The sequence below is a fragment of the Bradyrhizobium sp. Arg237L genome, assembly GCF_029990105.1.
Classification (GTDB): Bacteria; Pseudomonadota; Alphaproteobacteria; order Rhizobiales; family Xanthobacteraceae; genus Bradyrhizobium.
The window spans coordinates 56,082-112,960 of record NZ_JAQMIL010000023.1; the positions used below are offsets into that span (position 1 = coordinate 56,082).

General features: G+C 64.3%; 50 protein-coding genes and 1 pseudogene (1 of these 51 only partly in view). 30 read left to right on the plus strand and 21 right to left on the minus strand.

Features of this window, described 5'->3' with window-relative positions:
- Positions 1-1,445, plus strand: the 3' portion of a protein-coding gene (locus tag OZ411_RS16320) for a primosomal protein N' (RefSeq protein ID WP_282528786.1). It extends 763 nt beyond the left edge of the window; only the last 1,445 of its 2,208 coding nucleotides appear in the window; the start codon falls outside the window, past its left edge; it ends in the stop codon at positions 1,443-1,445.
- Positions 1,446-1,715: 270 nt separating this feature from the next.
- Here the strand turns inward: OZ411_RS16320 and OZ411_RS16325 are convergent, their stop codons facing one another.
- Positions 1,716-2,225, minus strand: a complete 510-nt coding sequence (locus OZ411_RS16325; protein ID WP_282528787.1) for a septal ring lytic transglycosylase RlpA family protein — start codon at positions 2,223-2,225, stop codon at positions 1,716-1,718.
- A gap of 620 nt (positions 2,226-2,845) precedes the next feature.
- Between OZ411_RS16325 and OZ411_RS16330 the strand changes: the two genes are divergently transcribed.
- The 6 genes from OZ411_RS16330 to OZ411_RS16355 all read left to right on the plus strand — a co-directional run bounded on the left by OZ411_RS16330 (position 2,846) and on the right by OZ411_RS16355 (position 8,349).
- Positions 2,846-3,406: a F0F1 ATP synthase subunit delta gene (locus OZ411_RS16330; protein WP_282528788.1), complete on the plus strand. Its 561-nt coding sequence runs from the start codon at positions 2,846-2,848 to the stop codon at positions 3,404-3,406.
- Complete coding sequence (gene atpA / locus OZ411_RS16335) at positions 3,406-4,935, plus strand: F0F1 ATP synthase subunit alpha (RefSeq protein ID WP_130579676.1); 1,530 nt, start codon at positions 3,406-3,408, stop codon at positions 4,933-4,935. The genes OZ411_RS16330 and atpA overlap by 1 nt, the downstream gene beginning before the upstream one ends.
- Before the next feature lie 151 nt (positions 4,936-5,086).
- Positions 5,087-5,965 carry a F0F1 ATP synthase subunit gamma gene (locus OZ411_RS16340; protein ID WP_282528789.1) on the plus strand — a complete coding sequence of 293 codons (879 nt, stop codon included), beginning with the start codon at positions 5,087-5,089 and terminating at the stop codon, positions 5,963-5,965.
- 15 nt (positions 5,966-5,980) lie between these two features.
- Positions 5,981-6,382: an organic hydroperoxide resistance protein gene (locus tag OZ411_RS16345; protein ID WP_130579677.1), complete on the plus strand. Its 402-nt coding sequence runs from the start codon at positions 5,981-5,983 to the stop codon at positions 6,380-6,382.
- A gap of 26 nt (positions 6,383-6,408) precedes the next feature.
- The gene (atpD, locus tag OZ411_RS16350; protein WP_282528790.1) at positions 6,409-7,851 is read left to right on the plus strand and encodes a F0F1 ATP synthase subunit beta; all 1,443 of its coding nucleotides are present in this window, start codon (positions 6,409-6,411) and stop codon (positions 7,849-7,851) included.
- Positions 7,852-7,941: 90 nt separating this feature from the next.
- Positions 7,942-8,349, plus strand: a complete 408-nt coding sequence (locus OZ411_RS16355; RefSeq protein ID WP_282528791.1) for a F0F1 ATP synthase subunit epsilon — start codon at positions 7,942-7,944, stop codon at positions 8,347-8,349.
- 194 nt (positions 8,350-8,543) lie between these two features.
- Here OZ411_RS16355 and groL read toward each other — a convergent pair whose 3' ends face one another.
- Positions 8,544-10,166 (minus strand): chaperonin GroEL, encoded by a 1,623-nt coding sequence (groL, locus tag OZ411_RS16360; RefSeq protein ID WP_282528792.1) that lies wholly within the window; start codon positions 10,164-10,166, stop codon positions 8,544-8,546.
- A 303-nt stretch (positions 10,167-10,469) separates the two neighbouring features.
- Between groL and glgX the strand changes: the two genes are divergently transcribed.
- The gene (glgX, locus tag OZ411_RS16365) at positions 10,470-12,704 is read left to right on the plus strand and encodes a glycogen debranching protein GlgX (RefSeq protein WP_282528793.1); all 2,235 of its coding nucleotides are present in this window, start codon (positions 10,470-10,472) and stop codon (positions 12,702-12,704) included.
- 39 nt (positions 12,705-12,743) lie between these two features.
- Here glgX and OZ411_RS16370 read toward each other — a convergent pair whose 3' ends face one another.
- The 9 genes from OZ411_RS16370 to OZ411_RS16410 all read right to left on the minus strand — a co-directional run bounded on the left by OZ411_RS16370 (position 12,744) and on the right by OZ411_RS16410 (position 21,164).
- Positions 12,744-13,247: an RNA pyrophosphohydrolase gene (locus OZ411_RS16370; RefSeq protein WP_282528794.1), complete on the minus strand. Its 504-nt coding sequence runs from the start codon at positions 13,245-13,247 to the stop codon at positions 12,744-12,746.
- 2 nt (positions 13,248-13,249) lie between these two features.
- Positions 13,250-13,756, minus strand: a complete 507-nt coding sequence (locus tag OZ411_RS16375; RefSeq protein ID WP_282528795.1) for an RNA pyrophosphohydrolase — start codon at positions 13,754-13,756, stop codon at positions 13,250-13,252.
- Between the two features lie 161 nt (positions 13,757-13,917).
- Positions 13,918-15,114: a divergent polysaccharide deacetylase family protein gene (locus OZ411_RS16380; RefSeq protein WP_282528796.1), complete on the minus strand. Its 1,197-nt coding sequence runs from the start codon at positions 15,112-15,114 to the stop codon at positions 13,918-13,920.
- Between the two features lie 218 nt (positions 15,115-15,332).
- Positions 15,333-16,700 carry a S41 family peptidase gene (locus OZ411_RS16385; RefSeq protein ID WP_282528797.1) on the minus strand — a complete coding sequence of 456 codons (1,368 nt, stop codon included), beginning with the start codon at positions 16,698-16,700 and terminating at the stop codon, positions 15,333-15,335.
- On the minus strand, positions 16,697-18,073 hold the full coding sequence (locus tag OZ411_RS16390; RefSeq protein WP_282528823.1) for a peptidoglycan DD-metalloendopeptidase family protein: 1,377 nt from the start codon (positions 18,071-18,073) through the stop codon (positions 16,697-16,699). The genes OZ411_RS16385 and OZ411_RS16390 overlap by 4 nt, the downstream gene beginning before the upstream one ends.
- A gap of 29 nt (positions 18,074-18,102) precedes the next feature.
- On the minus strand, positions 18,103-18,585 hold the full coding sequence (gene rlmH, locus OZ411_RS16395; RefSeq protein WP_282528798.1) for a 23S rRNA (pseudouridine(1915)-N(3))-methyltransferase RlmH: 483 nt from the start codon (positions 18,583-18,585) through the stop codon (positions 18,103-18,105).
- 48 nt (positions 18,586-18,633) lie between these two features.
- Positions 18,634-18,984 (minus strand): ribosome silencing factor, encoded by a 351-nt coding sequence (gene rsfS / locus OZ411_RS16400; RefSeq protein WP_282528799.1) that lies wholly within the window; start codon positions 18,982-18,984, stop codon positions 18,634-18,636.
- Positions 18,985-19,210: 226 nt separating this feature from the next.
- Positions 19,211-19,837, minus strand: coding sequence for a nicotinate-nucleotide adenylyltransferase (locus OZ411_RS16405; RefSeq protein WP_282528824.1), 627 nt, complete (start codon positions 19,835-19,837; stop codon positions 19,211-19,213).
- A gap of 34 nt (positions 19,838-19,871) precedes the next feature.
- Positions 19,872-21,164 carry a glutamate-5-semialdehyde dehydrogenase gene (locus tag OZ411_RS16410; protein ID WP_282528800.1) on the minus strand — a complete coding sequence of 431 codons (1,293 nt, stop codon included), beginning with the start codon at positions 21,162-21,164 and terminating at the stop codon, positions 19,872-19,874.
- 114 nt (positions 21,165-21,278) lie between these two features.
- Between OZ411_RS16410 and OZ411_RS16415 the strand changes: the two genes are divergently transcribed.
- Positions 21,279-21,629, plus strand: a complete 351-nt coding sequence (locus OZ411_RS16415; protein WP_349017017.1) for a type II toxin-antitoxin system ParD family antitoxin — start codon at positions 21,279-21,281, stop codon at positions 21,627-21,629.
- A pseudogene (locus tag OZ411_RS16420) lies at positions 21,619-21,879 on the plus strand (type II toxin-antitoxin system RelE/ParE family toxin); the annotation flags it as partial. The gene OZ411_RS16415 and the pseudogene OZ411_RS16420, both read left to right, overlap by 11 nt.
- 39 nt (positions 21,880-21,918) lie before the next feature.
- Here the strand turns inward: OZ411_RS16420 and proB are convergent.
- The 3 genes from proB to OZ411_RS16435 form a co-directional block, all read right to left on the minus strand.
- Positions 21,919-23,061 (minus strand): glutamate 5-kinase, encoded by a 1,143-nt coding sequence (proB, locus tag OZ411_RS16425; protein ID WP_282528801.1) that lies wholly within the window; start codon positions 23,059-23,061, stop codon positions 21,919-21,921.
- 122 nt (positions 23,062-23,183) lie between these two features.
- Positions 23,184-24,239, minus strand: a complete 1,056-nt coding sequence (gene obgE, locus OZ411_RS16430) for a GTPase ObgE (RefSeq protein WP_282528802.1) — start codon at positions 24,237-24,239, stop codon at positions 23,184-23,186.
- Positions 24,240-24,436: 197 nt separating this feature from the next.
- On the minus strand, positions 24,437-27,241 hold the full coding sequence (locus tag OZ411_RS16435; RefSeq protein WP_282528803.1) for a [protein-PII] uridylyltransferase: 2,805 nt from the start codon (positions 27,239-27,241) through the stop codon (positions 24,437-24,439).
- A gap of 239 nt (positions 27,242-27,480) precedes the next feature.
- Here OZ411_RS16435 and OZ411_RS16440 point away from each other — a divergent pair, with 239 nt between their 5' ends.
- From OZ411_RS16440 to OZ411_RS16460, 5 genes are all read left to right on the plus strand, one after another.
- Entirely contained in the window at positions 27,481-28,422 is a 942-nt protein-coding gene (locus OZ411_RS16440) for an aliphatic sulfonate ABC transporter substrate-binding protein (RefSeq protein ID WP_282528826.1), read from the plus strand.
- A gap of 90 nt (positions 28,423-28,512) precedes the next feature.
- On the plus strand, positions 28,513-29,355 hold the full coding sequence (locus OZ411_RS16445) for an ABC transporter permease (protein ID WP_282528827.1): 843 nt from the start codon (positions 28,513-28,515) through the stop codon (positions 29,353-29,355).
- Positions 29,355-30,140 carry an ABC transporter ATP-binding protein gene (locus tag OZ411_RS16450; protein WP_130583853.1) on the plus strand — a complete coding sequence of 262 codons (786 nt, stop codon included), beginning with the start codon at positions 29,355-29,357 and terminating at the stop codon, positions 30,138-30,140. The genes OZ411_RS16445 and OZ411_RS16450 overlap by 1 nt, the downstream gene beginning before the upstream one ends.
- Positions 30,141-30,193: 53 nt before the next feature.
- Positions 30,194-30,703, plus strand: a complete 510-nt coding sequence (locus OZ411_RS16455) for an OsmC family protein (RefSeq protein WP_282528804.1) — start codon at positions 30,194-30,196, stop codon at positions 30,701-30,703.
- A 135-nt stretch (positions 30,704-30,838) separates the two neighbouring features.
- The gene (locus tag OZ411_RS16460) at positions 30,839-31,639 is read left to right on the plus strand and encodes a hypothetical protein (protein ID WP_282528805.1); all 801 of its coding nucleotides are present in this window, start codon (positions 30,839-30,841) and stop codon (positions 31,637-31,639) included.
- A gap of 204 nt (positions 31,640-31,843) precedes the next feature.
- Here the strand turns inward: OZ411_RS16460 and mutS are convergent, their stop codons facing one another.
- Positions 31,844-34,573, minus strand: a complete 2,730-nt coding sequence (mutS, locus tag OZ411_RS16465; protein WP_282528806.1) for a DNA mismatch repair protein MutS — start codon at positions 34,571-34,573, stop codon at positions 31,844-31,846.
- Between the two features lie 198 nt (positions 34,574-34,771).
- On the opposite strand from mutS, the gene pcaF reads away from it, so the two are divergent.
- The 3 genes from pcaF (at position 34,772) to pcaG (ending at position 37,463) form a co-directional block, all read left to right on the plus strand.
- Positions 34,772-35,980: a 3-oxoadipyl-CoA thiolase gene (gene pcaF, locus OZ411_RS16470; RefSeq protein ID WP_282528807.1), complete on the plus strand. Its 1,209-nt coding sequence runs from the start codon at positions 34,772-34,774 to the stop codon at positions 35,978-35,980.
- Between the two features lie 185 nt (positions 35,981-36,165).
- Positions 36,166-36,867 carry a protocatechuate 3,4-dioxygenase subunit beta gene (gene pcaH, locus OZ411_RS16475; RefSeq protein WP_282528808.1) on the plus strand — a complete coding sequence of 234 codons (702 nt, stop codon included), beginning with the start codon at positions 36,166-36,168 and terminating at the stop codon, positions 36,865-36,867.
- Positions 36,867-37,463: a protocatechuate 3,4-dioxygenase subunit alpha gene (pcaG, locus tag OZ411_RS16480; protein WP_282528809.1), complete on the plus strand. Its 597-nt coding sequence runs from the start codon at positions 36,867-36,869 to the stop codon at positions 37,461-37,463. The genes pcaH and pcaG overlap by 1 nt, the downstream gene beginning before the upstream one ends.
- A gap of 162 nt (positions 37,464-37,625) precedes the next feature.
- On the opposite strand, the gene OZ411_RS16485 is transcribed toward pcaG, so the two are convergent.
- On the minus strand, positions 37,626-38,552 hold the full coding sequence (locus OZ411_RS16485; RefSeq protein WP_130580523.1) for a LysR family transcriptional regulator: 927 nt from the start codon (positions 38,550-38,552) through the stop codon (positions 37,626-37,628).
- A gap of 172 nt (positions 38,553-38,724) precedes the next feature.
- Between OZ411_RS16485 and OZ411_RS16490 the strand changes: the two genes are divergently transcribed.
- The 8 genes from OZ411_RS16490 (at position 38,725) to OZ411_RS16525 (ending at position 47,419) form a co-directional block, all read left to right on the plus strand.
- Positions 38,725-39,744: a class 1 fructose-bisphosphatase gene (locus OZ411_RS16490; RefSeq protein ID WP_282528828.1), complete on the plus strand. Its 1,020-nt coding sequence runs from the start codon at positions 38,725-38,727 to the stop codon at positions 39,742-39,744.
- An 11-nt stretch (positions 39,745-39,755) separates the two neighbouring features.
- Complete coding sequence (locus tag OZ411_RS16495) at positions 39,756-40,631, plus strand: phosphoribulokinase (RefSeq protein ID WP_130580521.1); 876 nt, start codon at positions 39,756-39,758, stop codon at positions 40,629-40,631.
- Positions 40,628-42,652: a transketolase gene (gene tkt, locus OZ411_RS16500; RefSeq protein ID WP_130580520.1), complete on the plus strand. Its 2,025-nt coding sequence runs from the start codon at positions 40,628-40,630 to the stop codon at positions 42,650-42,652. The genes OZ411_RS16495 and tkt overlap by 4 nt, the downstream gene beginning before the upstream one ends.
- Before the next feature lie 2 nt (positions 42,653-42,654).
- Positions 42,655-43,737 carry a class II fructose-bisphosphate aldolase gene (gene fba, locus OZ411_RS16505; protein ID WP_282528810.1) on the plus strand — a complete coding sequence of 361 codons (1,083 nt, stop codon included), beginning with the start codon at positions 42,655-42,657 and terminating at the stop codon, positions 43,735-43,737.
- A 32-nt stretch (positions 43,738-43,769) separates the two neighbouring features.
- Positions 43,770-45,230, plus strand: a complete 1,461-nt coding sequence (locus tag OZ411_RS16510) for a form I ribulose bisphosphate carboxylase large subunit (protein ID WP_282528811.1) — start codon at positions 43,770-43,772, stop codon at positions 45,228-45,230.
- 13 nt (positions 45,231-45,243) lie between these two features.
- Positions 45,244-45,669 carry a ribulose bisphosphate carboxylase small subunit gene (locus OZ411_RS16515; protein WP_282528812.1) on the plus strand — a complete coding sequence of 142 codons (426 nt, stop codon included), beginning with the start codon at positions 45,244-45,246 and terminating at the stop codon, positions 45,667-45,669.
- Positions 45,670-45,779: 110 nt separating this feature from the next.
- Positions 45,780-46,703, plus strand: coding sequence for a CbbX protein (gene cbbX, locus OZ411_RS16520; protein ID WP_282528813.1), 924 nt, complete (start codon positions 45,780-45,782; stop codon positions 46,701-46,703).
- Positions 46,700-47,419: an HAD family hydrolase gene (locus OZ411_RS16525; RefSeq protein WP_282528814.1), complete on the plus strand. Its 720-nt coding sequence runs from the start codon at positions 46,700-46,702 to the stop codon at positions 47,417-47,419. Before cbbX ends, OZ411_RS16525 begins: the two co-directional genes overlap by 4 nt.
- A gap of 145 nt (positions 47,420-47,564) precedes the next feature.
- Here the strand turns inward: OZ411_RS16525 and OZ411_RS16530 are convergent, their stop codons facing one another.
- The 4 genes from OZ411_RS16530 to OZ411_RS16545 all read right to left on the minus strand — a co-directional run bounded on the left by OZ411_RS16530 (position 47,565) and on the right by OZ411_RS16545 (position 52,068).
- The gene (locus OZ411_RS16530) at positions 47,565-48,629 is read right to left on the minus strand and encodes an SDR family oxidoreductase (RefSeq protein ID WP_282528815.1); all 1,065 of its coding nucleotides are present in this window, start codon (positions 48,627-48,629) and stop codon (positions 47,565-47,567) included.
- A 232-nt stretch (positions 48,630-48,861) separates the two neighbouring features.
- Positions 48,862-50,427: an MDR family MFS transporter gene (locus tag OZ411_RS16535; RefSeq protein ID WP_282528816.1), complete on the minus strand. Its 1,566-nt coding sequence runs from the start codon at positions 50,425-50,427 to the stop codon at positions 48,862-48,864.
- Positions 50,428-50,435: 8 nt separating this feature from the next.
- Positions 50,436-51,596: an HlyD family secretion protein gene (locus tag OZ411_RS16540; protein ID WP_282528817.1), complete on the minus strand. Its 1,161-nt coding sequence runs from the start codon at positions 51,594-51,596 to the stop codon at positions 50,436-50,438.
- A complete protein-coding gene (locus OZ411_RS16545; RefSeq protein ID WP_207234525.1) occupies positions 51,589-52,068 on the minus strand; it encodes a MarR family transcriptional regulator in 480 nt (159 codons plus the stop codon). The genes OZ411_RS16540 and OZ411_RS16545 overlap by 8 nt, the downstream gene beginning before the upstream one ends.
- 151 nt (positions 52,069-52,219) lie before the next feature.
- On the opposite strand from OZ411_RS16545, the gene OZ411_RS16550 reads away from it, so the two are divergent.
- Positions 52,220-52,705, plus strand: a complete 486-nt coding sequence (locus tag OZ411_RS16550; protein WP_282528829.1) for a transcriptional repressor — start codon at positions 52,220-52,222, stop codon at positions 52,703-52,705.
- Positions 52,706-52,889: 184 nt separating this feature from the next.
- The gene (locus tag OZ411_RS16555) at positions 52,890-53,834 is read left to right on the plus strand and encodes a DMT family transporter (RefSeq protein ID WP_165421250.1); all 945 of its coding nucleotides are present in this window, start codon (positions 52,890-52,892) and stop codon (positions 53,832-53,834) included.
- Between the two features lie 242 nt (positions 53,835-54,076).
- Here OZ411_RS16555 and OZ411_RS16560 read toward each other — a convergent pair whose 3' ends face one another.
- Positions 54,077-54,952: a sulfurtransferase gene (locus OZ411_RS16560; protein ID WP_282528818.1), complete on the minus strand. Its 876-nt coding sequence runs from the start codon at positions 54,950-54,952 to the stop codon at positions 54,077-54,079.
- Positions 54,953-55,220: 268 nt separating this feature from the next.
- Here OZ411_RS16560 and ispG point away from each other — a divergent pair, with 268 nt between their 5' ends.
- Positions 55,221-56,507: a flavodoxin-dependent (E)-4-hydroxy-3-methylbut-2-enyl-diphosphate synthase gene (gene ispG, locus OZ411_RS16565; RefSeq protein WP_282528819.1), complete on the plus strand. Its 1,287-nt coding sequence runs from the start codon at positions 55,221-55,223 to the stop codon at positions 56,505-56,507.
- A 100-nt stretch (positions 56,508-56,607) separates the two neighbouring features.
- Positions 56,608-56,879: helix-turn-helix domain-containing protein (locus tag OZ411_RS16570; RefSeq protein ID WP_282528820.1), on the plus strand; the 272-nt coding region annotated here is incomplete at its 3' end.

The following is a 56,879-nucleotide window of genomic DNA, read 5'->3' on the forward strand; positions in this document are numbered from 1 at the left end:
TCCTGATGCCGGAGATCGCGCTGACCGGCCAGTTCCTCGATCGCTTCGCGCAGCGCTTCGGCGTGCGTCCGCTGGAATGGCATTCCGAGCTCTCGCCGCGCACCCGCGCCCGCAATTGGGCAGCGATCTCGGGCGGAGAGGCGCCGGTGGTGGTCGGCGCGCGCTCGGCGCTGTTCCTGCCCTATGCCGATCTCGGGCTCATCATCGTCGATGAGGAGCACGACCAAGCCTACAAGCAGGACGACGGCGCGCATTACCATGCCCGTGACATGGCCGTCGTGCGCGCGCATATCGCCAAGATCCCGATCGTGCTCGCCTCCGCCACGCCGTCGATCGAGAGCGAGGTCAATGCGCGCAAGGGGCGTTATCAGCGCATTGCACTGCCCTCGCGCTTCGGCGGCCAGCACATGCCGCAGATCGAGGCCATCGACCTGCGGCGCGAGCCGCCGGCGCGTGGCCGCTTCATCTCGCCGCGGCTCGCCGAGCAGATTCGTTACGCGGTGGAACGGCGCGAGCAGGCGCTATTGTTCCTCAATCGCCGCGGCTATGCGCCGCTGACGCTGTGCCGCGCCTGCGGACACCGTTTTGCCTGCACCATCTGCGACGCTTGGCTGGTCGATCACCGTTTCCGCCAGCGCCTGGTCTGCCACCACTGCGGCTTCTCGATGCCGCGCCCGAACATCTGCCCGCATTGCGCGGCGGAAGAATCGCTGGTGGCGGTCGGTCCGGGGGTTGAGCGGCTGCAGGAAGAGGCCGCGGCGCTGTTTCCCGGCGCGCGCACCATGGTGCTCTCCAGCGACCTCATCACCTCGATCGAGACCATGCGCAGCGAGCTCAACGAGATCGCCGAAGGTCGCGTCGACATCATCATCGGCACCCAGCTTGTGGCGAAAGGCCACAATTTCCCGCGCCTCAACCTGGTCGGCGTCGTCGATGCCGATCTGGGCCTCGGCAATGGCGATCCGCGCGCGGCCGAGCGCACGTTCCAGCTCCTCAACCAGGTGATCGGGCGCGCCGGCCGCGACCAGGGCCGCGGCGTCGGGTATCTGCAGACCCATCAGCCCGAACATCCCGTGATGAAGGCGCTGGTCGCCAATGACCGCGAAGCGTTCTACGCCAGCGAGATCGAATCGCGCGAACGCACCGGCTATCCGCCGTTCGGGCGACTGGCGAGCCTGATTATCTCGGCGGGCGACCGGCCCACGGCGGAAGGCTTTGGGCGCAAGCTGGCCTCGGTCGCGCCGCTCGACGAACGCATCCAGGTGCTCGGCCCGGCGGAGGCGCCGCTTGCGGTGATCAAGGGTCGCTATCGATTCCGCCTGCTGGTGAAGTCGCTGCGCTCGGTCGATCTGTCCCAGTACCTGCGCGAATGGCTGGCGGCCGGGCCGAAGACCACGGGGAACCTCAAGCTCGAGGTCGACGTCGATCCGCAGAGCTTCTTGTAAAGCTTGTCCCGGAGCCTCAGCCGTCATTGCGAGACGCGAAGCGGCGAAGCAATCCATGTCTCCACAAGCGGCGAGATGGATTGCTTCGCGGAGCCTGTCATCGGGCGCGCATTCGCGCGACCCGTTGGCTCGCAATGACGGGGGAGGGCGCGTGAAAAAGCCTGCCGTCACTTCTGACGGCAGGCCCTCATCGGTGCGCGGAAAGTTCCGCGACCGTACTCTACGCAACGCTTACCGAAACTGGTCGGAAACGGCGCCTGAAGGACGCCTTTAAGAGACGACCTCGGCGGTGACACGGCCGACGCCGGAACCAGTCAGGCCGATGGCACGGGCGGCGCCCGTGGAGAGATCGAGCACGCGGCCGCGGATGAACGGGCCACGATCATTGATGGTGACGATCACGCTGCGGCCGCCATGGGTCACGCGCAGCTTGGTGCCGAACGGCAGGCTGCGATGGGCTGCGGTCATGGCGTTCTGGTTGAAGCGCTGACCGGAGGCGGTGCGGCTGCCGGATTCGTTGCCGTAGAAGGACGCTACGCCCGAGAAGCTGCGGCCGCCGGTGCTGGGCGTGAACGCCGCATTGGCATCGCGCGAGGACGCACCGTCGGTTACGGCGCGGGCCTGGTGATGATGGTGGTGATGGCGATGATGGTGGTGCCGGGATTTAGCCGACGCTTCGGTGATGCTGCCACCAACCAGGAAAGTTGCAGCGACGACAGCCAGCGCCGCGCGCGACGACCGGGTTGCGTTGCCCCGAGCCGACTTCTTGTATTTCAGCATTCAAGACCCTCAAACAGTATTGCCACATAAGTGGCAAATGGAACCCCCGTCCCTTCGTTGACGAAGGCCGTGTGATTTCGCAATGAGGCATGAATTGGGCAGTAAATTCGGAATGTATCAGACTGAAATATCTTGTTACTGCAGGGGCTCTGTCGGACAGCTTCCGCTAATCTTCGGCCTTAACCAAATTTTAACCAAATGAATACTTACGAATACTGTTGATTCACGTCTAGGAAAGGTTTCCGCAAGTAATCACGAAATGGAGAGCAAGCGGCGGTTTTGTTCCGTTGCAGGAACTCTGGCCTGGCATGCGATTGCCAACGGAACGATCGGCGGCCTCCCTGCCTGGCGGCTAAAATTCCTGCGCGCAGAATTTTGCTCGGCAAGGTCCTCGCGGCGCTTCGTTGCGGCCGTGCGACAAGGCATCACCTACATGTGACGTCATGTTGCACCTGCGCGCCTGCCATGCTAGCAAAGCCGCGATTTTAACGATCCCGGCACTCCGCGTGTCGGTCGAAAATCGAAGTCCCGCTTGAATTCCAAGGGCTTGGATCGCTAGGCGCCGCTGCAGCGGCGACGGTTTTTCCCTTGCGAATTTGACAGCAAAAAAGAGCGCGTCTGTGGCTGCTGAAGATCCGTCCGTTTCGGGAGTTGCCGGTCGTTACGCAACGGCCCTGTTTGATCTGGCTCGCGACGAAAAGTCCGTCGATGCCGTGAAGTCCGATCTCGATAAATTCAATGCCCTTCTGAATGAGAGCGCCGATCTGAAGCGCCTCGTCCGCAGCCCGGTGTTTTCCGCCGAAGCGCAATTGAAGGCGCTCTCCGCGGTGCTCGACAAGGCCGGCATTTCCGGCATCACTGCCAAGTTCCTGAAAGTGCTCACCTCCAATCGCCGCTTGTTTGCGGTCGCGGACGTGATCCGCGCCTACAACGCGCTGGTGGCGAACTTCAAGGGCGAGGCGACCGCCGAGGTCACCGTCGCGGAAGCGCTCAATGACAAGAATCTCGACGCGCTGAAGACCGCACTGAAGTCGGTGACGGGCAAGGACGTCGCGCTCAACGTGAAGATCGATCCCTCCATCATCGGCGGCCTTGTGGTCAAGGTCGGTAGCCGCATGGTGGATAGTTCGCTTCGCACCAAACTCAATTCGATCAAGCACGCGATGAAAGAGGCAGGCTGATGGACATCCGCGCCGCGGAAATTTCCGCGATCCTCAAGGACCAGATCAAGAATTTCGGCCAGGAGGCCGAGGTCACCGAAGTCGGCCAGGTGCTGTCGGTCGGTGACGGTATCGCCCGCGTCTACGGGCTGGACAACGTCCAGGCCGGTGAAATGGTCGAGTTCGAGAACGGCACCCGCGGCATGGCGCTCAACCTCGAAAACGACAACGTCGGCATCGTGATCTTCGGCGCCGACCGCGAGATCAAGGAAGGCCAGACCGTCAAGCGCACCCGCGCCATCGTCGACACGCCGGTCGGCAAGGGCCTGCTCGGCCGCGTCGTCGATGCGCTCGGCAACCCGATCGATGGCAAGGGTCCGATCCAGGCTGACAAGCGCATGCGCGTCGACGTGAAGGCGCCGGGCATCATTCCGCGCAAGTCGGTGAACGAGCCGATGGCGACCGGTCTGAAGGCGATCGATGCGCTGATCCCGATCGGCCGCGGCCAGCGTGAGCTGATCATCGGCGACCGCCAGACCGGCAAGACCGCGATCGCGCTCGATACCATCCTCAATCAGAAGCCGCTCAACGCCCAGCCGGACGAGAGCATTAAGCTGTATTGCGTCTACGTCGCGGTCGGCCAGAAGCGTTCCACCGTCGCGCAGTTCGTGAAGGTGCTCGAAGAGCAGGGCGCGCTGGAATACTCCATTGTGGTTGCCGCCACCGCATCGGACCCGGCGCCGATGCAGTACATCGCGCCGTTCACCGGTTGCACGATGGGCGAATATTTCCGCGACAACGGCATGCACGCGGTCATCATCTATGACGATCTGTCGAAGCAGGCCGTCGCTTATCGCCAGATGTCGCTGCTGCTGCGCCGCCCGCCGGGCCGCGAAGCCTATCCGGGCGACGTGTTCTATCTGCACTCCCGCCTGCTCGAGCGCGCCGCCAAGCTCAACAAGGAGCATGGTTTGGGCTCGCTGACCGCCCTGCCGGTGATCGAAACCCAGGCCAACGACGTGTCGGCCTACATCCCGACCAACGTGATCTCGATTACCGACGGCCAGATCTTCCTGGAAACCGACCTGTTCTTCCAGGGCATCCGCCCCGCGGTAAACGTCGGTCTGTCGGTGTCGCGCGTCGGATCGTCGGCGCAGACCAAGGCGATGAAGAAAGTCGCCGGCAAGATCAAGGGCGAGCTCGCGCAGTACCGTGAAATGGCGGCGTTCGCGCAGTTCGGCTCCGACCTCGACGCCTCGACCCAGCGCCTGCTCAACCGCGGCTCGCGCCTGACCGAACTGTTGAAGCAGCCGCAGTTCTCGCCACTGAAGATGGAAGAGCAGGTCTGCGTGATCTGGGCCGGCACCAACGGCTATCTCGATCCGCTGCCGCTCAACAAGGTGCGCGCCTTCGAGGATGGCCTGCTGTCGCTGCTGCGCGGCAAGAATGCCGACATCCTCGACGCGATCCGCGATAGCCGCGACCTCAATGACGACGTTGCCGCCAAGCTGAAGAACGTGGTCGAAGGTTTCGCCAAGACGTTTGCCTAAACGTCGTCGCGGCCGGACAAGGTGCGAAGCTGGTCTTCGCGCCTGTGGCTCTCGGCTGACGAGAAGCGGATGCCCGGCGCAGGCGCCGGGCAGAACAATGGGATAGGCTAGCGGTCGGATCGCCCGATCGGATCGCCGGGGTGGACGAAGAATGGCGTCACTGAAAGACATGCGGGTCCGCATCGCCTCGACCAAGGCGACGCAGAAGATCACCAAGGCCATGCAGATGGTGGCGGCGTCAAAGCTGCGCCGCGCGCAGACCGCTGCCGAGGCCGCTCGGCCCTATGCAGACAAGATGGGCGCCGTGATCGGCAATATCGCCAGCGCCGCCGCAGGCTCGCCCGGCGCGCCGGCGCTGCTCGCCGGGACGGGCAGGGACCAGGTGCATCTGCTCCTGGTCTGCACCGGCGAACGTGGCCTTTGCGGCGCGTTCAACTCCGCGATCGTGCGGTTGGCGCGCGAGCACGCGCTGTCGCTGCTCGGTCAGGGCAAGGAAGTCAAATTCTTCTGCGTCGGCCGCAAGGGCTATGAGCAGCTTCGCCGCCTGTTCGAACGGCAGATCGTCGAGCATATCGACCTGCGCGCGGTGCGGCAGCTCGGCTTCGTCAATGCCGAGGACATCGCCAAGAAAGTACTGGCGCGCTTCGATGCCAGCGAATTCGACGTCTGCACGCTGTTCTATTCGCAGTTCAAGTCGGTGATCGCGCAAGTCCCGACCGCGCAGCAGGTCATTCCGCTGGTGGTGGAAACGCCGGCCGGAAACGGCGGCGCTGCGACCGCTTACGAATACGAGCCGGAAGAGGACGAGATCCTCGCCAACCTGTTGCCGCGCAACCTCGCGGTGCAGGTCTTCCGCGCACTCCTGGAAAACAACGCCTCGTTCTACGGCGCGCAGATGAGCGCGATGGACAACGCGACCCGCAACGCCGGTGAAATGATCCGCAAGCAGACGCTGGTCTACAACCGAACCCGTCAGGCGATGATCACCAAGGAACTGATCGAAATCATTTCCGGCGCCGAGGCGGTCTAACCAAGGGAGCGCGAAATGGCTTACGTCACATCGGCTACCACCAAGGGCGGACGCAACGGCCGCTCCATGCTCGACAATGGCGGGCTGGCGCTCGCAATGGCACTGCCGAAGGAATTGGGCGGCGCCGGCGACGGCCACAATCCCGAGCAGCTTTTTGCGCTGGGCTATTCGGCCTGCTTTGGCCAGGCCATCCTCGTGGTCGCCAAGAACCATGGCGTCGACGGCCAGGCGGCAAAGGTCACCGCCGACGTGACGCTCAAGACCGATGGCGGCTTTTCGCTCGCCGTCGAACTCAAGGTTTCAATCCCAGGCGCGGACAAGGCCAAGGTCCAGGCGCTGGTCGAGGAAGCTCACACGGTGTGCCCGTATTCGAAGGCCACCAAAGGTAATATCCCGGTCAAGCTGACCGTGGTCTGAAATTCGGATCGAAGGAGACAGAGTAAATGGCTACAGCAGCCAACCAGATCGGTCGCGTCACCCAGGTTATGGGCGCCGTCGTCGACGTCCAGTTCGAGGGCCACCTGCCGGCGATTCTCAACTCGCTGGAAACCAAGAACGGTGGCAGCCGTCTCGTGCTCGAGGTGGCGCAGCATCTCGGCGAATCCACCGTGCGGACGATCGCGATGGATACGACCGAAGGTCTGGTGCGCGGCCAGGAAGTGACCGATACCGGCGAGCCGATCAGGGTGCCGGTCGGCGTCGGCACGCTCGGCCGCATCATCAACGTCATCGGCGAGCCGATCGACGAAGCCGGCCCGATCAAGGCCGAAGACGTGCGTGCGATCCACCAGGAGGCGCCGAGCTATACCGACCAGTCGACCGAGGCGGAAATTCTCGTCACCGGCATCAAGGTCGTCGATTTGCTCGCGCCTTACGCCAAGGGCGGCAAGATCGGCCTGTTCGGCGGCGCCGGCGTCGGCAAGACCGTGCTGATCCAGGAGCTGATCAATAACGTCGCGAAAGCCCACGGCGGTTACTCGGTGTTCGCCGGCGTCGGCGAGCGCACCCGCGAAGGCAACGACCTCTATCACGAGTTCATCGAGTCCAAGGTCAACGCGGACCCGCGCAATCCCGATCCGAGCGTGCAGTCGAAATGCGCGCTGGTGTTCGGCCAGATGAATGAACCGCCGGGCGCACGCGCGCGCGTCGGCCTCACCGGCCTCACGGTGGCCGAGCATTTCCGCGACCAGGGTCAGGACGTGCTGTTCTTCGTCGACAACATCTTCCGCTTCACGCAGGCCGGCTCCGAAGTGTCGGCGCTGCTCGGCCGCATCCCGTCGGCGGTGGGTTACCAGCCGACGCTTGCGACCGACATGGGTGCGCTGCAGGAGCGTATCACCACCACCCAGAAGGGCTCGATCACTTCGGTGCAGGCGATCTACGTGCCGGCCGACGACTTGACCGACCCGGCGCCGGCGACCTCCTTCGCCCATTTGGACGCCACCACCGTGCTGTCGCGCGCGATCTCGGAGAAGGGCATCTACCCGGCGGTGGATCCGCTCGACTCGACCTCGCGCATGCTGTCGCCGCTGGTCGTCGGCGAGGAGCATTACAACACCGCGCGCATGGTGCAGCAGGTGCTCCAGCGCTATAAGTCGCTGCAGGACATCATCGCCATCCTCGGCATGGACGAACTTTCGGAAGAGGACAAGCTGACGGTGGCCCGCGCCCGCAAGATCGAGCGCTTCCTGTCGCAGCCCTTCCATGTTGCCGAAGTCTTCACCGGCTCGCCGGGCAAGTTCGTCGAGCTCGCCGACACCATCAAGGGCTTCCGCGGCCTGTGCGAAGGCAAGTACGACCACCTGCCGGAGGCTGCCTTCTACATGGTCGGCACCATCGAAGAGGCGGTCGAGAAGGGCAAGAAGCTGGCTGCCGAAGCAGCTTAAGGGGCGAATGGCGAATAGGGAGTGGCGAGTTAGCGCTGGCTCCCCGACTTCGCCACTCACCATTCGCTATTCGCTATTCGCAGGTACACCATGGCCACCTTCCACTTCGATCTCGTCTCCCCCGAAGCGCTCGCTTTCTCCGGCGAGGTCGATCAGGTCGACGTTCCCGGCGCGGAAGGTGATTTCGGCGTGCTCGCCGGTCACGCACCGGTCGTGGCGGCAGTCCGTCCGGGCATCCTGACCATCACGACCGGCGCCACGCATCAGAAGATGGTGGTGCTCGGCGGTCTGGCCGAAGTCTCCGACAATCGCCTGACCGTGCTCGCCGATGTCGCGACCTCGATCCAGGAGGTCGATCGCGCCCAGTTCAGGGAAACCATCGCTGAGATGGAAGAAAATCTGAAAGAGAAGCACGGCTCGGAGCTCGACCGCGAAATCGAGCGGCTCGACCATTTCAAGAGTATCGAGCACATCCTCAACGCAACCGCTATGCACTAGGCCCCGGTGCACTGCGCCGGGGCCGAACAAAAATCTTGAACGACCCGGCGTCCGTCACATCGTGGCGGGCGAAAGTTTCCGAGCCGCCGAATTTCAGCATTGCGCTCGCCTAGCGGCGCTTCGCCCTGCTTGAGACCGCGGCGTTGGCATCCACCGCCGGCGCCAAGCGACTCGCGGAACGCTCTTGTCATCGATCAGAAGTCCATCGGCGGCATTGTAGGCGTCTGCTCGGACTTCTTCGGCTTGTCGGCGACCAATGCTTCCGTCGTGATCAGGAGCGAGGCAACCGATGCCGCGTCCTGCAATGCGGTGCGAACCACCTTCGCCGGATCGATCACGCCGGCGCGTACCAGGTCCTCGTACTCGCCGGTCGCGGCATTGAAGCCCCAACTATAGTCGGCGCGCTCCAGGAGCTTGCCGACCACCAGCGAACCGTCCTCGCCGGCATTCTCGACGATCTGGCGCGCCGGTATCTGTAAGGCGCGACGCACGATTTCGACACCGGCCTTCTGATCGGCATTGGTAATCTTGATCCTCTCCAGCGCCTTCGAGGCGCGCAGCAGCGCCACGCCGCCGCCGGGAAGGATGCCTTCCTCGACTGCCGCGCGGGTGGCGTGCAGCGCGTCCTCGACCCGGTCCTTGCGCTCCTTCACCTCTATTTCGGTCGCGCCGCCGACCCGGATCACGGCGACGCCCCCGGCGAGTTTGGCCAGCCGCTCTTCCAGCTTCTCCCGATCATAGTCGGAGGTGGTTTCTTCGATCTGCGCCCTGATCTGGGCGGCCCGTGCCTCGATGTCCTTCTTGGCGCCGGAGCCATCGACGATGGTCGTACTCTCCTTTTCGATCACGACCTTCTTGGCACGGCCGATCATGTTCAGCGTGACATTCTCGAGCTTGATGCCGAGATCCTCCGAGATCGCGGTGCCGCCGGTGAGGATGGCGATATCCTCGAGCATCGCTTTGCGGCGATCGCCGAAACCCGGCGCCTTCACCGCGGCGACCTTCAAGCCGCCGCGCAGCTTGTTGACGACGAGCGTCGCCAGCGCCTCGCCCTCGATGTCCTCAGCGACGATGAGCACCGGCTTGCCGGACTGCACCACCGCTTCCAGCAGCGGCAACATCGATTGCAGCGTGACCAGCTTCTTCTCGTGAGTGAGGACATAGGGCTCTTCGAGCTCGACCTTCATCTTCTCGGCATTGGTGACGAAATAGGGCGAGATGTAGCCGCGGTCGAACTGCATGCCCTCGACCACTTCCAGCTCGGTGTTGAGGCTCTTTGCCTCCTCGACCGTGATCACGCCTTCATTGCCGACCTTCTGCATCGCATCGGCAAGGAAGCGGCCGATCTCGGCATCTCCGTTGGCGGAGATGGTGCCGACCTGGGCGATCTCATCATTGGAGATGATCTTCCTGGCATGGGCCTTGAGGTCGGCGACGATCGCGTCGACCGCGAGGTCGATGCCGCGCTTCAGATCCATTGGATTCATGCCGGCGGCGACCGACTTGGCGCCCTCCCTGACGATCGCCTGTGCGAGCACAGTTGCGGTGGTGGTGCCGTCACCCGCGATGTCGCTGGTCTTGGACGCGACTTCCCGCACCATCTGTGCGCCCATGTTCTCGAACTTGTCCTCGAGCTCGATCTCCTTGGCGACGGTGACGCCATCCTTGGTGATGCGCGGTGCTCCAAAGGATTTTTCCAGCACGACGTTGCGGCCCTTCGGTCCGAGCGTCACCCTGACCGCATTCGCCAGCAGATCTACGCCACGCAGCATGCGCTCGCGGGCTTCGGTTGAGAACTTCACGTCTTTCGCGGCCATGACGTTTTCTCCTCTCCCCTTGATGGATCAACTGCGTTCTATCGTCCTTGCTTGAGCATCGTCGTTTTCGGGAAAGCGGTATCCACTTTTTCCGGATCGTACTCTAAGCGGCCTTCCGCGCGGCCTCGGTCGTCCGGCCTGGGCCGAGAGGATTGCTCTCCTCCATGATGTCACAGGACCGGGAAGCCGGGAACCCGTCCCGGGGGCGGAGGTCGGGTAGAGCCGGCCCAGAGGCGCAGCGGCCCGACCAGAGGAACGATGGTGAGGTGCAGGCGTTCATCTAACCAAAGGGCGGGCGTTTCTATGGATAGATCAGCCGCAGGTAGTGAACTCGCGCAGGCAGCGCAGTTGCTGCGTCGCTCCGCCGTTCGCGAAGGCAGGCCATTTCCCTTAGGCGCCAGCTGGGATGGCCTTGGTGTCAACTTCGCGCTGTTTTCAGCGCACGCCACCAAGGTGGAGCTGTGCCTGTTCGATGACACAGGCCAAACCGAGGTCGAGCGGCTCGAGCTTCCCGAATATACCGACGAAGTCTGGCACGGCTATCTGCCGACCGCGCGTCCAGGATTGGTTTATGCCTATCGCGTCCATGGTCCCTATGAACCGGACGCCGGCCATCGCTTCAATCCGAACAAGCTGGTGATCGACCCCTACGCCCGGCAATTGGTCGGACAGCTGCAATGGGGCCCTGAACTGTTCGGCTACAAGATCGGCGATCCCGACAACGACAAATCGTTTGATGACCGCGACAATGTCCATCTCGTGCAGAAGTGCCGGGTGATCGATCCCGCTTTCACCTGGGGGCGTGACCGCAAGCCCGCGACACCGTGGGAGCGCACCATCATCTACGAGATGCATGTGAAAGGCTTCACCAAGCTGCATCCATTGGTGCCGGAGGCCGATCGCGGCACGTTCGCCGGCCTCGCCTGCCCAAACGTATCAGCGTATCTGCGCTCGCTCGGCGTCACCAGCGCCGAGCTGCTGCCGATGCATGCCTTTGTCGACGACAGCTATCTGGTCGACAAGGGTCTGCGCAATTATTGGGGCTACAACTCGCTCGCTTTTTTCGCGCCGGATCCGCGCTATCTGCGCACGCTCTGGGCGACCGAGTTCAAGGAGATGGTCAACCAATTCCATGCCCACGGCATCGAGGTGATCCTCGACGTGGTCTATAACCACACTGCCGAAGGCAACGAGCTCGGACCGACGCTGTCCTTCAAGGGCATCGATAACGCGAGCTATTATCGGCTGCTGCCCGATCAGAAGCGCTACTACGTCAACGATACCGGTACCGGAAACACCGTCAATCTATCGCACCAGCGCGTGCTGCAGATGGTCGCCGACTCCTTGCGTTATTGGGCAACGGAGATGCGCGTCGACGGCTTCCGTTTCGATCTTGCCACCATTCTCGCACGCGAACCCTACGGCTTCGACGAGGGCGGCAGCTTCCTCGATGCCTGTCGGCAGGACCCGGTGCTCTCCAGCGTCAAGCTGATCGCGGAGCCATGGGACATCGGCCCCGGCGGCTACCAGGTCGGCCAGTTCGCGCCGGGCTGGGCGGAATGGAACGACAAATTCCGCGACACCGTGCGAAGCTTCTGGAAGGGGGATGCCGGACAGGTCGCCGATTTCGTCAAGCGCATCACCGGGTCGGGAGACCTGTTCAACAAGCGCGGCCGCAAACCGTGGGCGAGCGTCAACTTTGTCACCGCCCATGATGGCTTCACCCTCAACGATCTGGTCTCGTACAACGACAAGCACAACGAGGCCAATGGGGAGAACAACCAGGACGGCCATTCCAACAATTACTCGTGGAATCACGGCGTCGAAGGTCCAACACAGGATGCGGAGATTGTCGCGCTGCGCGAGCGGCAGAAGCGCAATTTCCTTGCCACGATGATCTTGTCGCACGGCACGCCGATGCTGCTCGCCGGCGACGAATTCGGTCACAGCCAGAAGGGCAACAACAACGCCTATGCGCAGGACAACGAGACCACTTGGCTCGATTGGATGAAGATATCGCCTGGAGGGCGCGCCTTGCGCGAATTCACGCGAAAGCTGATCGCGATGCGCAAGGCGTTTCCGATCCTTTATCGGAGCCGTTTTCTGATCGGCACTCACAATGAGGAGCTTGATGTCAAGGACGTGACCTGGCTCGCCCCGTCGGGCGAGGAAATGACCGTCGAGCAGTGGCAGGACGGCAATGTGCGCTGTTTTGGATTGCTGCTTGATGGTCGCGCCCAGGAGACCGGCATCAAACGCCGCGGATCGGACGCGACCCTGTTGTTGATCTACAACGCCCATTTCGACGTCGTGAACTTTACGCTGCCGAAAGTCCCGGAAGGACAGCACTGGCAGGGGCTGATCGACACCAACCAGCCGGAAGGGCAACTGCCGAGCTTTCCGTTCGGCCACGTCTATGCCGTGACCGGACGCTCGATGCTGGCGTTCGGTCTCGCGAGCGAAGACAGCGCCATGCGCCGCTTGCGGCATGGCATCGGCACCATCCTTGATGTCGCCGAGCTCCCGCTATCCGAGTAATGGGTTCACCTGGACGAGGTGAGGTTCCGCAATCCGGTCTCAGCGCGCTTGCGCAAAGGCGGCGAAGCTGCCGGCGACATGCCGGTACACTTCGCGGCGGAACGGCACGACGAGGTCGGGGACGCGGTCGAGCTGCTCCCAGCGCCAGGCGTCGAATTCGGCCGGCTGTCCGTTGCGCGGTGTCAGCGGGTCGATCTCCGCGTCGCGCCCGGTGAAGCGCAGCGCGAACCATTTTTGCCGCTGTCCGTGGAATTTGCCGAGACGATGCGGCGGTCCGTTGTAAGGCGGGAATTCGTAAGTGACCCAGTCGGTCTCGCCGAGATAGTCGGCGGAGACCGCACCCGTCTCCTCCCAGAGTTCACGCATGACCGTTTGGCGCGGTTCTTCGCCAGCATCGATGCCGCCCTGCGGCATCTGCCATTCGAGCCCGGGAAGGATGATTTCCGGACCATCGTCCCGGAAGCGATGGCCGATCAGCACGCGGCCGGACATGTTGAACAGCGCGATCCCGACATTGGGGCGGTATAGCTTTTCCTCGGACATTCCTATCGGCCCGCGAGCCTGGAAAACTCTTGCACCACGCGCTCGTAGACCGGCCGCTTGAACGGCACAATCAATTCGGGGAGATTCTTCATCGGCTCCCAGCGCCAGTTCGAGAACTCGGCCTTGTGGCCTCCGCCGCCGGGACGTTCCACGTCGATCTCATTGTCCTTCCCGGTGAAGCGCACCGCGAACCATTTCTGGCGCTGGCCGCGATAACGGCCTTTCCAGGCGCGCCCTGCGACCGTGCGCGGAATATCGTAGATCAGCCAGTCGTCGACTTCGCCGAGCCTCTCGACCGAGCGGACGCTGGTCTCCTCGTAGAGCTCGCGCTTGGCGGCTTCCCAGACGTCTTCACCGGGATCCACGCCGCCTTGCGGCATCTGCCAGATGTGGGTGTCGTCGACATGCTCGATGCCGCCGGCGCGGCGTCCGATAAAGACCAGCCCGTCTCGGTTGAGCAGCATCACGCCGACGCAGGTCCGGTAAGGCAGCTCTTCGTAACGCGTCATTCGATCAGGACTCCCAGAGGGTGATCGGGAACCAGTGGGAATTGGTTGTCCAAAACGATCACGCTCCAACAAAAAGACGAGACCATGACCCGATATCATCCTCGCGGATCATGATCTGCAAGACGGGCGGGGTCCGGAAGTCGCGCCATCAGGTTGATGCTCTAGCCCGATTTTGATTTCAGCATCGCGGTTGTCAATGGCACAAGCAGGATGCCGCGCGCCTCGAGCGTCTTGGTCCAGGCCGCGAGGCGCTCGATCGAAATCGGCAGCGCCGAGGCCACGCCGACCGCGACCCCGCGTTCCCTGGCGAGCGTCTCGAGCTTGACCAGCATGCGGTCGATCTCCACCGACGTCGGAACCGCATCGATGGTGAAATCGGCTTTGGCAAAGGGCAGCGCCTGGCCAGCGGCGAGCGAGGCTGCGACGCTGCGTGGCGTGGCGCCGTCGTCGAAATAGCTCAAACCGCGCTTGGCCGCTTCGCGCATGATCGGCTGCATCACCGGATCGGTCGCCACGAAACGGGCGCCCATGAAATTGGCGATGCCGGCATAGCCCTGGATGCGGCTGAAGTGCCAATAGAGCCGGTCGAGATTCTGCTCCGCGTTCAGGGTCGTGAGCAGGGTCTGGGGGCCGGGATCATTGTCCGGGTAATCGAACGGCTCCATCGGGACTTGCAGCAGGATCTCGTGGCGCTGCGCACGCGCCCGTTCGGCAAGCTTTGTCGGATCGGCGCCATAAGGCGTGAAGGCCAGCGTCACCGCCGGCGGCAGTTTCGTGATGGCGTCGGTGGTTTTGGCGGCGCCGACGCCGAGCCCCCCGACCACGATCGCCACCACGGGCGTTTTTGCCGCCTTGGCGCGGTCGGCATCGGCCGCATAGACCGTAAACGGCCTCAAGCCGTCGGCGACCATCGGGATCATGCCATAGCGCGATTTTTCCAGAAGGCGCTGGTCAATGCCGGCCATCGGCCCTGGCGCGGCGTCGGACTCGGCCTTGTCGGTGGCATCGCCGCCGATCACGACGTCATGCCGCGCGCCGCTTGAGCCGTCGATGATGGTGACCGTCTTGCTCTCGCCGGAAGCCTGCCTGGGCGGCGATTTCGCTGCAGGCTCGGCGGCAGGGCCGGCCGCCGCGGGTTTTTCCTCCGCCACCGGCGCCTTGCGCAAGGCGATATGGGCGATCGGCTCGCCGCCGAGCGGATCGTCGTTGAACAAGGCGATACCGGCGAAGGTTACCAGGATCAGGCCGAGCATCACCGCCAGCGCCTGCGTGGCCGTGAACGGCACCTGGAACCGGCGTTTTTTGGCCACGGTTTCCTGTCCGAGCGGTGCGCTCAGTTCGTCGGCCGCCTCTGCCATGAACCCCCCGAATCAGATCCGCCGACGATAGCACGTGGCAGCCGGTTGCAGAGAAGGTCGGCCCTGTAGCCCGGGTGAAGCGCAGCGTAACCCGGGGGCGCTCTTAGACGCGGATACAGCGGTCCCGGGTTACGCTGCGCTTCACCCGGGCAACGGCACCTTCCAAATAAAAAGGGCGGCCGAAAGGGCCGCCCTTGGTCTGAATTCGCGGTGGCCGATCAGTTCGCGGCCTTGCTGCCCGGCTTGTTGTCGACCGCAGCCTTGTCGCCGTTCGCGGGCGGCGGCGCCGAACTCGCCGTGGACTTGATGCCATGCAGGAGGTCGTCGGCCAGCTTGAGCGCCTTGTCGTCCTTGGCGTCCGGCGGCACGTAGGACTGCGAGCCGGTCTTCTCGTCGCCGTCGGACTTCAGATGGCCGCGCAGCGAGGCCTCACCCTTGGTGTCGGTCCGGGCCTTCAGTTCATCCGGCACGTCCTGCAGCACCTCGATGTCGGGCACGATGCCCTTGGCCTGGATCGACTTGCCGGATGGCGTGTAGTAGCGCGCGGTGGTCAGCCGCAGCGCGCCATTGCCGCTGCCGAGCGGGATGATGGTCTGGACCGAGCCCTTGCCGAACGAGCGGGTGCCGACCAGCGTCGCCCGCTTGTGGTCCTGCAACGCGCCGGCGACGATTTCGGAGGCCGAGGCCGAGCCGCCGTTGATCAGCACGATGACCGGCTTGCCCTTGGTCAGGTCGCCCGCATGGGCGGCGCGGCGCTGGGTTTCCTCGGCATTGCGGCCGCGGGTCGAAACGATCTCGCCGCGCTCCAGGAAGGCGTCGGACACCGTCACGGCTTCCTCCAGCAGGCCGCCCGGGTTGTTGCGGAGGTCGATGACGTAGCCCTTCAGCTTGTCGCCGATCTGGCTCGAGAGATTCGCGATCTCCTTCTTGAGGCCCTCGGTGGTCTGCTCATTGAAGGTGGTGATGCGGATATAGGCGATGTCGTCGGCCTCGACGCGGGCACGCACCGAGCGGACACGGATGTTGTCGCGCACCAGCGTGACCTCGATCGGACTGTCCTGGCCCTTGCGGACGATCTTCAGCCGGATCTTGGTGTTCACCGGCCCGCGCATCTTCTCGACGGCCTGGTTGAGGGTCAGGCCCTGCACCGCCTCGTCGTCGAGCGTGGTGATGATGTCGTTGGCCATAATGCCGGCCTTCGATGCCGGGGTATCGTCGATCGGGGAGACGACCTTGATCAGCCCGTCCTCCATCGTGACCTCGATGCCGAGCCCGCCGAACTCGCCGCGGGTCTGCACCTGCATGTCGCGGAAGCTCTTGGCGTCCATGTAGCTCGAGTGCGGATCAAGCCCGGCCAGCATGCCGCTGATCGCGGATTCCACGAGCTTGCTGTCATCGGGCTTCTCGACATAGTCGCTGCGCACGCGCTCGAACACGTCGCCGAACAGATTGAGCTGGCGGTAGGTGTCCGAGGTCGCGGCGCGCGCGCTTGATCCCATCAGCACGGCGCGCGGTTGGGTAACGAACAGCGTCAACGCTGCACCGCATGCGGCGCTGAGGAGAATTACAGAAGTCTTGCGCATCATCCGCGAACCTTTTCGCCTTCATTTGCGGCCCACCATGGGCCTGGATCAATTGGAGTGCCGTCCTTACGGAACTCGACATAGAGCACGGGTTGGCTCGCGTTTGTTGCGAAAATGGACGCAACCTGGGATGTGGACCCCATGGTCGCGACCGGCTCCCCCGTAAGTACAAACTGGCCGATGTTTACCGAAATACGCTCCATCCCGGCGATCAAAACATGATACCCGCCCCCGGCGTTGAGGATCAAGAGTTGACCGTAGCTTCGGAAGGGTCCGGCATAGACGACCCAGCCGTCACACGGGGTTGTGACCTGGGCGCCGGGCAGCGCCGCCAAAGAAATGCCTTTTTGCACGCCGCCAGCACCGTCAGAGCCGCCAAAATCTCGAATCCTGGTACCGTTAACGGGATAGGCGAACAGGCCCTTGGCCGAGGCAAAGGCGACCGCCGGGCTCAGCCGCGCCGAATCCTTCAAAGCGCCCAGATTGGGCTTTCCGTTCGGGGCGGCGGGCGTGCCCTGGAGGTTGGCGGTGGCGGCCGCTTTTGCGGCGCTCTTCAGATCCTGTTCCATCTTGGCGATCAGGCCCTGCAGGTCGTCGACCTGCTTGGACAGGGCGATGGCCCGCGCGCCTTCCGCTGCCATGTCCTTTTCGATCGCGCTCTGCTGGCGTTGCCGCTCCTCGACAAGCGCCGCGAGCCGGACCTGGTCTTCCCTCAGCTTGTCGCGGTCGCGCGCCATCGCATCGCGTTCGCTGGCGATGGTCTTGCGCAATGCAACCAGCTCGCCGAGGTCGGCGGTCAGCTTCTCCGCGCGCCCCCGCAATTCAGGTACGACCGCACCGAGCAGCATCGCGGTTCGCAGCGACTGCAATGCGTCTTCTGGCCGCACCAGGAGCGCCGGCGGCGTGCGCCGGCCGGCACGTTGCAGCGCCGCCAGCACCTCGATGATCTCGGCGCGGCGTGAATCGAGCGAGGTGCGGATCTCCTGCTCGCGGCTGTCGAGCGGGCGCAGCCGCGCCTCCGCATCGACGATTCGGCCTTCGACCCGGCGCACCTGGCCCGCAATGTCGATGATCTGCTGGTTGAGCTTGCTGCGGTCCTGGCCGATCGCGGCAATGTCGGCCTTCAATTTCTCCTGCAGCTCGGTAGCTTTTCGTTGCTGCTCGCGGGCGGCCTCAAGCTCCTGCTCCCGCTGCTTGATGATATCGGGCGAAGGCGCGGTTGCCGCGCTCTGTTGCTGTTGCGGCGGAGTCTGCGCGACTGCGGTTGCGGCAAGGCTTGCCGACAACAATACGACCGGAAGGGGAAGCCAGGACGCCGGATACCGGCCGCGGCGCGCGGCGTCGGGATAACGGTGAGGGTCGCGCAGCGACGGCATCGGATTGTTCAGCGCTTTCTGTTGTCGGTTCACGCGCGATGATAGGGGTGGCCGGCCAAAATGGTTGCCGCCCGATAAATCTGTTCCAGAAGCATGACCCGGACCATCTGGTGCGGCCAGGTCGCCGCGCCGAATGCGACGCGCAGCTTGGCCTTGCGCTGCAAATCAGGCGAAAGTCCGTCGGCGCCGCCGATGACGAAAATAGTGTTGGCGACCGATTGGTCCCGCCAGCGCCCGAGATACCCTGCAAATGCGGCGCTGTCGACGTTCTCGCCGCGCTCATCCAGCGCCACGAGCACATGCTTTTCCGGGATCAACGCCGAGATCGCCGCCGCTTCCTCGGCCATCCTTGTTGCGGCATCGCGCGCGCGGCTTTCCGAAATTTCATGAACGTCCAGGCCGCGGAAGCCGAGCTTGCGGCCGATATCGTCGAAGCGCTCGCGATAGCGCTCCGCCAGTTCCCGCTCCGGACCCTGCTTCAATCGGCCGACTGCGACGACGACTAACCGCATTAACGCATGTTAGCATGCGCCTCGGCCGATTTGCATCGGCTCAGAGATCTAGACCGCCGCGACCGGGCTTTGCGTCCACAACCGCTCGAGATTGTAGAATTCGCGCACCTCGGGCCTGAACACGTGCACGATCACATCGCCGGAATCGATCAGCACCCAGTCGCAATTGGGCAAGCCTTCGACATGGATTTTGCTGATGCCGTTTTCCTTCAGGGCTTTGGTCACGTTCTCCGCGATCGCACCGACGTGCCGGTTGGCCCGGCCCGAGGTGATGACCATGTAGTCGGAGTATGCTGATTTGCCGCGAAGGTCGATGGTGACCGTTTCTTCCGCCTTCATATCGTCGAGGCGGGAGAGGATCATATTCAGGGTCTCGTCGGCGTCGCCTTGCGCCTTCAAGGCCGCAGTTTCGGTCGATGTTTTACGCGCAGGTTTTGCTGCCTTGTTAGCTACCTTGGGTAAAACAGACTTGGACAATACAGGTGTGGCCAGGGACCATTCCTTTCACTGTATCGCGAACGCCGAATCTCGGTGCCCGCCGCCTATACTACGCATGTGGGGTTAAGGGTTTCAATATTCCAGTAAGCCCCACACCACTTGCCGCATGATCCACCTCGAGCATGCGCTAGACCGTCCTCCAGCTCCCGTCTGGGTTCCGAAGGCCGGTCGAAGACAGATTGGATTTCATGCCGGTGAGAAAGACCCAGGCCGGCGCCTGCTGATCCGCCAGCCGGGGCGCCTGATTCTCGGGCAGACGATAGCGGGCAAGCGCCTGTGCGGCGGGCGCGGCGAGCGCGCGGAAACTTTGTGGCGGACGGTCGATCACGGCGATCGGCACATCGGCGGCGATGCGCCGCCAGTCTTTCCAACGGTGGAACTGCGCGAGGTTATCGGCGCCCATGATCCAGACAAAATGCACGCCGGAAACGCGGCGCCGCAAATGGATGATCGTGTCAACAGTGTAGCGCGTGCCGATGACAGCTTCGAGACAGCTCACATCGATGCGGGGATCGTCAGCCACTTTCAGTGCGGCTGCGGCGCGCTCGGCGAGCGCATGCAGGCCGTCGTGATTCTTGAGCGGGTTGCCCGGCGTGAGCAGCCACCAGACGCGGTCGAGCTGCAGCCGCTTGAGCGCGAACTGGCTGATGGCGCGATGCGCGGCATGCGGCGGATTGAAGGAGCCGCCGAGCAGGCCGATGCGCATTCCGTTGGTGTAGAACGGAAGCGCCTGCGCGACCGATGGCGACGCGATCTGGGCTGGCTTCAACGGGATCACAAGTTTGGCTTCACGGCCGCGTCTGTCCGGTGCCGTGGATGCGATACTTGAAGCTTGTCAGTTGCTCGGCGCCGACCGGCCCACGGGCGTGGAATTTGCCGGTGGCTATCCCGATCTCCGCGCCGAAGCCGAATTCGCCGCCGTCGGCGAATTGCGTCGAGGCGTTGTGCAGCACGATCGCGGAGTCGACCTCGTTGAGGAATTTCTCGGCAACAGCCTTATCCTCCGTCACGACGGCGTCGGTGTGCCGCGAGCCGTGCTGGTGGATATGCGCGATCGCCTCATCCACGCCGTCGACGATTCGGGCCGCGATGATCGCGTCCTCATATTCGGTGTCCCAATCTTCCTCTGTCGCTGCCTTCACGCGGGCATCGACGCGCTGCACCGTCTCGTCGCCGCGCACCTCGCAGCCGGCATCGATCAGCATCTCGACCAGCGGTTTCAAGCTGGCGGAGGCGCCGGCGCGATCGACCAGCAGCGTCTCGGCCGCGCCGCAGACGCCGGGACGCCGCATCTTGGCGTTCAGCACGATCGACTTCGCCATCTCGAGATTGGCGGAGCGGTCGACATAGACGTGGTTGACGCCCTCGAGATGGGCGAACACCGGCACGCGCGCTTCCGCTTCCACGCGCGCGACCAAACTCTTGCCGCCGCGCGGCACGATCACGTCGACGCCGCCGTTCAACCCCGTGAGCAATAGCCCCACCGCGGCGCGGTCGCGGGTCGGCACCAGCGTGATCGCAGCTTCCGGCAGGCCGGCCTCGCGCAGGCCCTGCACCAGGCAGTCATGAATCGCGCGGCAGGAGCGGAAACTGTCGGAGCCGCCGCGCAGGATCACGGCGTTGCCGGACTTCAGGCACAGCACGCCGGCGTCCGCCGCGACATTGGGGCGGCTCTCGAAGATCACGGCGATGACGCCGAGCGGCACGCGGACGCGTTCGATGGTCATGCCGTTCGGCCGCTGCCAGCTCTCGGTGACGGCGCCCACCGGATCGGGAATGTTGCGCACGGTGGCGACGCCGTCGGCCATCGCATCGACGCGCGCATGCGTCAGCGTCAAGCGGTCGACGAACGCCGGGGTCGCACCGCTCGCTCGCGCCTCGGCGACATCCTCGGTATTGGCGGCAAGGATGGCCGGCGCGTTCTCGCGGATGGCACGCTCGATGGCTGCAAGCGCCCGGTTCTTCTGCTCGGGCGGCGCAAGCGCCAGCACGCGCGCGGCGGCACGCGCTTGTGTCGCGAGTTCATTCATCAGGGTCGGCAGATCGGCGTTACCGTCGATCGCCTTGAGCGGCGCAGTCATGGGGTGTCCCAGCGTTCTGTTAAGGCCATGGTCTAGCACGGAAATCGGGGTCTTGGCGAGGCGAGGAACCGGCATGGCAGGCGGGCGAGCCCTGACGTCGGCCAGTGGCCGAGCTTGGCGGCAGGGTTCTTGCCCTCTGTGAGGAATATCATTAAATATCATTTATTGATATCCGCGGGTACGACCATGGCCACCAGCTACAGCATCGGCAAGCATTTCGAGGACATGATCCACGGCCTGATCGAGAGCGGCCGCTATTCGACGGCGAGTGAGGTCTTGCGCGATGGCCTGCGCCTGATCGAAGAGCGCGAAGAGCGCCGCAAGGCCAAGCTCGAAGCGCTGCGCGCCGAGATCCAGAAAGGTTTTGATAGCGGTCCGGCGGAGGAAGTCGATATCCACGAAATGATGGAATCTGTGAAAGCGCGGGGACGGCAATTATTGGCCGCGCGGAAACGTGGCGAATAGATTTCGTAAGCTTCCACAAGCCGATCGCGACCTCGATTCGATTTGGACTTTCATCGCGGGCGATTCGGTCAGCGCCGCCAACAGGCAGATTGATCGTATCGGTGAAATCTTCGAAATGCTCGTACAGAACCCGCTGTCGGGCCGTGCGCGTCCGGAATTGCGGCGAAATCTGCGCAGCTTTCCTGTCGGGAGCTATATTGTTTTTTACGTCCCGTTGCCCGACGGCATCGAGGTCGTTCGGGTGATGAGCGCTCGGAGAGATATCGACCCGGACGACATGCTTTGGCGATCAGGCCGGATCGACAATCCTCGGACCGCCCACCACCAGATCGTCCCGGTGGATCATCTCCGCCCGGCCGCTGATCCCGAGGATGGCCATCACGTCGGGGGAAGAGCGGCCCTTGATCTTCTCGGCGTCGTCGGCGTCGTAGGCGACGAGGCCGCGGCCGATCTCATGGGTATCGGGGCCGCGGACGATCACCGCATCGCCGCGGGCGAACTGGCCGTCGATCCGGATCACGCCGGCCGGCAGCAGGCTCTTTCCTGCCCGCAGCGCGGCCACCGCGCCGGCGTCGATGGTCAGCGTGCCCTTCGGTTCCAGCGAGCCCGCGATCCAGCGCTTGCGCGCGGTGATCGGGTTGGCCGGCGTCAGGAACCAGGTGCAGCGGCCGCCGTCCGCGATCGCCTGCAAGGGATGCTCGATCTTGCCAGAGGCGATCAGCATATGGGTGCCGCCGGTGGTCGCGATCTTCGCGGCCTCAATCTTGGTGCGCATGCCGCCGCGCGACAGCTCGGATCCGGCTTCACCCGCCATCGCCTCGATCTCCGCGCTGATGCTTTCGACCACCGGGATCAGTTTTGCGTTGGGGTTATTGGCCGGCGGCGCGTCATAGAGGCCGTCGATATCAGACAGCAGGACCAGGAGATCCGCGCTCGCCATGGTGGCGACGCGGGCGGCGAGGCGGTCGTTGTCGCCATAGCGGATCTCGTTGGTGGCGACCGTATCGTTCTCGTTGATCACCGGCACCGCGCGCCATTCCAGGAGCTTTGCGATGGTCGATCGCGCGTTCAGATAGCGGCGGCGCTCCTCGGTATCCTGCAGCGTGACCAGGATCTGCCCGGCGCGAATCCCGTGATCGCCAAGCACTTCGGACCAGATCCGTGCCAGCGCGATCTGGCCTACGGCGGCCGCACCTTGGCTCTCATCGAGCTTGAGCGGCCCGCGCGGAAGCCTCAACCGGCTGCGCCCGAGCGCGATCGAGCCGGACGAAACGATCAGCACCTCTCGGCCTTCCCCGTGCAGCTTGGCGATATCGGCAGCCAGCGCCGACAGCCATGACGCCTTGACCTCGCCAGCCTCGGAATCGATCAGGAGCGATGAGCCGACCTTGACGACGATGCGGCGAAAACGGTTGAGCGCGGGGCGTTTCATGGTTTGATCAGAGACGGAGCGGCGGTTGCGAAGCAATACGCGCCACCCCCTTACTTTGGAAGCGGCGCACGGGAAAGAGCGTTAAGGGAACATCAACCCTGCGGGCCGAACAGGCCTTGGAATCAGCCCTGCGGCGTCGGTTGCGCCCAGGGTTCGGCATCAGTGCTGCTTTTGGCCTTGGCCGATACCGGCGCCTCGCCGATCACCTCGACCAGCGCCTTCAACGCGTCCGGGATGCCCTCGCCGGTGGCGGCGGAGACGAGCAGCGGCGTCTTCTTGGCCGCCCGCTTCAGCCGGTCCTTCTGCTTCTTCAATTCGTCCGCTGCGACCGCATCGATCTTGTTCAGCGCGACGATCTCGATCTTCTCGGCGAGATGGCCCTCATAGGCCTCGAGTTCGGTGCGGACCGTCTTGTAGGCCTTACCCGCATGCTCGCAGGTGGCGTCGATCAGGTGCAACAGCACGCGGCAGCGCTCGACATGGCCCAAAAAACGGTCGCCGAGGCCGGCGCCCTCATGCGCGCCCTCGATCAGCCCGGGGATGTCGGCGAGCACGAATTCGCGGCCCTGCGCGCTCACGACGCCGAGCTGCGGGTGCAGCGTGGTGAAGGGATAGTCCGCGATCTTCGGCTTGGCGGCACTGACCACGGAGAGAAAGGTCGATTTGCCGGCGTTCGGCAATCCGACCACGCCCGCATCGGCGATCAGTTTCAGGCGGAGCCAGATCCAGCGTTCCTCGCCCGGCAGGCCGGGATTGGCATTACGCGGGGCGCGGTTGGTGGACGACTTGAAATGCGCGTTTCCGAACCCGCCATTGCCGCCTTCGGCCAGCACGAACTTCTCGCCGAGCTTGGTGAAATCGTGGATCAGCGTCTCGCGATCCTCGTCGAGGACCTGGGTTCCCACCGGCACCTTCAGCACGATCGATTTGCCGGCGGCGCCATGGCGGTCCTTGCCCATGCCGTTGGTGCCTTTTTGGGCCTTGAAATGTTGCTGGTAGCGGTAGTCGATCAGCGTGTTCAGCCCGTCGACCGCCTCGATGATGACGTCGCCGCCGCGGCCGCCATTGCCCCCGGAGGGCCCGCCGAACTCGATGAACTTCTCGCGCCGGAACGCGACGCAGCCGTTGCCGCCGTCGCCGGAGCGAATATAGACCTTTGCTTCATCGAGGAATTTCATGAGCCTACCATAGCGTTTTCGAGCGAAGTGGATACCGGTTCGCGCCAGAAAACGCGTCGAAACAAAAGGCTAGAGCCTCGGTTTACCGAGGCTCTAGGTAAGGCAGCGGCGCCGATGCGGCAACCCTGAAGCTGGCTGACCGGATAAAAGGCTTAACTGTCAGCCGGTTGCCGGCTCCGTAAAACCACGGCGAAGGTTCAGGCCGCCGGCTGGGCGGCTGCGTTCTCATCAGCGAGCAGGTGCAACAGGGCGCTCTTGATCGCGGCCTGCCGGGTCGGCGCAGTGATCTGCGCGCCCAGGAGGTCGGTGACGTAGAACACGTCGCGGGCGCGCTCGCCGAAGGTCGCGACATGGGCGGAGGCGATATTGAGGTTGAGCTTCGAGATCGCGGTGGTGAGCTGGTACAGCAGGCCGGGCCGGTCGAGGCCGGAAACCTCGATCACGGTGTAGCGGTCCGACCACTGGTTATTAATGGTGACTTCGGGCTCGACGGTGAACGCCTTCACCTTGCTGCCGCTGCTGCGATGGACGGCGCGGCGCGCCATCGCCTCCGGCAGGCGCAACTTGCCTTCCAGCACGTCCTCGATCATCTCGCCGATCCGGGTGGCGCGCCGACCTTCGTCCTCGTCGCGGTCGTATTCCCGGGAGATCGCGATGGTGTCGAGCGCGCGGCCGTCGGTCGTGGTGTAGATCTGGGCGTCGACGATATTGGCCCCTGCGGAAGCGCAGGCGCCGGCGATGATCGACAATAGCCAGGGATGGTCGGTCGCCCAGATCGTCAGTTCGGTAACGCCGCGCGCCTCGTCGAATCCGACATTGATCGCAAGCTTGTGCCCGGCCTGCTCGCTGGCGCGGATGAAGCGTGCCTGCCGGATCTTGCGCGGCAATTCGACCTTGAGCCAGTACGCCGGATAATGCCGCTCGATGTAGGCGTTGAGCTCCGCCTCTGGCCATTCGGTGAAGGCGGCACGGAATTCGGCCTGCGCCACCGCGATGCGGCGGGCGCGGTTCACTTCCGAGAAGCCGCCGGTCAGGACCGGTTCGGTTTCGTAATAGAGCGTGCGCAGGAGTTGCGCCTTCCAACCGTTCCAGACGCCGGGGCCGACGCCGCGGATGTCGGCGGTGGTGAGGATCGTCAGCAGTTTCATCTGCTCGACCGATTGCACGACTGCGGCGAAATTCTCTATGGTCTTGCGGTCAGAGAGATCGCGCGACTGCGCGACCGTCGACATCGTCAGGTGGTCCTCGATCAGCCATGCGACGAGTTCGGTGTCGGCGTTGCTGAAGCCAAGCCGCGGGCATAGCCGCCGCGCCACCTTCGCGCCGGCGACCGAATGATCCTCGGGTCGGCCCTTGGCGATATCGTGCAGCAGGGTCGCGATATAGAGCACCGGACGATGCTCAGGGCGGATCTTGCGGAACAGGTCGCTGGCGACAATGAACTCGTCATTGCCGCCGCGCTCGATCTCCTGCAGGAAGCCGATGCAGCGGATCAGGTGCTCGTCCACCGTGTAGTGGTGGTACATGTTGAACTGCATCATCGACACGATCTTGCCGAAGGCGCGGATGAAGTGACCGAGCACGCCGGTCTCGTTCATCCGCCGCAGCACGATCTCGGCATTGTCTGATGTCAGGATCTCCATGAACAGCCGATTGGCTTCCGCATCTTCGCGAAGCTGCGTGTTCACGAGCTTGAGCGAGCGTGTCACGGTGCGCATCGCGTCGGGATGGAAGGCGAGGTTGTTCTTCTGCGCCAGACGGAAGATGCGGATCAGGTTGACCGGATCGTGCTTGAAGACGTCGGGCGCGGCCAGGTTGATGCGGTTGTTGTCGACGATGAAGTCGTCGCTCTCGGGCACGCGCCGCTTGGTGCTGCCCGGCCGCAAGCGCGCTACCATGCGGCTCAGCACCGGCGCCGGCTTCTTCTGCTCTTCCTCCAGCTTGGCGCACAGAATTGCGGTGAGGTCGCCGACGTCCTTGGCGATCAGGAAGTAATGCTTCATGAAGCGTTCGACGTCCTGCATGCCGGGATGCGAAGTGTAGCCGAGCCTGACCGCGATCTCGCGCTGGACGTCGAACGACAGCCGCTCCTCGGCGCGGCCGGCGAAGAAATGGATGTTGCAGCGCACCGACCACAGGAAATCGGCACAGCGGCGGAAGGTGCGGTATTCCTGCGCATCGAACACGCCGCGTTCGAGCAATTCATCGGTCTCGCGCACGCGGTAGACGTATTTCGCGATCCAGAACAGCGTGTGCAGGTCGCGCAGGCCGCCCTTGCCGTCCTTGACGTTGGGCTCGACCAGATAGCGCGACTGTCCGGCGCGGCGGTGCCGCTCCTCGCGCTCGGCCAGTTTGGCGGTGACGAATTCGGCGGCGGTGCCCTGCACGACGTCCTTGTCAAAGCGGTCGACCAGTTCGTCATAGAGCGGCCGGTCGCCGGTCAGGAACCGCGTTTCCAGGATCGCGGTGCGGATCGTCATGTCGCCGCGCGCCTGGCGGATCGATTCATCGACCGAGCGCGTGGCATGGCCGACCTTCAGTCCCATGTCCCACAGGCAGTAAAGGATCGCTTCGGCGACCTGCTCGCCCCAGGCGGTCTGCTTGTAGGGCAGGATGAACAACAGATCGATGTCGGACTCCGGCGCCATCAGGCCGCGGCCATAGCCGCCGGTGGCGACGACCGCCATGCGCTCCTCGCCGGAGGGGATCGGCGAGTGATAGAGGTGCTTGGTCGCCGCCGCATAGAGGATGCGGATGATCTCGTCCTGCACGAAGCAGAGCCGCTCCGCGCAGCGCCGGCCGTGGCGGTTCTTGAGCAGCACGGCCTGCGCCGTGGCGCGTGCCCCGATCAGTTCCGCCTTGAGCAGTTGCGCCATGGCCGAGCGGAATTGGTCCTCGCGGCCCGCGTGCTTCTCGGCGAGCGCGTCGACCGCGGCGGTGATCCGCGCGGTATCGAAACGGTCATCCACTTCCGGGTGGGGTTCGGCCACGACACTATCCATGGTCTATCCCGATAAAGGACGGCGCCTGCGCTGTCACGGGACATTGTGGACCCGCGATCACTCTGTGCTGAATTCCCGTTGATTTGAGCAAAGCCATTCTCACGTTGCCGCCTTCAGGGCGTGGATTTTCTCATTGACCTTCCAGCATAACTCATTGAGATAAAAAGACGTTTCACCAAGATTTTTCCAACACCTGGAGGCTGAGGATGGTCCGGATTTCACGGCGCGCTGTGGCTGCGATGATCGCAGGTTTGACGCTTGCGCCCGCGGCAAGTTTTGCGGCGGAGCCGCTCAAGGAGATACGTATCGACTGGGCGACCTACAATCCGGTCTCGCTGGTCCTGAAGCAGAAAGGGCTCCTGGAAAAGGAGTTCGCCAAGGACGGCATCAGCATCGTCTGGGTGCAATCCGCCGGCTCCAACAAGGCGCTCGAATTCCTCAACGCGGGCTCGATCGATTTCGGCTCGACGGCGGGCTCGGCCGCGCTGGTCGCCAAGATCAACGGCAACCCGATCAAGTCGATCTATGTCTATTCGCGTCCGGAATGGACCGCGCTGGTCACGGGCAAGGATTCCAAGATCGCCTCGGTCGCCGACCTCAAGGGCAAGCGCGTCGCGGTGACCCGCGGCACAGATCCGCACATCTTCCTGGTGCGCGCGCTGCTTGATGCCGGCCTCTCTGAAAAGGACATCACGCCGGTGCTGCTCCAGCACGCCGACGGCAAGACCGCGCTGATCCGCGGCGACGTCGACGCCTGGGCCGGCCTCGACCCGATGATGGCGCAGGCGGAAGTCGAGGACGGCGCAAAACTGTTCTTCCGCAAAGCGGACGCCAACACCTGGGGCATCCTCAACGTGCGCGAGCAGTTCCTGAAGGACCACCCGGACGTGGTCCGTCGCGTGCTCGCCGTTTACGAGGAGGCCCGCAAATATTCGCTGGCGAATTACGACGAGCTGAAGAAGACCTTCATTGCCGTGACCAAGCTGCCGGAGGCGGTGGTCGACAAGCAGCTCAAGGAGCGCACCGAGTTGACCCACAGCCGGATCGGCGCCCCGCAGCGCGATTCGATCCTCGCCGCAGGGCTCGCGCTGCAGCAGGCCGGCGTGGTCGACGCCAAGGTCGACGTGAAGGCGGTGCTGAATTCGCTGATCGACGACCAGGTCCCGCTGCCGACGAATTGACAATCCGTAGCCCGGGTGGAGCGCAGCGCGACCCGGGACGACGAATGCCCACCTTGCAATTCGGCGCGGGAAAGGGTTCTTGCCGTGGCGATGACCATTGAAGTGCCAGTGCTGGAACAACCCGACGCCGCCATGCCGCCTGCGGCAGCGCGGCTGTCGCGTTTTGTGCGGCCGGCGCTCGGGCTGCTGCTGCCGCTAGGCCTCGCCCTCGGCTGGGAGCTGGTGGTCTGGCTCGGCTTTTCCAACGGCCGATTGGTGCCGCCGCCGACGAAGGTCTTCGCCACGATCGTGGAACTGGCGAAAAGCGGCGAGCTGTCGCGGCACATCATCACGACGCTGTCCCGCGTTGCCGCGGGCTTTGCGCTCGGCGTCGTCGCCGGCACGCTGCTCGGCGCCGTCTCCGGCTATTGGGGCTTGGCGCGGCGGCTGCTCGATCCGACCGTGCAGGCGCTGCGCGCGATCCCCTCGATTGCCTGGGTGCCGCTGTTCATCCTCTGGCTTGGCATTTTCGAAACCTCGAAGGTCGCGCTGATCGCGGTCGGCGTGTTCTTCCCGGTCTATCTTGGCGTGATGGGCGCGATCCACTCGGTCGACCGCAAGATCGTCGAGGTCGGCCGCATCTTCCGCCTCTCGGGCCCGGCGATGATCCGCCGCATCCTTCTGCCAGCGGTCTTGCCGGCCTATGTGGTGGCGCTCCGCGTCGGCCTTGGTCTCGGCTGGATGTTCGTGGTCGCCGCCGAGTTCATGGGCGCCTCCGAGGGGCTCGGCTATCTCCTGATCGACGGCCAGCAGCTCGGCAAGCCGGCGCAGATCGTCGCCGCGATCGTGATCTTCGCGATCCTCGGCAAGACTACCGACTGGCTGATCGAGCTCGCCACCGCGCCGCTGTTGCGCTGGCAGGACGCTTTCGGCCGCGGGCGCGGAGCGGCCTGATGCTCGCCCTTCGTAACGTCGGCAAGACCTATCCCAACGGGGTCCATGCGCTTTCGCGCTTCTCCTCCGAGATCAAGCCGGGCGAGATCATCGCCATCATCGGCGGGTCCGGTTGCGGCAAGTCGACGCTGCTCCGTGCCATCGCCGGGCTCGATCGCGCCACGTCAGGCACGGTGACGCTCGATGGCGCCACCATCACCGCGCCGCACGCCAAGATCGGCATCATCTTCCAGGAGCCGCGGCTGCTGCCCTGGCTCAGCGTCGCCGACAATATCGGCTTCGGCCTCTCGGACCTGCCGGCCGATGCACGACGTGAAAAGGTGGCGCGCGCGCTGGCCCGTGTCGGCCTCGCCGACAAGGCCAATGCCTGGCCGCGCGAGCTTTCCGGCGGGCAGGCGCAGCGGGTCGCGATCGCGCGTGCCTTGGTGCCGCAGCCGGAGGTGCTGCTCTTGGACGAGCCGTTCTCCGCGCTCGACGCCTTCACCCGGCGCGACCTGCAGGATCATCTGCTCGACCTCTGGGCCGACACAAGGCCGACGCTGATCCTGGTGACACATGACGTCGACGAGGCCGTGGTGCTGGCGGACCGCGTGCTGGTGATGCGGCCGCGGCCGGGCCGGCTGTTCGAGGAGATCGCGATCAACCTGGCGCGGCCGCGCGACCGCAACTCGTCGCCTACAGACAATTTCAAGCGTCGCGTGCTCACCGCGCTCGACCGCTCGCTCGATCGCAACGTGCCGGACAATGAGACGAGCTCGACCGCCGGCGAAGCGATGTGGTGGTGACACCGGCGCCCCCAGGGAGTACACGGAAAGACAGAAAATCCGGGAGAACAACAATGGACGCCACCGAGCTCCGCGCGCTGCAAGCCCCGATCAAGGAACGCTACAAGACCGACCCCGCCACCGCCGTTATCACGCTGAAAGCCAAGGGCTCGATCGAGAACGAAGGCATCGCCTGCAAGGTCGAAACCGGCCGTGCGCTCGCGGTCGCCGGCCTTCATCCGGCAACCGGCGGCTCCGGGCTGGAACTCTGCTCCGGCGACATGCTGCTCGAAGCGCTGGTCGCTTGCGCGGGCGTGACGCTGAAATCGGTCGCGACTGCGATCGAGGTGCCGCTCCGCAGCGGCAACGTGTTCGCTGAAGGCGATCTCGATTTCCGCGGCACGCTTGGCGTCGACAAGGAGGCCCCGGTTGGCTTCGCCGAGATCCGCCTGCGCTTCGAGGTCGACACCGACGCACCGCAGGACAAGCTCGACCTCCTGCTGAAGCTGACCGAGCGCTATTGCGTGGTCTACCAGACCATCAGGCACGGCCCGCAGGTCGCCGTCTCGATGAAGCGGGTGTGATGTCTCGTCGTCCCGGCCTTGAGCCGGGACCCATACCCCCTCTGCTTCTATTTTGCTTACCGCTGTTCGAACGCCTTCGCGCCACACGAAGGTCTGTGGTTATGGGCCCCGGCTCAAGGCCGGGGCGACGGCCCGATGCCCCCCGAATTCATCTTCCTGCTGATGCTGCTATTGCGCATGGCGATCACGGCCGCCTTTGTCGTGACCGCCTCCGTCATCACCGAGCGTTCAGGGCCGGTGATCGGCGCGCTGGTGGCAACCTTGCCGATCTCGGCGGGACCGTCCTATGTCTTCCTCGCGCTTGACCATGATGCGGCCTTCATCGCCGAGGGTGCGCTCGCGAGCCTGCCGATCAATGCGGCGACGATCTATCTCGGATTGACCTATGTCGTGCTGGCACAGCGCCACAGTGCGTTGCTCAGCACGGCCGCAGCCGTCGCGGTATGGATTATACTCGCGTCCATCTTCTGCCAGTTCCACTGGACGCTCGCCGCCGGGCTGATCATGAACGTCATCACCTTTGCGATCTGCGTGCCGCTGTTGCAGCGCTATCGCCATGTGAAGAAGATGCCGCTGATCACCCGCCGCTGGTACGACATACCCCTGCGCGCCTCGCTGGTCGCGACGTTGGTGGCGGTCGTGGTGACGTCCTCGGGCTGGGTCGGCCCGCGGGTCAGCGGCATCATCGCGTTGTTTCCGGTGGTCTTCACCTCGATGATGCTGATCCTGCACCCGCGCATCGGCGGCCCGCCGACAGCAGCCGTGATCGCCAACGGCGCCTGGGGCCTGATGGGATTTGGGATTGCGATCGCGGTGCTGCATGTCGGCGCGCTGCAGTTCGGTTCGGCGATCGGTCTGAGTCTGGCCCTTGCCACCTGCGTGACCTGGAATCTCGGCCTGTGGTGGCACGGCCGGCGACGATTGCTTCGAACTTAGATCCTCATGGTGAGGAGCGCGTAGCGCGTCTCGAACCATGAGGCCCCGATCGCGCCCCTGGCCCATCCCTCGAGACGCCGCCTCGCGGCTCCTCGGGATGAGGAGACGCGTAGGGTGGGCAAAGGCGCTCTTGCGCCGTGCCCACCATCCACGTTCTGCCCGCGATGGTGGGCACGCTGCGCTTTGCCCACCCTACGGCAGGGTCTACTGCTTCGGCAGTTTTGCCCTCAGCGCGTAGAGCGCGTCCAGCGCCTCGCGTGGCGACATCTCGTCGGGGTGCAGCGCTTTCACCGCCTCCACCAGAAGCTCTGCCTCGCTCGGCGGTGCTGCTTCCGCGGCGGCGCGGGAGGGGACGGCGAACAGCGGGAGGTCATCGACCAAAGCGCGCGCGGTCTGGCCGCGGTCCTGCGCCTCCAGTTTCGCCAGCACGGATTTCGCCCGGGTGATCACCGCTGGCGGCAATCCTGCGAGCTTTGCCACCTGGATGCCGTAGGAACGATCTGCCGAGCCCGGCAGCACCTCGTGCAGGAACACGACATTGCCCTGCCATTCCTTCACCCGCACCGTGGCGTTGAACAGTCGCGGCAGTCTTGCCGAGAGCGCGGTGAGCTCGTGATAATGGGTCGCGAACAGTGTGCGGCAGCGGTTGTTCTCATGCAGATGCTCGATCGCGGCCCAGGCGATCGAGAGGCCGTCGAAGGTCGCCGTGCCACGGCCGATCTCGTCGAGGATCACCAGCGAGCGTTCGCTCGCCTGGTTGAGGATCGCCGCCGTCTCGACCATCTCGACCATGAAGGTCGAGCGTCCCCGCGCGAGGTCATCAGCCGCGCCGACGCGGGAGAACAGGCGGTCGATAATGCCAATCCGCGCCCGCGACGCCGGCACATAGCTTCCGATCTGCGCCAGCAGCGCGATCAGCGCATTCTGGCGCAGGAAGGTCGATTTGCCGGCCATGTTCGGACCGGTGAGGAGCCAGAGCTGTCCGGATTTCTGCGCCGGCCCCGGTGAGAGGTCGCAAGCGTTGGCGATGAACGGCTGGCCATCGCGCTTCAAGGCCTGCTCGACCACCGGATGGCGGCCGCCTTCGATCGCAAAGCCTAGGGAATGCTCGACCTCGGGCCGCACGTAGTTCTCGTCGACCGCGAGCTTTGCGAGCGCGGTCGCGACATCGAGCAGCGCGAAGGCGTGCGCGGCGGCGCGCAGATCGCCGCTTGCGGCAAGCGCCATGGCGCTGAGCCGGTCGAAGATCTCGAGCTCGAGATTGAGCGAGCGGTCGCCGGCATTGGCGATCTTGGCTTCGATCTCGCCGAGTTCGGAGGTGGTGAAGCGGACCTGGCCGGCGAGCGTCTGGCGATGGATGAAGGTCGCGTTCAAGGGCGGCGTCATCAGTTTGTCGCCGTGCTGCGCGGTCACCTCGACGAAATAGCCGAGCACATTGTTGTGCCGGATCTTGAGCGCCTTGACGGAGGTCACCTCGGCGTAGCGCGCCTGCATCGAAGCAACGACAAGGCGTGAGGCATCGCGCAGGTTTCGGCTTTCGTCCAGCGCAGCTTCATAGCCTTCGCGAACGAAACCGCCGTCGCGCTTGATCAGCGGCAATTGCTCGGCGAGCGCGCGCTCGAATTCATGCGCCAAGTCCCGCGACGGGCGGCGCAGCGCCTCCATTACGGCCACGATTTCAGCGGGCGGCTGATCGAGCTGCGCCAGCCGCACCAAGGCCTGATCGGCGGCCAGGATGCCGTCGCGGAGCCCTGCGAGATCGCGCGGGCCGCCGCGGCCGACCGATAGCCGCGCCAACGCGCGGGACATGTCGGGCGCCGCGCGCAGCACGCTGCGGATATCCTCGCGCGCGGCACTATCCGCGACGAAGGCCGAGCTCGCATCGAGCCGCCGCGTGATCGCAGCGCTGTCAGTGAGCGGCGCCGCGAGCCGCTGCGCCAACAGGCGCGAGCCGGCAGCGGTCACGGTGCAGTCGATCGCATCGAGCAGCGAGCCGCGGCGTTCGCCGGCGAGCGTTCGGGTCAATTCGAGATTGGCGCGCGTCGCCGGGTCAATCGCCATCGTCGTGCCGACCGCTTCGCGCGAGGGCGGCGACAATGGCGGCCGTTTGCCCACCTGCGTGCGGTCGATATAGGTGACGGCGGCCGCGGCGGCGGTGGCTTCCAATCGCGACATTGCGGCGAGGCCGTCCATGGTCGCGACCGCGAAATAGTCGCACAGCCGCCGCTCGGCGGTGGCGCCGTCAAAGACGTCACGGGTGAGCGGCGTCACCGCCGGCAATTCTCGCAGCAGTGCCCCGAACTCGACGTCGTTATAGAGTGCATCGGTGACGATGGCTTCATTCGGATTGATCCGCGCCAGCGTCGCCGGAAGCTCCGCGACGGAGCATTCCGTCACCATGAATTCCGAGGTCGAAATATCGATCCAGGCGAGCCCGATGCGGTCGCCGCCGGACGAGCCGCGGGCGCGCGCAATCGCCAGAAGGTAATTATTGGTGCGGGCATCGAGCAGCGTGTCTTCGGTCAGCGTGCCCGGTGTCACCAGCCGAACCACGTCGCGCTTCACCACGCTTTTGTTGCCGCGGGCGCGCGCCGTCGCCGGATCCTCGCTCTGCTCGCACACGGCGACGCGATGGCCGGCCGCGATCAATCGGTGCAGGTAATCCTCGGCGCGTTCGACCGGCACGCCGCACATCGGGATGTCCATGCCCTGATGCTTGCCGCGTTTGGTCAGGACGATGCCGAGCGCCTTCGAGGCAATCTCGGCATCCTCGAAGAACAATTCGTAGAAATCGCCCATCCGGTAGAACAGGAGCAGGCCCTGATTGGCGGCCTTGATCTCGAGATACTGTTCCATCATCGGCGTGATGCGCGTAGGCGCCTCCGCATTCGACGTCGCTTCGGGTGGAACAGGAATGGGCTGCTGGACGGTCATGAGGGGGCGGAAACTACAAAATTTCGTCCTTCCGTCCCACCGCTTTGCCGGCCGATTGAAGGTTTTCCACCCTCTCCACGTCGTGAGAGCGGGCGAGGGGCGCGTTCCCGTCAATTGACCTCTCGTCGGGGCGCTCCTAAAACTCGGCCCCAATCCAAGCCTCTAGCGCCGAACCGGCGGCAATCAGGGAGAGAATCGATGCGTGATGTCTACATTTGTGATGCCGTCCGGACCCCGATCGGCCGCTTCGGCGGATCTCTCGCCAAGGTGCGCACCGACGATCTCGCCGCCACCCCGATCAAGGCGCTGATGGCGAAGCATCCGAATCTGGACTGGGCGCAGGTGGATGAGGTCTTTTTTGGCTGCGCCAACCAGGCCGGCGAGGACAACCGCAACGTTGCGCGCATGGCGCTGCTGCTCGCGGGCATGCCTCATACGGTTCCCGGCCAGACGCTGAACCGGCTTTGTGCCTCCGGCCTCGACGCGGTCGGCGCCGCCGGCCGCGCCATCCGCGCCGGCGAGATCGATTTCGCGATCGCCGGCGGTGTTGAATCGATGACGCGGGCGCCGTTCGTGATGGGCAAGGCGGCGGAAGCGTTCTCGCGCTCGGCCGAAATCTTCGACACCACGATCGGCTGGCGCTTCATCAATCCCCTGATGAAGGCGCAGTATGGCGTCGATGCGATGCCGGAGACCGGCGAGAACGTCGCCGAGGAATTCCAGGTCTCGCGCGCTGACCAGGATGCGTTCGCGATCCGCTCGCAGCAGCGCGCAGGCGCCGCAATCGCGGCCGGCTATTTCGCCGAGGAGATCACGCCGGTCTCCGCGCCGGGCGGCAAGGCGGGCCCCATTACCGTTGACAAGGATGAGCATCCGCGTCCGGAGACGACGCTGGAAGGCCTCGCCAAGCTGAAGCCGGTGGTGCGCAATCCCGGCACGGTGACGGCCGGCAATGCCTCCGGCGTCAACGACGGCGCCGCCGCCATGATCCTTGCCTCCGAGGCCGCCGTGAAGAAGCACGGGTTGACGCCGCGGGCGCGCATCCTCGGGCTCGCATCGGCCGCGGTGCCGCCGCGCATCATGGGCATCGGCCCGGTGCCGGCGACGCGCAAATTGATGGAGCGGCTCGGCCTCAAGATCACTGATTTCGATTTGATCGAGCTCAATGAGGCCTTCGCCTCGCAGGGCATAGCCTGCCTGCGCCAGCTCGGGGTCAAGGAAGATGCCGACTTCGTGAACCCGCATGGTGGCGCTATCGCGCTCGGCCATCCCCTCGGCATGAGCGGCGCGCGGCTCGCCCTGACGGCGGTGCATGGCATGGAGAAGCGGGGCGGAAAGCTTGCCTTGGCAACCATGTGCGTCGGCGTCGGCCAGGGCGTTGCGGCAGCGATCGAGAAGTTGAATTGATCTGTCTGCGTCATTGCGAGCGAAGCGAAGCAATCCATTTCGCCGCTTGCTGAGGCATGGATTGCTTCGCTTCGCTCGCAATGACGGGATAGAAAGGCGAAAAACACCGCTTTTCCGGGTTAGTTATATCCTATAATGATCTGACGGCTGGCTCACCGGCAAGGAGCGCCAGGGAGGAAATCGTCATGACCTTGCTCTATCCGCTGCAATCGCTCGCGGCGCATCCGCCGCGGCTATCGCCAGGCTATCGCTCGACGGTCAAGCGCGCGCCGCAAAAGCCGCTGATTCCGATCCGGCAAACGCTCTCCGAACTGACCGGCCCGGTCTATGGCCACGAGACCGTGCGCGAGAACGACAACGACCTCACGATCCAGCACAAGGGCGAGCCGCTTGGCGAACGCATCATCGTGCACGGCCATGTGCTCGACGAGGACGGCCGCGGCGTGCCCAACGCGCTGGTCGAGTTGTGGCAGGCCAATGCCTGCGGCCGCTACGTCCATGTCGTCGATCAGCATCCGGCGCCGCTCGATCCGAACTTCACCGGCGCCGGCCGCGCGCAGACCGATGCGAGCGGCTATTACAGGTTCATCACGATCAAGCCCGGCGCCTACCCGTGGGGCAATCACCACAACGCCTGGCGCCCGGCCCACATCCATTTCTCGGTATTCGGCCATTCCTTTATCTCGCGCCTGGTGACACAGATGTATTTCCCGGCCGATCCCTTGTTTCCGTTCGATCCGATCTTCAATTCGGTGACGGACGAGAAGGCGCGCGCGCGGATGATCTCGTCGTTCGATCTCGAGAACACCCAGCCGGAATGGGCGCTGTGCTACCGCTTCAACATTGTCCTGCGCGGCAGGAACGCGACGCCGATGGAGAATAAATAGTGAGCGAGCAGCGGCCGGACGGCATCACGCCATCGCAGACGGTCGGCCCGTATTTCAAATACGGCCTGACGCCGAACGGAGAGTACGCGTGGAACGACGCCTTCACCAACAACCTGATTACGCCTGACGTTTCCGGCGAGCGCATCCGCGTCGAAGGCACGGTGTTCGACGGCGACGGCGTGCCGGTGCCGGACTGCATGCTGGAGATCTGGCAGGCCGACGCGCAGGGCCGGTTCTCCGATCCGCAGGATGCCAGCGCACTGCCGAACAGCTCGTTCAAGGGGTTTGGCCGCGTCGGCACCGATGCCAAGGGCGGCTACTCCTTCGACACCATCAAGCCGGGCCAGGTACCTGATCCGGACGGCAAGCCGCAGGCGCCGCACATTTTGCTCGCGGTGTACGCGCGCGGCATGCTGCTGCATCTCTACACCCGGATCTATTTCGACGATGAGGCGGCCAACGCCACCGATCCCGTGCTGGCGCTGGTGCCGTCGGATCGCCGCGCGACGCTGATTGCCCAGCGCAAGGCGAGTGCGGCCTACGTGCTCGACATCCACCTGCAGGGCGACAACGAGACGGTGTTCTTCGACGTGTGACTCCCGGCCGTCATTGCGAGGAGCGAAGCGACGAAGCAATCCGTCTCTCCGCAAGTGGAGGCATGGATTGCTTCGCGGAGCCTGTCATCGGGCGGCGCTACGCGCCGACCCGGTGGCTCGCAATGACGGGGTCCGCGTTCTGAGCGTAAATATGCGCTGTCCTCATCGAACATTCGGCAAATAGCGCGATCCCTCCTTCCCCAAAAACTCCAGCATCGCCTGCGCCGGCGGCAGCAGGATCTTGTCGGCGCGGCGCATCGCGTGCCATTGGCGCATCACGGGCAGGCCCGCGACCTTGAGCACCACCAGCCGCCCTTCCTCCAGTTCGTGGAACACGGTGTGCTGGGAAATGAAGGCGATGCCGAGCCCGGCCATCACCGCCTGCTTGATGGTCTCGTTGCTGTCCATGGCCATGCCGACCTTGGGCTCGATCCGATGCTTCTGGAAGAACTGCTCCATCAGCATCCGCGTGCCGGAGCCGTGCTCGCGGGTGATGAAGGTCTCAAAGGCGAGATCGCTAGCCGCGACGCGCTTCTTTCCATTGAGCCGATGATCGGCGGCGGCGATGATCACGTGCGGATGCCTGCCGAGCGGGCGCATCTCGACCTCGATGTCCGGTGGCGGCTGCCCCATCACGGCGATATCGAGATCGTAGCCGCGCAGCGCGTCGCGGATGTCCTCGCGGTTGCCGATCCTGAGCGTCACGTCGATCTTCGGGTAGCGCTGCGAGAACGCCGCGATCGCGAACGGCACGAAGTATTTCGCGGTGCTGACCGCGCCCATCGCGACACGCCCGCCGCTCTTGCCCGCAATCATGTCGAGCGACTGTTCGCAGTCGGCGAGCGCGGATTCGATGCGCTCGACCAGCGCGAGAACGGTGCGGCCGGCATCGGTCAACGCCATGCCTTCAACTGTGCGCTGGATCAGCGGCAGGCCGGCGAGTTCCTGCAGGTTGCGAAGCTGCAGGGTGACCGCCGGCTGGGTGAGGTTGAGCCGGTTCGCCGCGCCCGTGATCGAGCCGGCCGCATGCACGGCGGTCAATGCGCGTAGCTGACGAAGGGTGAGGTCGCGCGAGAAATGCCCCGGCATGAGCACCTCCATAAAAAATACTTTGGACACACTTAAGATATTAAAATTTCACTAATTCGGCAATTCGCGTGTTGATAGTGGCGACAGCGACTCCAACCCGGAGCCGCGTCAAGCGAAGTCCCGTCGAGAGGGCTCGATGAATGGGAGAGCGGCCGTGGATCATCTTCCTGCATTGCATGCCTATCTCGACGATCCCGCGCGTCAGGACAGCGTCCGCGCCGCAGCCGTCGCGGTGGTGGAGGCGCTGGCCGCGGCGGCGGTCGAACTCGCAGGCGTCATCGCCTCGGGCCCGCTGGTCGGCATCACCGGCCGCGACGGCGCGGTCAACCCCGACGGCGACACCCAAAAGGACATCGATGTTGTCGCAGATCGGCTGATGCGCGACGCCCTGCGCACAGCGCCGGTGGCCGCCGTGCTCTCGGAGGAAGTGGAACTGCCGGAGACGCTCGATGCCGAGGCGCCGCTCTGTGTCGCGATCGACCCGCTCGACGGCTCGGCCAATCTTGCGAACAACATCTCGGTTGGCACCATCTTTTCGATCCGGCCCAAAGCGCGTGACATCCTCTCGACCTTCTTCGAGCCCGGCACCGCGCAGATCGCCGCGGGCTTTTTCATCTATGGCCCGCAGACCGTGCTGGTGCTGGCACTCGACCAGCGCGTCGATGTCTTCACACTGTATCCCCCGACGCGCGAATTCGTGCTGACCGGGCGCGGCGTCCGCATTCCGCCCGATACACCAGAGTTCGCGATCAACGCCTCCAACCGCCGGCACTGGAGCGGCGCCGTGCGTGGCTATATCGACGAATGCCTCGCGGGCGCCAATGGCGACTGCGGCCGCGATTTCAACATGCGCTGGATCGGATCGCTGGTGGCGGAAGCCTACCGCATCCTGGTCCGTGGCGGCGTCTTCCTCTATCCGGCCGATGTGCGCCCGGGCTACCGCGAGGGCCGCCTGCGCCTGCTCTACGAAGCCCATCCCGTGGCGCTGATCATGGAATGGGCTGATGGCGCCGCCTCCAGCGGGCGCGCCCGCATTCTCGAGCTTTCGGCACGGACGCCGCACCAGCGGGTGCCCTTGATCATGGGATCGCCGCGCACCGTGCGCGACATCGATATGATGCACGAAGGTGTCGAGCCGCTGTTCGAAAACGCCGACGCGCCCTTGTTCGCGCGCCGCGGACTGTTTCGCTGAAGGAGGCCGGCATGTCGCGGCGTCACCCCATCATATCGGTCACGGGTTCTTCCGGCGCCGGAACGACGTCGGTCAGGAAGACCTTCGAGAACATCTTCCGGCGCGAGAATGTAAGCGCCGCCTATGTCGAGGGTGACGCCTTCCACCGCTACGACCGCGCCGAGATGCGCAGCAAGATGGTCGAGGAGGCCGATCGCGGCAACAAGCATTTCAGCCATTTCAGCCCCGAGACCAATTTGTTCGAGGATCTCGAAAAGCTGTTCCGCGACTATAGCGAGTCCGGCACCGGCACGACGCGGCACTATGTGCACGACGGGGACGAGGCGCGGCTCTATGGCGGGGATCCCGGCACTTTCACCCAATGGGAGCCGTTGCCGGAGAATTCCGATCTCCTGTTCTACGAGGGCCTGCATGGCGCCGTCGTCACCGACAAGGTGAACGTCGCCAAATATGCTGACCTCAAGATCGGCGTCGTCCCCGTCATCAATCTCGAATGGATCCAGAAGCTGCATCGCGACCGCAGCCACCGCGGCTATTCCACGGAGGCGGTGACCGATACCATCCTGCGGCGCATGCCTGACTATGTGAACTACATCTGCCCGCAGTTCACCGAGACCGACATCAACTTCCAGCGCGTGCCGACGGTCGACACATCGAATCCGTTCATCGCGCGCTGGATCCCCACACCGGACGAATCGATGGTCGTGATCCGGCTGAAGAACCCGCGCGGCATCGATTTTCCCTATCTGCTCTCGATGATTCCGCACAGCTTCATGTCGCGCGCCAATTCGATCGTGATCCACGGCGCCAAGCTCGATCTGGCGATGCAGCTCATCCTCACCCCGCTGATCCTGCAACTGATGGAACGAAAGAGGCGAACGATATGACCGCACTTGCGTCTGTGGCCAGCCGCGCCCAAGTCAGCCATGCCGAGATGGCGAACGCCATCCGCTTCCTCGCCATCGATGCCGTCGAGAAGGCGAAGTCCGGGCATCCGGGCATGCCGATGGGCATGGCCGATGTCGCGACCGTGCTGTTCTCGCGCTTCCTCAAATTCGACCCTGACGATCCGGCCTGGCCCGACCGCGACCGCTTCATCCTCTCCGCCGGCCATGGCTCGATGCTGCTCTACGCGCTGCTGCATTTGACTGGCTATGAGAGCGTGACGCTCGATCAGCTCAAGGCGTTCCGCCAGTGGGGATCGACAACTCCAGGCCATCCCGAATATGGCCACACGCCCGGCGTGGAGACGACCACCGGCCCACTCGGGCAGGGCATCGCGACCGCCGTCGGCATGGCGCTCGCCGAGCGGTTGATGAACGCGCGGTTCGGAGATGAACTCGTCGACCACTTCACCTACGTCATCGCCGGCGACGGCTGTCTGATGGAAGGCATCAGCCACGAGGCGATCTCGCTCGCGGGCCATCTACGGCTGAACCGGCTGATCGTGCTGTTCGACGACAACCGGATCTCGATCGATGGGGCGACGTCGCTGTCCTGTTCGGACCATCAGCTCGCGCGCTTCAGGGCCTCCGGCTGGTCGGCCTGTCGGATCGACGGCCATGATCCGCAAGCGGTTGCGAGGGCGATCGATGAAGCCAGGAAGAGCGACCTGCCGTCACTGATCGCCTGCCAGACCGTGATCGGCTTCGGCGCGCCGAATCGGCAAGGCAGCGAGAAGGTTCATGGTGCACCGCTCGGATCGGAGGAGGTCGCCAAAACGCGGGCGGCGCTTGATTGGCGCTACCAGCCATTTGAAATTCCGCCAGCCGTGCTTGCGGAATGGCGCGAGATCGGCGCGCGCGGCCGTGCGGCGCGGCGTGCCTGGATCGAGCGTTCACGGCGCGCCTGCAACGGCGGCGGCAGGTCGCCGTTCCACGATGCGCTGAACAAGAAGTTGCCTGGCGTCTATACCGAGGCGATGGCGAAGCTGAAGGAGCGTTTCGAGCTCGAACGTCCGAAGCTTGCGACACGGCAGGCATCGCAACACGTGATCGATGCGATCGCCGAGGTGCTGCCCAACCTGCTCGGCGGCTCGGCCGACCTGACGCACTCCAATCTCACGCTAGCGAAATCGCAAGTGCCGGTTCGCTCGGGCTGGCTGCACGGCAGCTATATCCACTATGGCGTCCGCGAGCATGCGATGGCGGCGGCGATGAATGGCATCGCGCTGCACGGCGGCTTCGTCCCCTATGGCGGAACATTCCTCGCGTTCGCCGACTACAGCCGCCCCGCGATCCGGCTCGCGGCGCTGATGGGCATCCGCGTCATTCACGTCATGACCCATGATTCGATCGGGCTGGGCGAGGATGGCCCGACCCACCAGCCGGTCGAGCATCTCGCCGCGCTCCGTGCGATTCCCAATCTGCTGGTGTTCCGTCCTGCCGATCCAATCGAGACCGCGGAAGCCTGGGATTGCGCGCTGCAAGCCGAGACCTCGCCGTCGATCCTGTGCCTGTCGCGGCAGGCGCTACCCGCCTTCCGCGACGTGACCGATACCAACTACGTCGCGCTCGGTGCCTATGTGGCGATCGAGCCGGACGGAGGCCGTGACGTCACGCTGATTGCAACCGGCTCGGAAGTATCGATCGCGCTCGAGGCGGCGAAGCTGCTTGGAAGCGAGAACATCCGCGCCGCCGTCGTTTCCGCGCCGTGCTTCGATTTGTTCCGGAAGCAGCCGCGCGACTATCAGGCCAAGGTGCTGGGCGATGCGCCGTGCGTCGGCATCGAGGCTGCCGTCGAAGGCGATTGGGCGCGCTGGCTCGGCGACGACGGCGAGTTCGTCGGCATGAACGGTTTCGGCGCCTCCGCACCGGCCGACGTGCTCTACCGCGAGTTCGGCATCACGCCGGCCGCCGTCGCTGCCGCGGCCAGACGCGTGATCCAGAGGGCAAACGAAAGGAAATAAGCATGGCGCGGATAACCCTGAGGCAATTATTGGATCATGCCGCCGAACGCGGCTACGGCGTGCCGGCCTTCAACATCAACAATATGGAGCAGGGGCTCGCGATCATGGAGGCCGCATCCGCCTGCGATGCGCCCGTCATCATCCAGGCCTCGCGCGGCGCGCGCGCCTATACGGGCGACGTCATGCTGTCGAAGATGATCGATGCGCTCGAGGAGATGTATCCGGACGTACCGCTCTGTCTGCATCTCGATCATGGCAACGAGGAATCCACCTGCACCACCGCGATCCGCTACGGCTTCACCTCGGTCATGATGGACGGCTCGCTGAAGGCCGATGGCAAGACCGCAGCCGATTACGACTACAATGTCGGTATCACCCGACGCGTCGTCGAGATCGCGCACTGGGTTGGCGCCTCAGTCGAGGGTGAGCTCGGCGTGCTCGGCTCGCTTGAGCATGGCGGCGGCGAGCAGGAAGACGGCCACGGCGTCGAAGGCAAGCTCAGCCATGACCAGCTCCTGACCGATCCCGACCAGGCGGTCGATTTCGTCCGCGCCACCAAGGTGGATGCGCTCGCGATCGCGATGGGCACTTCGCATGGCGCCTACAAGTTCACGCGGCGGCCCGATGGCGACATCCTCGCGATGCGCGTGGTGGAGGAGATCCATCAGCGGCTGCCGAATACACATCTGGTGATGCACGGCTCGTCCTCGGTGCCGCAGCCATTGCAGGACATGTTCAACCAGTTCGGCGGCGAGATGCCGCAGACCTGGGGCGTTCCGGTCGAGGAGATCGTCCGCGGCATCAAGCACGGCGTGCGCAAGGTCAATATCGATACCGACTGTCGCCTTGCGATGGCCGCCGCCTTCCGCAAGGTCGCGACCCAATCGAGAAGCGAATTCGATCCGCGCAAATTCTTGAAGCCCGCGATGGAGGCCTTGCGCGATCTTTGCCGTGACCGCTTCGAGCAGTTCGGCACCGCAGGCAATGCCGGAAAGATCAAGGTGATTTCGCTGTCCGAGATGGCGAGGCGCTACCGCGCCGGCGCGCTCGATCCGCAAATTGGGGCGATGACCGAAGCAGCGTGAGGGGCACGCCAGAACAATTTCAGGAGGACCATATGAACATGCAGTCGATGACCCTGCGCGGCAAGGATCGCTACAAATCCGGCGTGATGGAATACAAGCGCATGGGCTATTGGGAGCCCGATTATGTACCCAAGGACACCGACGTCATCGCGCTGTTCCGCGTCACCCCGCAGGACGGCGTCGATCCGACCGAAGCCTGCGCGGCGGTGGCCGGCGAATCCTCGACCGCGACCTGGACCGTGGTGTGGACCGATCGCCTGACGGCGGCGGAAAAATATCGCGCGAAGTGCTACCGCGTCGATCCGGTGCCGAGTTCGCCCGGCAGCTATTTCGCCTACATCGCCTACGATCTCGACCTGTTCGAGGCAGGCTCGATCGCGAATCTCACCGCATCGATCATCGGCAACGTCTTCGGCTTCAAGCCACTGAAGGCGCTGCGGCTCGAGGACATGCGGCTCCCCGTTGCCTATGTGAAGACGTTCCAGGGGCCGGCGACCGGCATCGTGGTCGAGCGCGAGCGGCTCGACAAGTTCGGGCGTCCCCTGCTCGGCGCCACCGTGAAGCCGAAGCTCGGCCTCTCCGGCCGCAATTATGGCCGCGTCGTCTATGAGGCGCTGAAGGGTGGCCTCGATTTCACCAAGGACGACGAGAACATCAACTCGCAGCCCTTCATGCATTGGCGCGAGCGCTTCCTCTACTGCATGGAGGCGGTGAACCGGGCGCAGGCCGCGACCGGCGAGATCAAGGGTACCTATCTCAACGTCACCGCGGCGACGATGGAGGACATGTACGAACGCGCCGATTTCGCTCGCGAGCTCGGCTCCGTCGTCATCATGATCGATCTCGTGATCGGCTACACCGCGATCCAGTCGATGGCGAAATGGGCGCGCAAGAACGACATGATCCTGCATCTGCACCGCGCCGGCCACTCCACCTACACCCGGCAACGGTCGCATGGCGTCTCGTTCCGTGTGATTGCAAAATGGATGCGGCTCGCGGGCGTGGATCACATTCACGCCGGTACTGTCGTCGGCAAGCTCGAGGGCGATCCGAACACGACGCGCGGCTACTACGACATCTGCCGCGAGGACTTCAATCCGATGCAGCTCGAGCACGGCGTGTTCTTCGACCAGAATTGGGCCAGCCTCAACAAGCTGATGCCGGTGGCCTCGGGCGGCATCCATGCCGGCCAGATGCATCAGTTGCTCGACCTCTTGGGCGAGGACGTCGTGCTGCAGTTCGGTGGCGGCACCATTGGTCACCCGCAGGGCATCCAGGCGGGCGCCACCGCCAACCGCGTCGCGCTGGAAGCCATGATCCTCGCCCGCAACGAGGGGCGCGACTACGTCCATGAGGGGCCGGAGATCCTGGCCAAGACTGCGCAGAGCTGCACGCCGCTGCGCGAGGCGCTCGAGGTCTGGAAGGACGTCACCTTCAACTACGAATCGACCGATGCTCCGGATTTCGTTCCGACACCGAGCGTCGCGGTTTGAAAGGAGCTTGATCATGCGCATAACCCAGGGCTGCTTCTCCTTCCTGCCCGATCTCACCGACGAACAGATCACCGCGCAGGTCCAGTATTGTCTGGACAAGGGCTGGGCGGTGAACATCGAGTTCACCGACGATCCGCATCCCCGCAACACCTATTGGGAGATGTGGGGCCTGCCGATGTTCGATTTGCCCGACGCTGCTGGCATCATGCGGGAGCTCGCCGAATGCCGGCGTGTCTATGGCGACCGGTACATCCGGATCTCCGGTTTCGATTCGAGCCACGGATGGGAGTCCGTTCGCATCTCCTTCATCGTCAACCGGCCCAAGGACGAGCCAGGCTTCCGGCTCGACCGGCAGGAAGCCGTTGGCCGCAACCTTCGTTACTCGACACACGCTTACGCGGCGGAACGCCCGGAGGGCGAGCGTTACGCTGACCGTTAACCGCGTCCGGTTCAAAGCCAGGCGGGTGGCTCCCTCGGCCGACCTGGTCCGGATGCACTTCTCCGTCGTCGTTAGGTTGCGGCGACGGAGCTTTTCGACACGAGAGCAGGATGACGCAACCACAGCCACAGACTGACGACGCCCCGCTGGAGGCCGTCGATCTCCGGCGCGAATTCGCCGACCTCGGCATCGGCGCCGTGCTCGACCAGCTCGATTCCGAGCTGATCGGCCTGGCGCCCGTGAAGACGCGCATCCGCGAGATCGCAGCGCTGCTGCTGGTCGAGCGTATCAGGCAGAAGATGGCGCTCGCCACCACCTTTCCGACCCTGCACATGTCCTTCACCGGCAATCCCGGCACCGGCAAGACCACGGTGGCGTTGCGCATGGCCAGCATCCTGCACCGGCTCGGCTTCGTGCGCCGCGGCCATGTCATCAGCGTCACCCGCGACGATCTGGTCGGGCAATATATCGGCCACACTGCGCCGAAGACCAAGGAGATCCTGAAGAAGGCGATGGGCGGCGTGCTGTTCATCGACGAGGCTTATTATCTTTATCGCCCCGACAATGAGCGCGACTATGGCCAGGAGGCGATCGAGATTCTCCTGCAGATCATGGAGCAGCAGCGCGAGGATCTGGTCGTGATCCTCGCCGGCTATGGCGACCGCATGGAAAAATTCTTCCAGAGCAATCCGGGTTTTCGTTCCCGCATCGCCCATCACATCGACTTCCCCGATTATTCGGACGCCGAGCTGCTCGCGATCGCCGAATTGATGCTGCAGCAGCAGAACTATCGTCTTTCATCGGCGGCGCGTGATGCCTTCATCCGCTACATCGCCGTGCGCAAGACCCAGCCGCTATTCTCCAACGCGCGTTCGATCCGCAATGCTCTGGATCGCATCCGGCTCCGCCAGGCCAACCGCATCGTCTCCCGGCTCGACCGGGTGCTCACGACCGACGATGTGATGTCGATCGAGGCCGGTGATGTGCTGGCAAGCCGGGTATTTTCGAAAGGCGCGACGGACCAGGAGACATGAGCGAGACGCTGACAGCCGTGCGGACGGCGGCCTTCGAGGACCTCATCGCCCGCGCCCACGCACTGATCTTTGACGTCGACGGCACAATGGCCGAGACGGAGGAGGTACACCGCCGCGCCTTCAACGACGCGTTCTCGCGCGCAGGCCTCAACTGGTACTGGGACCAGGCGACCTACGGAGGGTTGCTGCGTGTCGCCGGAGGCAAGGAGCGGATCCGCGCGTTTGCCATGTGCAAGCGAACCATGCCGCTGCTATCGAATCGCGAGATCGCAGAGCTGCACGGGATCAAGACCGCGCGTTATGCCGAGCTGATCGCAACGGGCGGCTGCCCGCTGCGGCCCGGCGTGGAGGCCTTGCTCCGAAAGGCACGACGGCGCAGCCAACGGCTGGCGATCGCGACAACGACCTCGCATGCCAATATCGATGCGCTATTGTCGGTCGCGCTGGGCGAGGATTGGGCTGAATGGTTCGAGGCGATCGTCGCGGGCGACGATGTGCCGGAGAAGAAGCCGGCGCCCGACGTCTATCTCATGATGCTGGCGCGCCTTTCGCTCCCCGCTTCGCGCTGCATCGCCATCGAGGACTCGCGCAACGGATTGCTCGCGGCCTCGCGCGCCGGCATTCCCGTGTTGTTCACCCGCAGCGCCTACTTCCGCAACGATGATTGCTCGGAGGCGCTGCTCGCCGTCGATGAACTGACGGAGATCGCCGGCTGACGGCGCCGCGTTGGAGTGCTGTAGCCCGGGTGGAGCGCCAGCGTAACCCGGGGCCGCTCGCAAACCTTGACGCTGATGTCCCGGGTTACGCGTTCGCTCCACCCGGGCTACGTCCGGCTCGACGCGGTGGCGTGACCGGCGGACCCTACGGAATGATACGTTCATCCCGCAGACGGGCGAAGAGATCGAAGAAGCTGTCGTCGGTTGCCTGGTATTCCAGGAAGCCGAGCTTGCGGCTTTTGCTCATATCGGTGACGACCTCGATCGGGCGGCCGAGGTCGGCGTCGGTGTGCCAGGCCGAAGCGAGCACGCCGAGATCGTGCTCGGCCAGCCGATATTTCCGCGCGATGTCGGACCAGATCGGGCCCGCATCGGCCAATTGCCGCTCCAGCGGAATCCCTTCGCCCGGAAATGGCGCTGGCTTTAGGTTGAACCAGTCGGCCAGCCGTTGCCACATCCAGCTCCAGCGAAACACGTCGCCATTGACGACATTGAACGCCTGATTGCGGGCGGCCGGCGTCGTCGCCGCCCATTCCAGATGGCGAGCGAGCAGCCGCGCATCCGTCATATCGGTGAGACCGTTCCACTGCGTCGCGGAGCCGGGAAACAGGAACGGACGGCCGGTCTCGCGGCAGACGGTGGCGTAGACCGCGAGCGTCACGCCCATGTTCATCGCGTTGCCCACGGCATAGCCGATGATGGTGTGCGGCCGATGGATGCTCCAGCCAAAGCCGTCGCGCTTGGCCGCGGCGAACACTTCGTCTTCCTGGGCATAGTAGAAATTCTCGATATTGAGCCGCGGCTGGTCTTCCCGAAACGGCGTGGCGGGCAGGCTGCCTTTGCCGTAATTTTCGAACGGACCAAGATAGTGCTTGAGCCCTGTCACGAGCGCGACATGCCCGACCGAGCCTGCAGGCGACAACGCGTCGAGCAGGTTGCGCACCATTGCGGAGTTGACCCTGATATTCTCGGCCTCGGTGTTCTGCCGCAACCACGTGCTGATGAACACGTCCGTCGGTCTCAACCCCTGCAGCGCCTTGCGAACCGATGCGGGGTCCATCAGGTCCGCCGCCACCGGCTGCACGCCGTCGATATTGGCCGGCGGCCGACGTGCCACTCCGTAAACCTGCCAGCCCTTCCGACGAAGGTGCCGGACCAGATTATTGCCGACAATACCGCTTGCACCGACGACCAGCGCTGAACCCGCCATGTTCCAACCTCCAGGGATGTCGGTGAGGAGATAGGATTGGTCGACGCATCAACCAGGGCCGCTGTGCCGGGAATAACTCCTTCGTGAGTGCCGCAGCCCCGGGTGGAGCGCCAGCGTAAGCCCCGAGGCCCGCCACGTCGTCATTGCGAGCGAAGCGAAGCAATCCACGCCGCCGCAGGCTGAGAGATGGATTGCTTCGCTCCGCTCGCAATGACGGGGGACCTGGGTTAGCCTAATCCATCACCGCCGCATGGTCCGATGATGCCTGCGACTGCGACCGCAGCGCGGCCTTGGTCGAGCCGATCATGATCGCAAGCGGGATCGAGGCCAGGATGAACACCATCACGAGCTGGTAGTCGTGGGCGAACGCGATGATCTGCGCTTGCACCGCGACGATCTTATCCGCCATCGCGCGGCCGGTGTCGGTGTTCAAATTGATCATGCCACTGACATTGGGCATCTGCAGTGCGTGGTTGAACGGGTTGATGTGCTCGGACAGCGTCGCATAGATGCGCCGGGAGCCTTCCGTGAGCTGCGCGATCACGATAGAGATGCCGATCGAACTCGCGACGTTGCGCAGCAGCGTCAGCATCGAGGTGCCGTCCGTGCGCAGGTGATTGGGCAGGGTCAAGAACGCAACGGTCGAGAGCGGCACGAACACCAGTCCGAAGCCGAAACCCTGGACGATGCTCACGACCACGATCTCGGTCGCGCTGGTCTGGTCGGTCCAGCCCGTCATCACGAACAGCGACGCCGCCGTCAGCGCGAGGCCGGAGATGATCAGCGTGCGCGCCTCGATGAACCGCATCATGCGCCCCACCAGCATCATCGCAACAAAGGTGCCGCAGCCGCGGCTCGCCAACAGCACGCCGGCGGTGATGATGGGATAGCCGATCACGTTCTGCAAGTAAGGCGAGGACAGCGCCATGGTCGAGTAGAGCACGAGCCCCATCACGGTCATGAACACGCAGCCGCCGACGAAATTCTTGTCCTTGAACAGCTCGAATTGGATGAAGGGTTTTGTCGTCGTGAACGAATGGGCGAAGAAGTAATAGAAGCCGATGCCGGAGATGATGAATTCGGCTATGATCTCGTTGGATTCGAGCCAGCCGAGCTGCTCGCCGCGGTCGAGCGCGAGCTGCAGCGAGCCGATCGCGAGCGCGAGCGCGCCGAAGCCGAACCAGTCGAAGCGCAGGTTCAAATTCTGCTTGGTCTCGTCCATGAAGACGATGAGGCCGAGCACGGTGATGGCGCCGAACGGCAGGTTGACGAAGAACACCCAGTGCCAGGAATAGGTCTCGGTCAGCCAGGCACCGAGCGACGGGCCCATGATCGGGCCCATCATCACGCCCATGCCCCAGATCGACATCGCCTTGGCGCGCTCATGCAGTGCGTAGGAGTCGAGCATCACGGCCTGCGACAGCGGCACCAGCGCTGCGCCGAACACGCCCTGCAGCAGGCGGAACAGCACCATCTGGGTGATGTCCTGCGCCAGGCCGCACAGCACGGAGGCAACGGTGAAGCCCGCGGAGCAGATGATGAAGATGCGCTTGCGCCCGAACCGGTTGGCGATCCAGCCGACCGGCGCGGTCATGATCGCCGCCGCCACGATGTAGGACGTCAGCACCCAGTTGATCTGGTCCTGAGACGCCGACAGCGTGCCCTGCATATAGGGCAGCGCGACATTGGCGATGGTGGTGTCCAGCGCCTGCATGACGGTCGCCGTCATGGCGCAGACCGTCACCATGTTCCGGCGCATGCCGGGCACCATGCTGGGCGAGGGGGCCGCCGTCGACATTGCTGAGATCAGTCCTGTTCGTGGGTCGCTGCGGCCGAGGACAGGCCGAGCAGGCCGGACAGCGAGCGGCGATGGTTGGTGTCGATGGTCGCGTAGACGCTCATGCCCGCCTTCAGCTTGCGCACCATCCTGTCGTTCTGGTCGAAATAGATCCTGACTGGCACGCGCTGCACGACCTTCACGAAATTGCCGGTCGCGTTCTGCGGCGGCAGGATCGCGAACTGCGCGCCAGTGCCGGGCGAGAGCGAGCCGACCGTGCCCTTGAACGTGTGGTTCGGGAAGGCGTCGACCTCGAGGTCGACCGGCTGGCCGACCGCGACATAGGTGAAGTCGGATTCCTTCGGGTTGGCGTCGACCCAGGGGTTCGCCACGTCGATGATGGAGAACACCGGCGTGCCGGCGGCGATGAAGCGGCCGAGCTGGATCTGCTCGACCTGGGTGGCGGTGCCCGCCATCGGCGCGCGCATCACGGTGTGGTCCAGGTTGCGCTGGGCATCATCGAGCTTGGCCTTGGCCTGCGCATAAGGCGGGAATTGCTCCAGCGGCAGATCGGGATTGCCGAGCAGTTGCGCCTTGGAACTGGAGATCTGCTGCTTGATGAACTCAGCCTGCGCGCTCGCGGTCACCAGCGACGTCGCGGCATTGTCGAGGTCGAGCTGCGAACCGAAATTGCTCTTCACCAGCGACTGCTTGCGGTCGACGTCACGCTGTTTGAGGTCGACCCCGCGTTGCGCCAGGTCGAGCATCTGGCCATAGATTCTGATATTGGCGACCAGGTTGTCGTAGGTCGTGCGTGCCTGGTCGAGCGCGCCCTTGGCCTGGTCCACCGCAAGGCGGAACGGCACCGGGTCGATCTCGAACAGCACGTCGCCTTCCTTGACCTGCTGGCCTTCCTTGACCACGACCTTCTCGATCTTTCCGGAGATGTCGGGCGTGATCAGCACCTTCTGCGCGCCGACATAGGCGTCGTCGGTCGACACGTAGCGGCCGCCGTTAAGATAGAAGACGACGCCGCCGACCAGCACCACCAGCGGCAACACGACCAGGAGGAGGAATCGGCGATAGCGCCGCAAGCCCGCCATCAGGCCGCGCGGCTGATCGGTCTTCGCTGGAGCCGAGGCCGGATTGTCCCTCTGCTCGGGCGCGAGTTTCAGGACGGGATCAGCCATAGCGCTGCTCCTTTCTGGAGGGTTCGCCGGCCGGGGTTTGGATGGCATTGCGGACGTTTTCCTTGATTGATTCGAGTTGGGCGAGCAGGCGGTGGGCATCGGCGGGATTGATGCCTTCCAGCGCGGTCGCAGTGAGTTCGGAGCGAAGGCCGGCGAGCTTGGCGAGCAGCGGGCGCGCCGCCTTGCGCAGATAGAGGCGGTTGACGCGACGGTCGTTCTCGTCGCCGCGGCGCTCGATCCAGCCATTGTCGCAGAGCTTGTCGATCAGCCGCGTCAGCGTGATCGGTTGCATCTCGAGCAGCTCGGCAAGCTCGGTCTGCTTCATTCCCTCGCTGCGCTCGACCTTGGTCAGCACCGCCCATTGCGCGCGGGTGATTCCGTAGCGCGCGGCCTCCTTGTCCGCGTAGACGCGGATCAGGCGAAACAATTCACCGAGCGTGAACATGAAGTTCGCGTCGACGGACCCCGGCATAATTACCCTCCATAAGCTTTGGCTATAATAAGCTAGCTTATGATTTCCGCACGCTAGGTTAACGGAAGGCAGCTCCGCTTCCAGAACATGGCTGGGAACGCGCGAGCCCCGGGGCTTTGGGATCGCCCGTCAGGCTGCTAAAATGGTGCATATGACGTTGGCAAAACCCACATTTCCCGCACCTGACCACGATCACGGCCGCTGCACTGCGGAGGGGATCGCGCATGCCGAGGAGGTCTGCGCGCGGCGGGCGCAGAAGTTCACGCCGATCCGCCGTCAGGTGCTCGGGGCGCTATTGTCCAGCCACCGGCCGCTCGGCGCCTATGAGGTGATCGACGAGCTCGCCAAGTCGATGCCGCGCCCGGCGCCGATCACCGTCTACCGCGCGCTCGACTTCCTGATGGAAAACGGCCTCGTCCACCGCATCGAAAGCCGGAACGCGTTTCTGGCCTGCGCCCATGATCACGACGAGACTTCGATGGTGGCGTTCCTGATCTGCGATCGCTGCGGCGCGGTCGGCGAAATCCCGGCGGCGCCGGTGGCACAGAGCCTGAAGGCCGCGGCGCGCGCGGCGGGCTTTGCGCCGAAGCTGTCGGTGGTCGAGATCGCCGGCACTTGCGCGCATTGCCAGAAGTAATCTAGGAAAATCGAATTCCCGTCATTGCGAGCGGAGCGAAGCAATCCACGCCTCCACGAGCGGTGAAATGGATTGCTTCGCTCCGCTCGCAATGACGATCTCTTCTGCACGAAATCCGGAAGTCCCTGTTCCGGCGATCAGGCTGACAAAGATAACACGGCGCCAAGCCGGAAACTGAGGCAACATGTCAACGCAAACCATCTCCAGCGTCGCCGCTACCGGGCGCGCGCTCACCCCGGGTGCGGTCGCGATCATGCTGATGCTGTGCGTGAGCTGGGGATTCAACCAGATCGCGATCAAGCTCGTGATATCAGACATTCCGCCGATGCTGCAGGCGATGATCCGCTCCGCCGGCGCGTTGCCGGTGATGCTGATCGTGGGCTGGCTGCGCGGCGTCAAGTTCTTCGAGCGCGACGGCACGCTTCTGGCCGGCCTGGCCGCGGGCTTGATGTTCGGCATCGAGTTCGTGCTGATCTTCAGCGGCCTGATGTTCACTTCAGCCTCGCGCGCGTCGGTCTTCCTTTATACGGCACCGTTCTTCGTCGCGCTCGGCTCCTATCAGTTCCTCGGCGAGCGGCTCTCCGCTTTGCAGTGGAGCGGGCTCGCCTTGAGTTTTGCCGGCGTCGCGCTCGCGATCGGCGTGCCGCAGCCTGATGTCGACGCCAAAATATTGCTTGGCGACCTGATGGTGGTCGGCGGCGGCGCACTATGGGCGGCCACGACGCTGGTCGCCAAGGGAACGGCGCTGCGCAAGGCCGCGCCGGAAAAGGCGCTCGGCTACCAGGTCGCCCTGTCGATTCCGATCCTGGGTATCGCCTCGTGGCTTGCGGGCGAAACCGTCACCCATTTTCCGAGCCCGCTGTCGCTTGCCTTGATGACGTACCAGGCGATCTGGGTGGTCGGCTGCACCTTTGTGATCTGGTTTGCGATGGTGAAGATGTATTCCGCCAGCAAACTGTCGGCCTTCACCTTCATCACGCCGCTGTTCGGCGTCGTCGCTGCCTACATCATCATGCACGACACGCTGACGCCCGTTTTCGGCGTCGCGGCGCTCTTGGTGATCGTCGGCCTCTATCTCGTCAACAAGCCCGATCCGAAAGTGACGCCGGATCCCAACGTGCCGGCGTGAACCATCACTGTCATTCCGGGGCGCGACGAAGTCGCGAGCCCGGAATCCATCGGGCCGCACGCGCGAGTGGATAAATGGATTCCGGGCTCGATGCTTCGCATCGCCCCGGAATGACAGGTGCGTGTTGTGGTAGACTTTCCGCGTCATTGCGAGCACAGCGAAGCAATTCATGCTTCCGCAGGCGGCGCCATGGATTGCTTCGCTTCGCTCGCAATGACGCGGAGAGAACTTGCGCTTCGCGCCTATCCCCTCTCGATCGGCAGCGTCTCGTCCTTGGCCCATTCGCCCATCGACGCATCATAGAGGGTGAGGTTGTCGTAGCCGAGCCGATGGAGTTGGAACAAATCGACCGTGGCGGAAATGCCGCCGCCGCAATAGGCGATCACGCGCTTGTCCTTGCTGATGCCTTGGCTCGCGAATCTTGCTGCGGCCTCCGCCGGCGCAACGAACGTTTTCGTTGCCGGATCGAGCAACGTCGCCGCCGGCACATTGACGCTCCCGGGAATACGGCCTGGCCGGCCGTAGCGGCTGGGCTCAAGGCCTGCGTGGAATTGCGGACCCAGCGCATTGACGGTGACGGTGCCCTGGTCGCCGCGCGTGGCGAGCACGTCGTTCTTGCTGACGAAGAAACCCGTTCGCGGTTTGGCTGCAAACGTCGCCGGCGGATAGCCCTTGGCGGGGCCAGTCTCGAGCGGGCGGCCTTCCGCCTTCCACTTGTCCAGGCCGCCGTCGAGCACGGAGGCTCCGTCGAAGCCCAGCGATTTCAGCATCCACCAGAAGCGCGTCGCCCACATCGGGGTGCCGATCGAATACAGCACCACCCGGCTGTCGGGACCGATCCCGTGGTGGCCGAATGCGGCTTCGAGCTGCCCGACGTGGGGCATCATGAACCGCAGTTCCGTGTTCGGATCGGAGAATTCGCCCTGCAGATCGAGAAAATCGGCGCCCGCGACATGGCCGACCTCAAAGGTCGCTTTCCCTGGCACCGCAATATAGGGCACGCCGCTGCCTTCGGGCGCAGGCTCCAGATAGGTCGTACAATCGAACAGGCGAAGATCCGGCTGATGCAGGATATCGGCAAGTTCCGCCGTGGTGATAAGCCCATCCCTCGTTGCCATCTGCACCTCCCGCAGGTTGTGTTTACTTTAAGCTATGGCGCGCAGCGGGGGATGAAAAGCCGTCCTCGCGTGTTCGCGGGCCCTTTAATCCCCCGAATCCTCCCCCGATATACCGGTCAGCCGTCGGACGGCCGCCGGTTTTGCGTCCGATCCCCGCTTCAGGCGCAACTCGTTGAATCTCCGTTAGAAAATATGTGATCCAATAAAGCGCCAGCCCGCCTTCGTGCCCCCTTGGTGAATGTCACCAAAACCTGATATTCGAGACGCCATGAACAAGCCCGAACTATTGAGCGATGTCGCCGGCCCAGCGCCCCGGCATCAGACAACCCAGGTCATGGTCGGCCATGTCGCCGTCGGCGGGGGCGCCCCGATCGTCGTGCAGTCGATGACCAACACCGACACCGCGGATGTTGATGGCACCATCGCCCAGGTCGCAGTACTTTCGCGCGCCGGCTCGGAAATGGTCCGCATCACCGTCGACCGTGAGGAAGCCGCCGCCGCCGTCCCGCATATCCGCGATGGCCTGCGCAAGCGCGGCATCGACACGCCCCTGATCGGAGACTTCCACTATATCGGCCACAAGCTGCTCGCCGAATATCCGGCCTGCGCCGAGGCGCTCGACAAGTACCGCATCAATCCCGGCAATGTCGGCTTCAAGAACAAGCGCGATTCGCAGTTCGCCGACATCATCGAGATCGCCAACAAGAACAACAAGCCGGTCCGTATCGGCGCGAACTGGGGTTCGCTCGACCAGGAACTCCTGACCAAGCTGATGGACGAGAACACGGCCTCGCCGAACCCGCGCGATGCCCGCGCGGTGACGCGCGAAGCCATGGTGCAGTCGGCGTTGCTGTCGGCGGCCCGCGCGCAAGAGCTCGGCATGCCCAAGAACCGCATCATCCTGTCGGCCAAGGTCTCGGCCGTGCAGGATCTGATCGCGGTCTATCAGGATCTGGCGCGCCGCTCGGATTACGCGATCCATCTCGGCCTCACCGAAGCCGGCATGGGATCGAAAGGCATCGTCGCCTCCTCGGCAGCCCTCGGCATCCTCTTGCAGGACGGCATCGGCGACACCATCCGCATCTCATTGACGCCTGAGCCCGGCGGCGACCGCACGCTGGAAGTCCAGGTCGCGCAGGAACTCTTGCAGACCATGGGTTTCCGCACCTTCGTGCCGCTGGTCGCGGCCTGCCCGGGTTGCGGCCGCACCACCTCGACCACGTTCCAGGAGCTGGCGCGCTCGATCCAGGATTTCATCCGCGACGAGATGCCGGCCTGGAAGACGAAGTATCCCGGCGTCGAGCAGCTCAACGTCGCTGTCATGGGCTGCATCGTCAACGGCCCCGGCGAATCCAAGCACGCCAATATCGGCATCTCGCTGCCGGGCACCGGCGAAGCGCCGGCCGCGCCGGTGTTCGTCGACGGCAAGAAGTTCCGCACCCTGCGCGGCCCAGCGATCGCCGCCGACTTCAAGGCGCTGGTGATCGACTACATCGACCAGCGCTACGGCCAGGGCAGCAGTGTGCCCGCGAGCACCGTCACCGCGGCGGAGTAACATCGTAGCCCGGGTGGAAGCGAAACCCGGGACTGCTCCTTGGAGTGCCCCCCAAAAGTGAGACACGGGAAATTAGGGACAGTTCTCTAACGGAGAACGTATGCCCAACAAATCTCCCCGTGTTTTCAGCCGAGAGTTCAAGCTCGAAGCGGTCCGCCGCATTCTGGCGGGCGAGCGAATCAAGGCGCTTTCAGAAGAGCTGAAGGTGCTGCGCAAGGATCTCTATGCATGGCGCGATCTATTTCGCGCCGGCGGGGCGGAGGCGCTGCGGCCGTTGGGGCGTCCGCGCAAGAGCGATGCGGTTGCACCGAGCGTGAGGGCGCGGGCGCGTGATGTTGCGGCGGCCGACCGTGGCGCGCCCGAGCGCATTGC

Bases quoted from the DNA above. Each gene is read 5' to 3' on its own strand.
- OZ411_RS16325 (WP_282528787.1), bottom strand. From the start codon at position 2,225: ATGCTGAAATACAAGAAGTCGGCTCGGGGCAACGCAACCCGGTCGTCG.
- atpA (WP_130579676.1), top strand. From the start codon at position 3,406: ATGGACATCCGCGCCGCGGAAATTTCCGCGATCCTCAAGGACCAGATC.
- OZ411_RS16340 (WP_282528789.1), top strand. From the start codon at position 5,087: ATGGCGTCACTGAAAGACATGCGGGTCCGCATCGCCTCGACCAAGGCG.
- OZ411_RS16345 (WP_130579677.1), top strand. From the start codon at position 5,981: ATGGCTTACGTCACATCGGCTACCACCAAGGGCGGACGCAACGGCCGC.
- atpD (WP_282528790.1), top strand. From the start codon at position 6,409: ATGGCTACAGCAGCCAACCAGATCGGTCGCGTCACCCAGGTTATGGGC.
- OZ411_RS16355 (WP_282528791.1), top strand. From the start codon at position 7,942: ATGGCCACCTTCCACTTCGATCTCGTCTCCCCCGAAGCGCTCGCTTTC.
- groL (WP_282528792.1), bottom strand. From the start codon at position 10,166: ATGGCCGCGAAAGACGTGAAGTTCTCAACCGAAGCCCGCGAGCGCATG.
- glgX (WP_282528793.1), top strand. From the start codon at position 10,470: ATGGATAGATCAGCCGCAGGTAGTGAACTCGCGCAGGCAGCGCAGTTG.
- OZ411_RS16370 (WP_282528794.1), bottom strand. From the start codon at position 13,247: ATGTCCGAGGAAAAGCTATACCGCCCCAATGTCGGGATCGCGCTGTTC.
- OZ411_RS16375 (WP_282528795.1), bottom strand. From the start codon at position 13,756: ATGACGCGTTACGAAGAGCTGCCTTACCGGACCTGCGTCGGCGTGATG.
- OZ411_RS16380 (WP_282528796.1), bottom strand. From the start codon at position 15,114: ATGGCAGAGGCGGCCGACGAACTGAGCGCACCGCTCGGACAGGAAACC.
- OZ411_RS16385 (WP_282528797.1), bottom strand. From the start codon at position 16,700: ATGATGCGCAAGACTTCTGTAATTCTCCTCAGCGCCGCATGCGGTGCA.
- OZ411_RS16390 (WP_282528823.1), bottom strand. From the start codon at position 18,073: ATGCCGTCGCTGCGCGACCCTCACCGTTATCCCGACGCCGCGCGCCGC.
- rlmH (WP_282528798.1), bottom strand. From the start codon at position 18,585: ATGCGGTTAGTCGTCGTCGCAGTCGGCCGATTGAAGCAGGGTCCGGAG.
- OZ411_RS16410 (WP_282528800.1), bottom strand. From the start codon at position 21,164: ATGACTGCGCCGCTCAAGGCGATCGACGGTAACGCCGATCTGCCGACC.
- proB (WP_282528801.1), bottom strand. From the start codon at position 23,061: ATGAAACGCCCCGCGCTCAACCGTTTTCGCCGCATCGTCGTCAAGGTC.
- obgE (WP_282528802.1), bottom strand. From the start codon at position 24,239: ATGAAATTCCTCGATGAAGCAAAGGTCTATATTCGCTCCGGCGACGGC.
- OZ411_RS16435 (WP_282528803.1), bottom strand. From the start codon at position 27,241: ATGGATAGTGTCGTGGCCGAACCCCACCCGGAAGTGGATGACCGTTTC.
- OZ411_RS16440 (WP_282528826.1), top strand. From the start codon at position 27,481: ATGATCGCAGGTTTGACGCTTGCGCCCGCGGCAAGTTTTGCGGCGGAG.
- OZ411_RS16445 (WP_282528827.1), top strand. From the start codon at position 28,513: ATGACCATTGAAGTGCCAGTGCTGGAACAACCCGACGCCGCCATGCCG.
- OZ411_RS16450 (WP_130583853.1), top strand. From the start codon at position 29,355: ATGCTCGCCCTTCGTAACGTCGGCAAGACCTATCCCAACGGGGTCCAT.
- OZ411_RS16455 (WP_282528804.1), top strand. From the start codon at position 30,194: ATGGACGCCACCGAGCTCCGCGCGCTGCAAGCCCCGATCAAGGAACGC.
- OZ411_RS16460 (WP_282528805.1), top strand. From the start codon at position 30,839: ATGCCCCCCGAATTCATCTTCCTGCTGATGCTGCTATTGCGCATGGCG.
- mutS (WP_282528806.1), bottom strand. From the start codon at position 34,573: ATGACCGTCCAGCAGCCCATTCCTGTTCCACCCGAAGCGACGTCGAAT.
- pcaF (WP_282528807.1), top strand. From the start codon at position 34,772: ATGCGTGATGTCTACATTTGTGATGCCGTCCGGACCCCGATCGGCCGC.
- pcaH (WP_282528808.1), top strand. From the start codon at position 36,166: ATGACCTTGCTCTATCCGCTGCAATCGCTCGCGGCGCATCCGCCGCGG.
- OZ411_RS16485 (WP_130580523.1), bottom strand. From the start codon at position 38,552: ATGCCGGGGCATTTCTCGCGCGACCTCACCCTTCGTCAGCTACGCGCA.
- OZ411_RS16495 (WP_130580521.1), top strand. From the start codon at position 39,756: ATGTCGCGGCGTCACCCCATCATATCGGTCACGGGTTCTTCCGGCGCC.
- tkt (WP_130580520.1), top strand. From the start codon at position 40,628: ATGACCGCACTTGCGTCTGTGGCCAGCCGCGCCCAAGTCAGCCATGCC.
- fba (WP_282528810.1), top strand. From the start codon at position 42,655: ATGGCGCGGATAACCCTGAGGCAATTATTGGATCATGCCGCCGAACGC.
- OZ411_RS16510 (WP_282528811.1), top strand. From the start codon at position 43,770: ATGAACATGCAGTCGATGACCCTGCGCGGCAAGGATCGCTACAAATCC.
- OZ411_RS16515 (WP_282528812.1), top strand. From the start codon at position 45,244: ATGCGCATAACCCAGGGCTGCTTCTCCTTCCTGCCCGATCTCACCGAC.
- cbbX (WP_282528813.1), top strand. From the start codon at position 45,780: ATGACGCAACCACAGCCACAGACTGACGACGCCCCGCTGGAGGCCGTC.
- OZ411_RS16525 (WP_282528814.1), top strand. From the start codon at position 46,700: ATGAGCGAGACGCTGACAGCCGTGCGGACGGCGGCCTTCGAGGACCTC.
- OZ411_RS16530 (WP_282528815.1), bottom strand. From the start codon at position 48,629: ATGGCGGGTTCAGCGCTGGTCGTCGGTGCAAGCGGTATTGTCGGCAAT.
- OZ411_RS16535 (WP_282528816.1), bottom strand. From the start codon at position 50,427: ATGTCGACGGCGGCCCCCTCGCCCAGCATGGTGCCCGGCATGCGCCGG.
- OZ411_RS16540 (WP_282528817.1), bottom strand. From the start codon at position 51,596: ATGGCTGATCCCGTCCTGAAACTCGCGCCCGAGCAGAGGGACAATCCG.
- OZ411_RS16545 (WP_207234525.1), bottom strand. From the start codon at position 52,068: ATGCCGGGGTCCGTCGACGCGAACTTCATGTTCACGCTCGGTGAATTG.
- OZ411_RS16550 (WP_282528829.1), top strand. From the start codon at position 52,220: ATGACGTTGGCAAAACCCACATTTCCCGCACCTGACCACGATCACGGC.
- OZ411_RS16555 (WP_165421250.1), top strand. From the start codon at position 52,890: ATGTCAACGCAAACCATCTCCAGCGTCGCCGCTACCGGGCGCGCGCTC.
- OZ411_RS16560 (WP_282528818.1), bottom strand. From the start codon at position 54,952: ATGGCAACGAGGGATGGGCTTATCACCACGGCGGAACTTGCCGATATC.
- ispG (WP_282528819.1), top strand. From the start codon at position 55,221: ATGAACAAGCCCGAACTATTGAGCGATGTCGCCGGCCCAGCGCCCCGG.